Origin of the sequence: Streptomyces sp. NPDC007863, from assembly GCF_040633895.1 — a bacterium.
In the GTDB taxonomy this organism is placed as follows: domain Bacteria; phylum Actinomycetota; class Actinomycetes; order Streptomycetales; family Streptomycetaceae; genus Streptomyces.
This window is the reverse complement of record NZ_JBEYEI010000036.1, coordinates 1-44,092: the sequence shown is the minus strand read 5'-3', so window position 1 is coordinate 44,092 and position 44,092 is coordinate 1. Positions and strand designations below refer to the sequence as shown.

The 44,092-nt window shown below is 68.7% G+C and carries 23 protein-coding genes, 2 pseudogenes and 1 CRISPR repeat array; of the genes and pseudogenes, 14 read left to right on the top strand and 11 right to left on the bottom strand.

Going from position 1 to position 44,092, the window contains the following annotated elements; genetic code table 11:
* Positions 1 to 184: 184 nt before the first annotated feature.
* The 5 genes and pseudogenes from ABZ621_RS35750 to ABZ621_RS35730 form a co-directional block, all read right to left on the bottom strand.
* Positions 185 to 481 (bottom strand): annotated as a pseudogene (locus ABZ621_RS35750) (transposase); the annotation flags it as partial.
* A gap of 24 nt (positions 482 to 505) precedes the next feature.
* On the bottom strand, positions 506 to 2,587 hold the full coding sequence (locus ABZ621_RS35745) for a hypothetical protein (protein ID WP_360611081.1): 2,082 nt from the start codon (positions 2,585 to 2,587) through the stop codon (positions 506 to 508).
* A 203-nt stretch (positions 2,588 to 2,790) separates the two neighbouring features.
* A complete protein-coding gene (locus ABZ621_RS35740) occupies positions 2,791 to 2,994 on the bottom strand; it encodes a hypothetical protein (RefSeq protein WP_360611080.1) in 204 nt (67 codons plus the stop codon).
* An 886-nt stretch (positions 2,995 to 3,880) separates the two neighbouring features.
* On the bottom strand, positions 3,881 to 4,840 hold the full coding sequence (locus ABZ621_RS35735) for a hypothetical protein (protein ID WP_360611078.1): 960 nt from the start codon (positions 4,838 to 4,840) through the stop codon (positions 3,881 to 3,883).
* A gap of 169 nt (positions 4,841 to 5,009) precedes the next feature.
* Positions 5,010 to 7,580 carry a hypothetical protein gene (locus ABZ621_RS35730; protein ID WP_360611077.1) on the bottom strand — a complete coding sequence of 857 codons (2,571 nt, stop codon included), beginning with the start codon at positions 7,578 to 7,580 and terminating at the stop codon, positions 5,010 to 5,012.
* A 273-nt stretch (positions 7,581 to 7,853) separates the two neighbouring features.
* Here ABZ621_RS35730 and ABZ621_RS35725 point away from each other — a divergent pair, with 273 nt between their 5' ends.
* The 6 genes and pseudogenes from ABZ621_RS35725 to ABZ621_RS35700 all read left to right on the top strand — a co-directional run bounded on the left by ABZ621_RS35725 (position 7,854) and on the right by ABZ621_RS35700 (position 19,163).
* Positions 7,854 to 8,696, top strand: a complete 843-nt coding sequence (locus ABZ621_RS35725) for an IS5 family transposase (protein ID WP_360611075.1) — start codon at positions 7,854 to 7,856, stop codon at positions 8,694 to 8,696.
* A 1,233-nt stretch (positions 8,697 to 9,929) separates the two neighbouring features.
* Positions 9,930 to 11,099, top strand: coding sequence for a hypothetical protein (locus tag ABZ621_RS35720; protein WP_360611073.1), 1,170 nt, complete (start codon positions 9,930 to 9,932; stop codon positions 11,097 to 11,099).
* A complete protein-coding gene (locus ABZ621_RS35715; protein WP_360611071.1) occupies positions 11,096 to 14,455 on the top strand; it encodes a hypothetical protein in 3,360 nt (1,119 codons plus the stop codon). Before ABZ621_RS35720 ends, ABZ621_RS35715 begins: the two co-directional genes overlap by 4 nt.
* A complete protein-coding gene (locus tag ABZ621_RS35710; protein ID WP_360611069.1) occupies positions 14,452 to 17,028 on the top strand; it encodes an RNaseH domain-containing protein in 2,577 nt (858 codons plus the stop codon). The genes ABZ621_RS35715 and ABZ621_RS35710 overlap by 4 nt, the downstream gene beginning before the upstream one ends.
* Positions 17,029 to 17,284: 256 nt before the next feature.
* Positions 17,285 to 17,961: pseudogene (locus tag ABZ621_RS35705) on the top strand (transposase family protein); the annotation flags it as partial.
* On the top strand, positions 17,958 to 19,163 hold the full coding sequence (locus ABZ621_RS35700; RefSeq protein ID WP_360611068.1) for an HNH endonuclease signature motif containing protein: 1,206 nt from the start codon (positions 17,958 to 17,960) through the stop codon (positions 19,161 to 19,163). The pseudogene ABZ621_RS35705 and the gene ABZ621_RS35700, both read left to right, overlap by 4 nt.
* A gap of 548 nt (positions 19,164 to 19,711) precedes the next feature.
* Here ABZ621_RS35700 and ABZ621_RS35695 read toward each other — a convergent pair.
* Positions 19,712 to 21,010: a protein kinase gene (locus ABZ621_RS35695; RefSeq protein ID WP_360611067.1), complete on the bottom strand. Its 1,299-nt coding sequence runs from the start codon at positions 21,008 to 21,010 to the stop codon at positions 19,712 to 19,714.
* 303 nt (positions 21,011 to 21,313) lie between these two features.
* Here ABZ621_RS35695 and ABZ621_RS35690 point away from each other — a divergent pair, with 303 nt between their 5' ends.
* The 4 genes from ABZ621_RS35690 (at position 21,314) to ABZ621_RS35675 (ending at position 28,037) form a co-directional block, all read left to right on the top strand.
* Positions 21,314 to 22,894: a hypothetical protein gene (locus ABZ621_RS35690; RefSeq protein ID WP_360611065.1), complete on the top strand. Its 1,581-nt coding sequence runs from the start codon at positions 21,314 to 21,316 to the stop codon at positions 22,892 to 22,894.
* Positions 22,895 to 23,016: 122 nt separating this feature from the next.
* Positions 23,017 to 23,238, top strand: a complete 222-nt coding sequence (locus ABZ621_RS35685; protein WP_360611063.1) for a hypothetical protein — start codon at positions 23,017 to 23,019, stop codon at positions 23,236 to 23,238.
* Positions 23,239 to 23,622: 384 nt separating this feature from the next.
* Entirely contained in the window at positions 23,623 to 24,429 is an 807-nt protein-coding gene (locus tag ABZ621_RS35680) for a Hachiman antiphage defense system protein HamA (protein ID WP_360611061.1), read from the top strand.
* Positions 24,426 to 28,037, top strand: coding sequence for a DEAD/DEAH box helicase (locus ABZ621_RS35675; protein ID WP_360611059.1), 3,612 nt, complete (start codon positions 24,426 to 24,428; stop codon positions 28,035 to 28,037). Before ABZ621_RS35680 ends, ABZ621_RS35675 begins: the two co-directional genes overlap by 4 nt.
* A 212-nt stretch (positions 28,038 to 28,249) precedes the next feature.
* Here the strand turns inward: ABZ621_RS35675 and ABZ621_RS35670 are convergent, their stop codons facing one another.
* The 4 genes from ABZ621_RS35670 to ABZ621_RS35655 all read right to left on the bottom strand — a co-directional run bounded on the left by ABZ621_RS35670 (position 28,250) and on the right by ABZ621_RS35655 (position 31,334).
* The gene (locus ABZ621_RS35670; protein WP_360611083.1) at positions 28,250 to 29,254 is read right to left on the bottom strand and encodes an IS630 family transposase; all 1,005 of its coding nucleotides are present in this window, start codon (positions 29,252 to 29,254) and stop codon (positions 28,250 to 28,252) included.
* 96 nt (positions 29,255 to 29,350) lie between these two features.
* Entirely contained in the window at positions 29,351 to 29,725 is a 375-nt protein-coding gene (locus ABZ621_RS35665) for an ASCH domain-containing protein (RefSeq protein WP_360611058.1), read from the bottom strand.
* Entirely contained in the window at positions 29,722 to 30,837 is a 1,116-nt protein-coding gene (locus tag ABZ621_RS35660) for a hypothetical protein (protein WP_360611056.1), read from the bottom strand. The genes ABZ621_RS35665 and ABZ621_RS35660 overlap by 4 nt, the downstream gene beginning before the upstream one ends.
* Positions 30,834 to 31,334, bottom strand: a complete 501-nt coding sequence (locus ABZ621_RS35655; protein ID WP_360611055.1) for an ATP-binding protein — start codon at positions 31,332 to 31,334, stop codon at positions 30,834 to 30,836. Before ABZ621_RS35655 ends, ABZ621_RS35660 begins: the two co-directional genes overlap by 4 nt.
* A gap of 86 nt (positions 31,335 to 31,420) precedes the next feature.
* Here ABZ621_RS35655 and ABZ621_RS35650 point away from each other — a divergent pair, with 86 nt between their 5' ends.
* Both ABZ621_RS35650 and ABZ621_RS35645 read left to right on the top strand, forming a co-directional pair.
* Positions 31,421 to 32,776, top strand: a complete 1,356-nt coding sequence (locus ABZ621_RS35650) for an XRE family transcriptional regulator (protein WP_360611054.1) — start codon at positions 31,421 to 31,423, stop codon at positions 32,774 to 32,776.
* Positions 32,773 to 33,591 carry a class I SAM-dependent methyltransferase gene (locus ABZ621_RS35645; protein WP_360611052.1) on the top strand — a complete coding sequence of 273 codons (819 nt, stop codon included), beginning with the start codon at positions 32,773 to 32,775 and terminating at the stop codon, positions 33,589 to 33,591. Before ABZ621_RS35650 ends, ABZ621_RS35645 begins: the two co-directional genes overlap by 4 nt.
* A gap of 2 nt (positions 33,592 to 33,593) precedes the next feature.
* Here ABZ621_RS35645 and ABZ621_RS35640 read toward each other — a convergent pair whose 3' ends face one another.
* Complete coding sequence (locus tag ABZ621_RS35640; RefSeq protein WP_360611050.1) at positions 33,594 to 34,670, bottom strand: hypothetical protein; 1,077 nt, start codon at positions 34,668 to 34,670, stop codon at positions 33,594 to 33,596.
* Between the two features lie 169 nt (positions 34,671 to 34,839).
* On the opposite strand from ABZ621_RS35640, the gene ABZ621_RS35635 reads away from it, so the two are divergent.
* Positions 34,840 to 35,649 (top strand): leucine-rich repeat domain-containing protein, encoded by an 810-nt coding sequence (locus ABZ621_RS35635; RefSeq protein WP_360611048.1) that lies wholly within the window; start codon positions 34,840 to 34,842, stop codon positions 35,647 to 35,649.
* Positions 35,650 to 36,327: 678 nt separating this feature from the next.
* Positions 36,328 to 36,624 (top strand): hypothetical protein, encoded by a 297-nt coding sequence (locus ABZ621_RS35630; protein WP_360611046.1) that lies wholly within the window; start codon positions 36,328 to 36,330, stop codon positions 36,622 to 36,624.
* A 1,826-nt stretch (positions 36,625 to 38,450) separates the two neighbouring features.
* Positions 38,451 to 39,100: direct repeats of the CRISPR family, unit length 17 nt; unit sequence CGCGCGGGGATGGACCC.
* Between the last annotated feature and the right edge of the window lie 4,992 nt (positions 39,101 to 44,092).

The window sequence follows — 44,092 nt, the reverse complement described above, 5'->3', positions numbered from 1 at the left end:
GCGATCATGTCGCTCGACCCGACCGGCAGGGGACAGACCCGCTGGACCCTGCGCTGGAAGACCGCCCTGAACGCCTTCGATATCACCTTCGACGGTCGACTCACCGCAGCCCGACAGTAGCCCCGAACACCACGGTTACACCGTTCGATTGACAGACCCTGGTGGCGCCGCGCGGCTCCTTCCCTCATCCGGCGAGGGCGAGGTTGTGCATCCGGGCAATGCCGAGCATGGCGTGGTGGACACCATCGTCCTTCAAGCGGCAGTCGCGGAGGATCTTCCAGGTCTTCATACGAGCGAAGACATGCTCGACGCGGGCACGGACCTGCTTGTGGGACTTGTTGTGTTCCTCTTTCCAGTCCGGCAGCTCGGTCTGGCCGCGCTGCCAACGGTGCGGAATGACGAGTCCGGTGCCTGGGTAGCCGCCGTCAGCGATCGCCCGGCACTTGAGTCCAGGCTTGCGTAGCGACGCGAGGCTACCAGCAGAGGGCCACATCACCGCAGAGCTTTACGACTCCCCGGGCATGGCACCTTCGGCCGTCGCCCGGTCCTGCTCCGCTTCGTACAGCAGCTGCTCGAAGCTGGTCATCCAGAAGCCGCTGACCAGGGAACCGTCGAGAGCCAGTCTGGGGTCGACGATCACGCCCTGGCCCCGCGTCATGGTCAGCCGTACGAAGCGGTCGAACTGTTCGTCGGTCAGGAGCGCCGACACGGTGAACTCCGGCAGCTCGATGCCCGCCCGCTCCCAGTTCTTGAGGAAGGAGCTGAGGTTCCACGGGTCGGTGAGCAGGGAGATCACGCCCTCGACGGCCACGGGCTCCCCCGTCTCGGCGTCCACGAGGTATGCCAGAGGGGTGTAGTAGCGCTCGCAGGTGGAGTACGCCTCTCCGATGGCCCGGGTGTACGGCACAACCTCGGCGTTCGTGCAGGGAATCGGATCGTGTCCTTGCGCCAGCAGGCGCGAGTAGGAGCCCCACTCGGCCTTGCTCGGGGTGTAGCAGAGGGGGTCACCCTTCTCCCGCGCCTCGGCCAGCGCGCGGTTCATTTTCTCGGCCTCCTGCGCGGCCCTGTCCGCGGACATGCGCGGCACTTGACCCCGGTCGGTGGTGTAGGTGGTTCCGCCGTCCTCCAGGATCATCCGGACGCACCATTTGCCGAGGGAGAAGTCGTCGTACGCGGACTTCCACAGGATCGGACCGTGCTTGACCTGGGACTCCGCGAGAGCTCCGAACATCCCCTGTCCTCCTCGGAGGGCTGCCAGCCACCCGGCGTAATCGAAGTTCCGCAGACGATGGTGATCCCGGAAGATCGCCGCGTCGACCATGCCGAGTACGCGGTCGGTCGGCGTGAGGCACGCGTGGTGGACCAGGCCCACGTCCTCCAGCTGTCCCTCCTCGTCGATCTCGACGAGCGGTGCGCCGTCCTCGGAGATCGGGTCGCCGCAGTGCCGGCAGGCGTAAGGGTCCTCGTGCGCCGCGGCGAGGCGGGCGCAGTGGGCCGCGTGGGCCAGGGCGGCGGCCGACTGGTTCGGATCCTGCGGGAGGTCGGCGGCGAGAACCGCCACCCTCTTGTCCTCGTAGTCGTCGGCATGGGCTTCCATGTGCCGGTCGCACCCCGCCCAGGTGGACCAGCGTCCGACCACCTCCCACGGCTCGCGCCCGCCGATCAACACCTGACCCGCCGAGAACGTGTGGCGCTTCGCGCCCGCCTCGTCGAAGCGCATGATGTCAATGACGATGAAGTCGCACTCGGGATAAGGGGACTTGGCCAGCACCACGTCCCACCCGAAGGGCAGATCGGCCACGAGCTCGGCGGTGATCGGACCGGGAGCGGGTGTTGGCTGATCTTGCGACGAGGGGCCCAGGTACGTGCCGAAGCGGTCCTGCACGGCGGCGACGTCGAGGGCGTGCCGGTCGCGTGCGAGCGACACGCCGAAGGCGATCATGCTGGCCCAGAGCAGGTTGGCGGGGACCGTGACCCTGCTGCCGAGGACGAGGAGGATCGCCGACTCCTGCGAACCGCCCTCAGCCAGATCCAGGGCGCTGACGTGGATCCTCGCCGTGATCCGCTGGAGGTCGAGTTCGGTGATGTCCTTCCGCGTACGGGCGAGGTAGTGGGATCGGATGATGTCCTGGGTCTTCGTCAGGACGTCCTGTTCGGGAGCGGTCAGAGGCAGGCTCTGTCCGCCGGCCGCGTTGAGCCGGGCAGCGTCGGTGACCTTCCGTAGTTCCTTGCGGATCCGGCCGGACGCCCCCTGCGAGGTGGCGAGGACGTAGACGTCGTTGGGCCGGTCGTCCGACACGTACTGCGCGACGAACTGGGCGAGGACGGATCCGAACTCCGACCCGGGGGCATCGGACAGGCTCAGCGTGTTCTTGGCCTGTACGAAGAGCCGCCTGTCCGGGCCGACGACGACCAGGTCGTCGATCTCGTCGGCCGTCTCGAAGCGCAGCTCCGTGACCTCGGTCGCGGGGGCGCGCCCGAAGGCCGCGAACTCGAGCCCACAGAGCATGTGGGCCATCGCGTACGCCGCGATGCGCTGCTGAAAGTCGACGCCCGAGTGCGTTGCCGCACCCCCGCTGTTGCCCACGTGCCCTCCCTGGCGGAACACCGGAAGTCTACGGCCGCTCGATCATGCTCAGCGTTCGTTGTAGCGAACGTATGGTCCATTCACTTGAGAGCTCTGTTCAGGTTCCCGTGTACTACGCGGACACGTACGAAGCGCAGGTCCGGACCCGGGTCGCGGCCACGGGTGAGCGGGACGGGGTGCCGTGGGTGGCGGTCGAGCACTGCCTATTCCATCCGCAGGACGGGGGACTGCCTGCCGACCGCGGACGGGTCGACGGTCACGAGATCGTCCCGGCGCGAGACCACGACGCCGGACTCGTCGTGGCCCGGTCCGCCAGCGACCTCCCGCTGCCGGACTTCACGGTCGGGGCAGTCGGTCGAGGTCCGCATCGACCTGGCCGCGCGCAGGACGCACCCGGCGCTGCACACCGCCGGCCACCTCATCGAGGCGGCCGGGCGGGCCCAGGGCTGGACGCACGCCGCGAACACCCACTTCCCGGGGTGCAGGCCCGGATCAAGTTCACCGCGGCGCGGCCTGACCCACGCCTCGACACCCCGGAGGGCCGGCAGGGAACGACGAGGCGCTGCGGACGTACGTCGCCGAGGCCATTGCGGAAGGCGCGCCCTTGACCTGGGAGTATGACGTCGAGGGACGCCGTACCTTGCATCTGGTGGGTCTGCACTCCGCGCAGTGCGGGGGGACCCACGTGCGGAGCCTCGGAGACCTCGCCGACATCGTCCTGCCAGCGCTGAACTACTGCGCCGCATCAGCAGCGGCAACAGCCTGGAGACCTGGCGGCTGCGGATGCCGCCCGACACGCACCTGGACGGCGTGGGGCACGCGACCGGCACCATCGAGCACCTATTCGTAGCCTCCGGCCATCTCACCGCCGGCCCCACCGGCACCCCCACCGACCTGCGTGCCGGCGACCTCCTCGCCTTCGCGAGGGACGTACCGCACCGACACCGAGGGCGCTGACGTGACCGTAGTCATCGCCTCCCCTGTCGTCAGCTGAAGGATTCGGCCTTACGCAGCCGGTGGACTCGTCGGCACGACGCCGGAAGCTCCGGCCTGTCCAGAAACGCCACCGGGCGGTCAACTACCTCACTCAGCGCACCGTCGAACGATCCCTGGCCGCAGCGAGGGCACCGGTCGAAGGCGGCATGGCACGGCTGAAGTCCTGGCAGATGTTCCGAAGATCGGGCATCAGCCCCGTCATCTGCCGACAGGGTTGTTCTTGTTGATCCGCTCGGCACTGGGGGATGGCCGTCGTTGGTTACCGGCGGCGATGTGGCGGCAGAGTAAGACTGAGTGTCAGGGCCCGTGATGCGGTACGGGCTCCCATAGGTTCGCTGTCGCGGGCAGGATCTGGGCGGACAGGCGGGAGGGCCCAGAGCCCAGACTGATGGTGGCGCGGGTGAGCAGGCAGGTCTCCGGAACGAGTGGGTCGTCGAGGTGGATGAGTTCGCCGGTGTCGAGCCAGGGGTCGTAGGGGACGGTGAAGTGAATGTGCCGGGAGGGTCCGGGATCGAGGTCGATGCTGGTTGCGTGCTGCAGGAGGAGCGGGCGACCGTGAATGGCGAGCTGACTGAAGACGTCGCTGGCGGCGAGTTCCACAAGTCGGTCTGCTGCCTCGAAGGCGTCGGTGAAGTGTCGGGCAGGCCCGCTCAGATGCTCGACTTCCTCGGCCAGCACGGCAAGGCGGTAGTTGTGCCGCGCGAGGACACTGCTTGGCTCGTGGGCGTCGACGGCAGCGTTGGAAAGCCGCTGTTTGAGGCGGGCCCGTGTCTGGAGCAGCATCTGCCGACTCGTCTCGTCCAGGGCCTGCCGGGTGGCAGCCAGCCGCTGCCATTCCTGGCTTGCTTGTAGCGCGCCGGCCAGAGTACGGGCGGTTTCTTCCAGGGTCTGCGCCTGGTCGGGTAGTGCCTGCAACTGACGGGCAATGCTCGGAGGGAGGCCTCGCAACTGGAGGCCGGCGGCCCGTTCGCCGGGCTGCCAGGCGAGGCGGAATGTGAAGTCGGTGGTGGTCAATGCGGTTCCGGGGGCGAGCTGCGGCGCGGGCAGCTGGGGGTAGCCCGGCATCCTGGAGCGCAGCCAGGCGATCGTCGTGCGGTGCGCGGTCTCGATCAGTACAGCTGACTGTAGCCACGCTCGCCACGTGTCCTTGTCGTACGGGGCGCTGAAATAGGGGACCTGCTCGTACAGGTCGATTATTCCAGTCACTCGCAGGGGAGTCGCCCCGATGTTGGCATCTGCGGCCTGCATCTCCTGCAATCTGCCCGGTACTCCACTGCTGCAGCCGCCCGCGTTTCGTGGTAGTTGCAATGCGAACTCTTGCACGGCAGGCAAGGCTGCCCAGACGTCCGCCTGCTGAGTAACGGCTTGCCAGATAGCTCTGTCGCTCATGATCATCCGTTCTGCGGGCGAGGGCCGGGGACGACTGCTACGGCTCGAGCCAGGAGTCGATGGTGAGGGCCTCGATGGCTTTTCGGACACGCTGGACGGCTGTGGTGGATGGCGGACTGTCCAACAGATACTCGAGTGTGGTGGAGCCCCAGGTTTCCCCGGGCGGGAAGAGCGACCCTTCAGACGCCTCGATTACGGTGTCGTTGCCATGCTGGTAGTCGACAGGTGTGTGCACCCCCAGAGCGTCATGCTGAGGGCTGCCGATGACTGCATGAAGGCCTAGCGGACCTACCTGGGCTTTCAGCATTGAGGCGTGACCGGATGGTGCTACGGCTCCAATCAGCTGTTTGATTGCCAGCGCGGTCTGTTCGGTGTGCCGAGCCAGGGCTTCTGCTGCCGCCGACCCAGGCTCTGGGCGGCGTGGGGCGAAGGACACGGGTGGGCGAAGGCGGGCGAGCAGTTCGTGGCGCCACAGCCGTGCTGCGATCGCCAAAGGACCAGCCCCTTCGTGCATCACGGCGACGGGACATCCTTCAGCGAGTTCGCGGGCGCGGGCCTCGTCGACCCAGGCAGGCTCCGCTCCAAGGGGGCGTAGGGCCAGTACCCTGCCGTCGTTCAGTTGGCTCATCACCACGCCCTGGCCCTGAGAGGCGGACAGATGATGAAGCAGGGCGGCAACTTGATGCGGAGCTTCTTCTCGCAGCGGCCGACGATCATGGTCTGCCAGCAGAACCGCTGTGAACGGCAGATCACGCGCGACCAGCGTCGCGGTCGCGTCATCTACGCCCCGGATAGCCGCGCAGAACAGCATGCGCTGGTCGTCACCCGCGGAAAGACTGAGAGGAAGAGGCGCTGCCCCGCTGGCGTGCGCTGCTCCTGCGAGGTAGTCCGCGAACGAGTCGTGCATGGGAACCACGGTCTGTTCCCAGCCCAGCGAAGTGATCAGACCGCAGCGGCGGGCCGCCTCGTTGAGATCCGACACCTCGGCCCTCAGCCCGACGGATTCAAGGGAGGCCACGGCTTGGCTGAGCAGGCGGTGCCACTCGTAGACATCCGCGTACCGGCGGCCGTCATCCAACAGGCGCGCATAGGCGATGCCCAGTGCATTACTTACGGCCGACACCCCGACCGAGCCGCTTCGGGCTGCCAGCTGCTCGATGAAGGCTCGGTAGAGACCTGCCTTCCCCTGGGGAACATCCTGGTCGTCCATGAGCGCCATCGCCATGGAGAACATGAGCGGATTGCCGGCCGCATCCCCCAATGTCTTGTCGAGGGTCGCCACGACAGCGCGGGCAGTGTGAGGAGAGCACGGTGTCCCGCTGGTGGCGGTCGCCCGTTCGACCAGCTCGACCTTCCGCTCGTATCCCAGTGGGACCATCCGAAATATCTCTGGAGACACGCTGCTGGGCAGCATGGACCGCAGCACTGCCATATCGCGTCCCACCAGCACGATGCGGGCTCCATGTCCCGCAGACACAGGGGCAAGGAGTTCTTCCTGCAGGGCACGGCGAGTCCGTTCTGCGACTTCTGCAGCACCGTCGATCACCAGCGTGACGTTCCTGTCCGACAACGCCTGAATACCGGTGGCAGTGGGGCACACCTCCTGGAGAATGACAGAGAGACTGTCGGCCGTAAGAGCCCCCAGGCGTCCAGGCAGATAACTCTCGGCGTGCGCTGTGATCACCACTCTGCTGTCAGCTGCGGCCTGCTGGCGCAGGATGCGCACTGCGGTGCTCTTACCTGTCCCCGTGCGGCCGGCGAGCACGACCGGACCACTTCCGCTGAGCAGCTCTCCAACAGGCAGTACCTGTCCGTCGCCGGATACGTGCTGCCGGACAACCGATGGGTCTCGCCCCTGGGCATCGGCCACGGCTGGAGCGATCACCTCGTGATCGATGCAGGATCTCGCTGCTGCCAAGTAGCGCTTCCTCACCGCTTCCCACCGTTGGGCAGGAAACTGCTCCGCAGGGACGCCAAGAAGTGTGGCGACGCTTTGACGGTCCATCACGCGAAGCCCCGGGTCGCTCTCACTCGCGTGGTCGAACAAGGCGCGGAACAACCGGTCTACAGCCTGCCTGGCTTGCTCCTTCAGGTCCTGCTCTGTTCGAGCGGAGGGGAGCATCGCAGCCACTCGGTGCTCGGCGCGTGCCAGCAGGGCACTGGTGCTGTGCTGGTCCTGGCGAATGCGTGCCCTTCCCAGAGCGGAGTACACCGATTGGTCGACGCTCACACCGAGCAGTTCTGCAAGAGGATCGGTAGACCCTTCGGCAGCTGCTTCCAGAGCCCGCCGCACACCCAGGCCGCTCGGACCGAGCTCGCCATCGGTGAGGAACTCGAACGATGCACGCGCGGCGTCGGGGAGCACCGCCCAGCGCTTCAGAACCTCAAGCAGTTCGGACTTGCCCCATGTGTATTCGGCGGCGCGCACCTTGACCTGGATGGCGTGACACATAGTTCCGTCACGGTCGTGGAGTTCGATGTCGACAGCGTCGTCGATGCCCTCGACGCGGACACTACCCAAACGGGGATCCTCCAGAAGCCCGATAGCTTCCAGCACGCCTTGCGCCTGCTGGTAGGCGATGCCTCGGACCGTGTGTACACCACTCACGATGCCTATGCTTCCACACCCCTCTGACAACCCACCCAGGCTGCGAGCCTGGCTAAAAGAGCGTTCTGTCCCGCCCAGGGTGCTTCATTGCCGTTCAGGTGGCGGACCGTTTCGGGTCGGTTGGGCCAGTAGACATCTCTTGTGGCAGGTGAGGCGGATGACGGCCTTCGAGGGTCCGTTTCGGTCCCTTCGCTCCTGTCTGATCCCAACACGCCCCCGGTCACGCCGGTTTGCGCCCTGTGGCGGGACGGTGGCCGTCGGCACTACAGAAACATGCCTCGTAAGCAGCGGCCGTACCCGAGTGACCTGTCCGATGCCCGTTGGGAACTGCTGGAACCAACTCTGACAGCCTGGCGGGCCGGACGAAGAGGGAAGGGCCTGGACATCGGCCGGCCACCCGAGCGCGATCTGCGCCGGATCATGGACGCCATCCTCTACGTCGACCGGACCGGGATCCCGTGGCGGTACCTGCCACACGACTTCGCCCCATGGGAAACCGTCTACGGCTACTTCGCCGCCTGGCAGAAAGACGCGGTCTTCGACCAGCTCAACGGACTCCTGCGGCGCCTGGTCAGGGAAGCCGAAGGCCGCGACGCCGAGCCGAGCGCCTGCGTCCTCGACGCCCAGAGCATCAAGACCTCCGCGAACGTCCCGGCCGCTGGCCAGGGCATTGACGCGGGCAAGAAGATCGCAGGCCGTAAACGCCACATCGGCGTCGGCACCCTCGGCCTTCTCCTGGCCGTGCTGGTCACAGCCGCCAACGTCTCCGACAACGTCGGTGGCATTCAGGTTCTCTCGAGCATCGCCGCAGATCACCCGCGTGTCACGAAGGCGTGGGCCGACACGGGCTACCGCACCAAGGTCATCGATCACGGTGCCCGCCTCGGCATCGACGTCGAAGTCACCCGCCGGGACCCTGCCCAGAAGGGCTTCAAGGTGATTCCGCGGCGCTGGGTCGTCGAGCGGACCTTCGGCTGGCTCATGAACCACCGCCGCCTCGCCCGCGACTACGAGGCCCACCCCCACCGCTCCGAAGCCATGATCAAGGTGGCCATGGTCGACCTCATGAGCCGCCGGCTCACCCGCGAATCGACCCCGAACTGGCGCGACTCCTGACCCCGCCAAGTCAGGAGGCAGAGCCCTGAGCAGGGCACTGCCAAGCGGCCGAGTCGATTGCGTTCCCTTTCGCGTCGCTGAGGTGGAAGCAGTTGCCGTTGACCCAAACCGTGACCGATTCGGGCCGATGGTCGACCTGGAATGGTTCGTTCCCACGCAGAGTCCCGGACCATGAACCGTCCGCTGCAGGCGAGTGGGTGACAACGACCCAGGTCTGGGTCGGGGGAAATTGGTGCGTTTCAGCCCAGGGCTCCACCGTCAGCTCCAGCGGCGCCTCACCGCCGTTGCTGATCAGCAGCCGCGCTGTTCCCCCGGTGACCATTCCTCGCACCCCTTTCCTCACCTCTACGGGCGATCCCGCGTTCAACCACCGCCTTGCAGGCTCTCACGGCCAGATCGTCACACGCCCGACCACCTGATCCACTCGGCTTCATCGCCCGAGTTCTCAAACGACCCTGCGGGGACAAAACACTCTTTTAGAGGGTCCTGACCACTGGGCGTCGTGCCCCCGCCCCTGTTGGAGATCGACCGAACGTACAGGTCAGAGGTTCTTTGATGGACGGGAAGGGGCTGAAGAGGCCGAAAAATCGGCAAGTATTCGAACGGGTGGGCGGAGGTCGGGAGGGGCTCAAGGGGCCGCGTCGCTCCACCCCCTCAACGACTCTGCGGCAGCGGCAGTACACCGTTGCCGTATGCCCCCCACCGATCGCCTGCCGCCGACCGGGTCCCGGACGCCACCGGCGTCAGGGACCCCGTGGCGGACCGAGCATGGGTTTCCACCACCACAACCGGTACCCCGATCGATTTGACAGACCCCTGCGCGGACGCGGGTCGTAGAGGGAAGACGCAATCGACGGTCGCGCAGCAGCGCCTCGGCCTGTTCCAGGACCGGCTTCACGCCGCATGCACTGCCCGGGAAGCCCCAGAAAGAGACGCGGCCTTCGACACCGCCAGAGCCGGTACGGACGGTGGTGTCGGTACCGGCGGTTTCTGAGAGGTCGCACTTGCGCTGCAGAACTCCGGTCACCGCGCGGAGACCGTCAAATCGCCACACCGCAGCCCGCCGATCCTGGTGAACTTCGGTAGCCCCAATTGCGTCACCGTTTAGGTGTTCATACAGGTCAGAGCCACGGATTGGGGTGTCGCGCCTCGGAGTAGGGCGCCCTGAACCATGCCATCATCGTCACAGATAGCTCTGTCGTGGTCACTTAATGATGTGAGATGGAGAGCCGGATGACGCTGTCGTGTGACGATTTGCAGTATCACCGCCGCGTGCTGATCAGCGCGGCTGTTCGTGCCGGGTATGCGCACACCTGTCGTTACGAGGAGCCGGCCGCCCGACGGGAGATCGCCCGGATGACCGGGGTCGTCATGTCGGTATGTGGCCCAGGCCGGGGCCCGAACACGCCGGCAGCGCTCATCGAAGCCCTTCATCATCCCCTCGAACAGATCGCGCCCGGCCTGTTCGCCGACAGCCAGACAGGCTCGCTGACGGTACTCGACGGCGGCGATCTCAGCGACGACGTGTACGCCGAGGGATGTGAGGACATCGTCGAGCTGCTCAGCGGGGGCGTCGACCCCGCGCGCCGCTGGCTGCCCACCTGGGCGTGGATGCACGGCGAGATGGTGGAACGTGAGGCGTTCCAGCTGATCAACGAGGGTGCCACCGAGGACGAGTACACCGCGCACCGGTACTTCGTGGTCAAGCAGCCCGCGGGCGGGGAGCGGCAGCTGGCGGAGCTGTTCAGTTCGGCGGTCGGCATGCGCAAGTCCGTGCGCTACGTCCCGATCCCGGCTGACCAGGTGTTCCGGGGAAAGTGGTGGTGGCCGTGCCCGGTGTGCAAGTGGCCGATGCACGTCGACGGCGACGAGGTGCGCTGCCGCTTCCCGCTGCACAACGCGACGTACTTCGTGCGTGCCGATTCCGCGAAGGGGCGCCCGCTGCTGCAGCGGCGGGACGGCGGCGTGCCGCGGCAGCCGGCGGCCCGGCCTTGTTACCGGGAGGGGCCGAACCGCAGCATGTGCGTGGAGACCGCGGTGTGGCGGCACATCGTCATCTCCGGAGTCTCCGAGATCTACCTCTTCGAGCGGATGGAGGCACTCCAGGCGCGGGGCGTCGAGGTCGAGCTGTGGCCGGGCAAGGACCGCTACGACCTGCTGATCAGGGTTCCCGCGACCGGCTGGGAGCTGCGGATCGACGTGAAGGACTACGCGAGCGCGGTGTCGCTGGCCGATCGGCTGCGCAGGAAACCACCGGCGGCGCGAACCATCGTCATCCCCGACTACCGGGGCGAGGCGCAGCGCGACGAGCTGGCCGAACTGCTGCCCAACCTGAAGGTGTTGCTGGTGAGCGAGGTCATCAAGGCGGTCAAGGTTGAACTGCGCAAGGCGGGCCGACGATGACCACGCCGGTAGTGGAGAAGGACAGTGAGCTGGACCGGCGGATTCTCCCGAAGGTCATCGCCTGTGCATGCGCCCTCGCGCAGGCACACTTTCCGCTGCAGGCCAAAGACGGCAGCGCCGGCACCGACCTCAAGCGGGTGTCCTACCTGCTCACAGGCCAGTACGACGCATGGAGCGGATACCCGCAGCTGTCCGACGAAGAACAACGGCGCATCAGCCGGATGCTGCGCCAGCGCCCCAACCGGCTGAGCAACGAGGAGTCGCTGCGTACAGACGCGGAACGCTTCTTGGCCACGGGGGCGCTGTGCGAGTACGTCCTGCAGGACGACGAGGTGCTCGCCGCCCGCCATGGCATGCTGCCGCAGGAGCTGGCCGACGTCCTGCTGGAGGAGATCGACCGGCTGCGTGCAGAGAACTCCGCCCCCCTGCCCCATGCCGAACCCGGCGACTACGTGACCACCCTGCGAGTGCCGGTCGCCGGCCATGACTCCACATGGGCCATCCAGGCCCACTACACGCTGCAGGAACATCATGCGGCACCGGAATCCGAGCCGATCAGGGTGCACACCGCACCGGCCGGGCAGATCACCCTCAAGGTCAAGGAGTTCCTCACCCTCAACCGGGAGCTCGACCAGCAGGCCGCTGAGACCTTCCGTACCAAATCCCTCGAACCGCTCTTTGCCCAGCTGCGGACTGGCGACGATGTCAAGGTCGGCGACCTGCTACAGGTCGAGGCGGGGAATCTGCAAGTGCTCCAGGCCCCGACCGGGTTCGGCAAGAGCGTCCTCATGCGGAGCCTGGGCTCCTGGGCACAAACCGAGGGTGCCACGCTGGGCCTGGCCGTGCCCACCACCATCGCCGCACTGAAGATGGCCTACGGCATCGAAAAGGACCTCCGCTCACGCGGAGTCGAACATCCCGAGCGGCTGGTCGTGCCCCTGATGTCCCCGAACAGCACGATGGCCGCCCTCGACCAGGCGGCCGCAGAATCCAAGGTCAGGCCGTTCGTCAAATGGGCCGAAGACCGGCTCGGCTACGGCTGCGCCCTGCCGTCACTGGCGACCGTCGACGACGAGGTCGACGCGTGGGTACCCGGCCACGAAGCCTGCATGTCCTTGGTCCCGTATCGGCCGGCAGGGGTCCCGGAATCCGGACGGGGCCCGAAGACGCGGCGGCAGGGAATCTGCGCCTGCCCGTACCGGCAGGTTTGCGGAAAGTTTCGGCTCGCCCGGCAAGCATGCACCGCGCAGATCATCGTCACCACACACGCGAACCTCTACCAGGGCCATCTGCACATTCCCGTCCAGGTCGACTCCGGGGCCGTCATCGAGCGGATGACAGTGGAGGAACTGATGCTGCGGCGATGCCAGTTCATCGCCGTGGACGAAGTCGACGCCTTCCAGTCCTTCGTCCTGGGCCGGGCCGGTAGGGGACTCACCCTGGCCTGGGGCAACCGCCAGGACCAGCGCCCGCTGCTGCGGCTCGACGGCGAGTTCATCCAGGCCTTCGGCCGAGTACGCCCAGCCCTCGACGAATCCATGCGCAACACCCTGATGCGCACCCGCTGGCTCGCCGAGACCTACACCAGCCACCTCGCTCACGGCACCCTCGGCCCCAGCGACCGCAAGGACACCAAGAAGAGGAGCCGCCCCGCAAAGAAGTCGGGGCGTCCGGTGCAGGAGCGGCGGTGGATCATTCCGCAGCGTTGGGACGGCTGGACCAGCACCCAGCTGCGGGCCCTGTTCGCCAACGACGAGAACCAGGTCACCGAGCTGGAACGCGAATTCTCCCCAGACGTGGCCGAACGTTACCTTTTCGCCGCCCTGTACGAGCGCAAGATCAAGATGACGGCGCTACCAGAACACCTGCACCCGTTCGCCGAGCTCCTGCGCAATGTCATCGACCCCGACGGAGATGCCGGATCCCTGTCCCACGTGCGCAAACAGCTGGAGAAACTACTGGCCCGGTGGGTTCCCAACCAGCAGGTGCGCTCCGACGTGCTGGACCGGATCCTGCGCCGGGCCTTCCTGGAGCCGCTGCGACTGCTGCTGTACCGATTCGTCCACAACGCCCAGCAGCTCAAGCTGGCCGGGGTCGAGGCGGCACGCGACATCGCCGACGTTCTGGGACCCTTCAGCGCGTGGCGGGCCATCCCGCACGGCCCGCAGGGCCGGCTGATGTTCGCCTTCACAGAGGACGTTCGGACAGGAATGCCGGAGGACACACGCCTGAGCGTGGCGGCCTTCGGCGGCGACCCCCACACCTACGTCACCACCCTCGGACAGATCACGGCGCTCGCCCACAGCGGCCACAAGCGCGCTGTACTGGGCCTGTCGGCCACCGCCTACGCGCCCGGGGCGCATCGGCACCACGTGCACACCGTTCCCACCTGGTGGGTGCCCGACGACGTCGATCACGGGGTGAGCATCGAAGCCGAACTCTTCCCCGGACTCGGCGAAGAGATGCTGCGCATCTCCGGCCTCGCAGGCAAGGACCGCGTCGAGGCCACCCGGCTTCTCGGCCGCCGCATGTGGCCCCGGCTGCGTGGCGAGCTCCACGATCTCGGCCGGCAGAGCAAACACCGGGTGCAGGACTCCATCCTGCTCGTCACTACCTCCTACGACAGCTGCCAGCACCTGCGCGACGGCCTGCTGGCCGCAGGCGCCGAACCGGGACTCGTCGCGGTCACCGTCCGGCCCCGCCCGGAAGACGAACCGGTATCCCGCCACGACGAGACGGGCGAACCGCTGTGGCACGAGATCCCCGGCGATCAGCTCGAATCGTTCACCCGGCTGCCCAAGGCCCGGATCCTGATCGCGCCGCTGGGCCGGGCCGAGCGCGGACTGAACATCCTGGCACCCCAGTCCAACAAGTCCGCGATCGGATCCATCTGGCTCGCCATCCGACCCGTCCCGCTGGTCGACGAGCCCGACGAACTCCTCGCCCACGTCGGCGCCCGAGCTCTGGACGAGAAGCAGACCAGCCCCGAGCCGTGGACGGAGCTCGAGCGACGCCGCGAAGTGGCCGGCCACTACTTCGAAAAGCTGGTCACCAGCGAACGCTACTTCCGCTCCCTACCCGCCCGGGCCAAACGAGCCATCGCCGCCGAACTCATCATCAGCCTCATCCAGCTCGTCGGACGCGCCAGGCGCGGAGGCACACCCGGGCGCATCAAACTCGTCGATGCCGCCTTCCTCGACACCCGTGGCAACTCCGACCTGCCCCACCTCATCCGCGACCTGCGCGAGCAGTGGACCAAGAACCACGAGCTGCCCCGGATGCGCCGCTACTACGGCACCACCCTGAACGCCTTCTTCCGATTCGCCGACCGTCACGTGGGGGAGACCACCCGATGATCAGCACCCTGGCCTTCCTCTTCCCCTACTCCGCACTCGGCAAGATCACGCTCTACCCCCTGAACAACGAGTTCGGCCAGGCATGGAGCAGCCTGCCCACCTACGGGGACGCCAAGAACGGCAAGCCGCGCCGCCCTCCGTACGCCGGACTGGCCTCCGCGCTCAGCGCCGTCTCCGGCCAGCCCGTCGTCCTCATGCCACACACCTACGAGCCCGCGGACGACGACTTTGCGCAACCCGCCGTCGCCGTCACCACCAAGCCGTTCGACGCCTGGACCCTGTCCACCGCGGTACGCGAATGGGAACGGCGCGTACGCAAGGGCGACGACGCCAACACACTCGCCCCCCTGCTCGCAGCCGCCGAAGTCGAACACCCCCAACTCGCCTCCTTCGTCCGCGGCGCAGAAGATGGAACCCCACACGCCCCAGGCTGGTTCTACCGCGTCGCGGCCTGGAACTTCGCACAGCGCCTGGCCCGCACCCCCCTGCTCATCCCCAACGGCCCCCGCATGCGCCGCATCCACTGGCGCATGGACACCCAAGGCAGCCTCATCAGCTGGGACAACGTCACCCAACGAACCACCCTGAAGCCCAAGCGCACCGGATACGCCCTACACAAGCTGGACTTCCGGGTCATCACCCAGCCCGGCGAACCACTTTTCGCACTTCACGTGCTGCCCACGTTCAGCAGACTCGCCACCCACTGGGCCAGCACCCGTACCGCCTTCATCGAGCACGGCGGACACAAGAACACACTGCTGCGCCTGCCGGTCGGCCACACCAAGAACAGCGACGGCCAGTGGGTCCCCTACGCCCGCAACTACGCCGCCGAAGTCCTCGAAGCCTGCGACATGGACTTCGCCACCTGGCCCACCAACGACGACCTCGCCCAACTGCGCGGCCAGATGCGCGCCCTCGTACCCGCCCCCATTCCCCACGTCCTCGGCAAAGGCGTCGGCACACGCTTCAACAAGATCCTCGCCGACCACATCACCGACACCTTTAAACGCCCCACAATCATCCAAGTAGGCTTCGAGGCCACCGACGTCGAACTCACCCGCCCCACCAAAGGCGCCGTCACCCGAGCAGACCTCGACCACGCCCTAGCCGCCACAGGCAGCGAAACCGTCCGCATCATCGCCCTCTACAACGACGGCACCACCCGCAAGAGAATGAGCGAGGCCCTCGCCGCATACACGACCACCCCCGACCAGCCACTCGACTGCGGCGACCACCAAGACCACCGCCTCAGCCGGCGCCTCGTCGTCCGCTTCCATCGCTTGCCGGCCCTCGACCACGCCGAGCAGGTCGACTGGGACAGCGAACTCGAATTCCTCGACCAATTCCACGACGACGCCGTCAACGGCGCCTGGGTCGAGACCATCTGGAACCCCAAACCCACCAAACGCGAACGCGAAGCCGGCCAACACCGCCACGACCACAAAAGAGACCTGCGCCGCGCCCTATACGAACGCGACATCGTCTCCCAGTTCCTGGCCCGCCAGAGCGCACCCGAACCCGACGACGCGACCGAAGCAGACGCCGACGCCGCGGTACCCAAGGACTACAAGGCGATCAACGCCCTACGCGACCTGCTTTTCCGCTTCGGCTGCGTGGACGACCGCCTGCGCCACGTCACCGAACTGACGGACGAGCCCATCCTGGTCGGCATCCACCTGCGCCAGCAACGCGTCAGCAACCGCCGCCCCGGCGCCGCCGACCGCACGCAGATGGTCGAAGTCCTCACCGCACTCCACACCAGCAACGACCCAGACCGACCCTGGCACCTGCACTCCTACGACCACCACACCCACGACTGGCGGCCCCAGGCAGCAGCCGAAGCGGCCTTCGGCCGACGTGCCATCGGCCGCGAAGGACACGCCCGGCACGAAGAAGGCGCCCTGCTCGCCCGCCAGCACATCGAATCCGCCCTGAAGATCCTCCCCTCCGACCGCCCCCTGATCATCTTCGTGGACACGGAAGCCTGCCGGACCATCTGGCCGGGCCTGCAGAACGTCCGCTTCGGCAAGGGACCGCTCCCGGGCGATGACCTACGCAGCGAGACCCGATCCGTCGCCGTGGTCGCCATCAACACCTCCTACGGCGAAGTACCCACCCCCGTGGAGAACACCACCAGCCCCCGCAAGAACCCCAAGCGCCCCCCCAAGCCCCAGGAGCGCCTCTACCGTCGTACCACCAGCACCGATCACACCAGTTGGTACATCGCCCAAGCCTCCCGCACCTACGACGGCTTCGGCGGCGCAGGCAGCATCGGCGGCCTCCACACCCGCTTCACCCTCCCCAAAGAAGACTGGTCCCTGCAACGCAAGGACTGGCACAGCTTCACCGCCACCCAGATCACCGTCCCTCACGCCGCACAACACGACCCGGAACAACTTGCCGCACTCGCAGCACAGTTGTGCCACCAGTCCCTGTCCTGGGACGCACGCACCCGCCACCCCGTCCCCCTTCACGTCGCCGGAGCCATGGACCGCGCTCATCCCGAATACCGTGGCCCCAGCATGGAGACCGCCCAGATGCCTGAGACCGACGAGGTGCAGGGCGGCGAATAGCAGGGCACGAGGTCGACGGTTCCGCCACCGCGACCTGGGCTGCGTCACCGGATCAGCCAACCCGAACTTTCTGGATCGCCGAACCGTTTCCGGAGCATGCCGTGGGCGAGGCGGGCGACTGCCGGGTCCGCTTCGGCGAGCACCCCCTCGTGGCGGGCGGCACACCCTCGGGGGATACGGACCTGCTCGCGCGGATCCCACTCCGCGCCGGCGACCGGCTCAGTCTGGTGGCGAAGGTTCCCTTGCGACCATGACCCACACGCCGTGGAGACGACTCGGCTGCTTCAAGCAGGCTCTGCTCGCACTGGCCCACCTCCGCAAGAACGAGACGTTCGCCCAGCTCGCGGCCGGGTTCGGTGTCTCGACCGCGACGGCCTGGTGCTACGTCGACGAGACACTCGACGTCCTTGCGGCCTGGGCACCGGGCCTGCACGATACCCTCACCGGCCTCGACGAAGGCGACTTCGTCATCGTCGACGGCACCCTGATCCCTACCGACCGCATTGCCGCCGACGAGCCGTACTCCTCGATGAAACATCGCAAGCATGGGATGAACGTGCAGGTCATCGCCCGTTCCGACGGCACACCGCTGTGGTTCTCCCGTGCGACACCGGGCCGCACCCACGATCTGACCGCGGCCCGATCCCACGGCATCGTCCAGGCCTGCCTGAGCCAGCAGATCCTCGTTCTCGCCGACCGCGCCTACCAGGGCGCCGGCGCCACCTTGCGCACCCCGTACCACCACCACCGCGAACAGCCCGAGCACTACCAGCAGTTCAACCGCGACCACGCCCGTCTGAGAGCTCCCGGGGAACGGGCCTTCGCACAGCTGAAGTCCTGGCGGATCATCCGCCGGGCCCGATGCTCCACCCGCTGCATCGGCACCATCGTCCAAGCCGTCCACCCCTGCTGACCTACAGCTACTCAGGATGAAAACGGCTCACTGCTGGGAGGAGCGGAATAGGGTTCGATGTCATACCGGCATGGCACGCGGGGTGCTGCAGCTGCAGGAGGGTTGTGTGGACGAGGCGGAGATGCTAAAGGTCGCCTTCGTGAGGTCGGTGGCGCGGCTCCTGCCGGATGCGGTACCTGACGATCGTGGCCTCGCGGTTGCCCGTATATCGGGTTTCGAGGTGCGCATCGTGCTGGAGAACCGTCCGGTGGTCGAAGTCGAGGCCACGGTCGATGCCAACGAGGAGGCTCGCAGACGGTTCGCGTACGCACGGGCCCGACAACTCCCCAGCGTGCCGAACCTCCAAGCTTGGGCCGGCAAAAGTGTGTTCCGGTCCAACTATCCGGGGCACTTCACCTGGACGCGCGGGAACGGTAAGACTCAGATCGAAGCGCGGGCATGGACGGTGCGGCGGGTAGGAATGTTGACCAGCTTGATCCGCCGGGCGCTACTCACCAAAGGAAGCACCCGGATCGTCATCCCGCAAGGCTGGCCGCCCAGAACAGTCTCTCCGCCCCCTGCCCTCACACCGGCCGGATCCAAGGTCAGCTCTGCGGCAGCCAGAAATTTGCCCGCCCCGGAGAAGTTGATCAACCGAGAGTCGGCTTCGGTTCCTGCTCCAGAAGTCTCCTCCAACGACGGTGTGCGGCCGGTTCCCGGCCTGTTGTGCCCGGTGTGTGACAAGGGTGGCTTGCCAGCCGGTCGATCGCGGCACCTACGGTGTGAGAGGGCATCTCGGGCACTCCTGGAACCCGTTGCGATCACCCCCGGGGTGCGGCGTGAAGAATACCGACGGCTCGTCGCCACCGTTGAACAGCGGGAAGAGTCGACACGTGGCCGTCGAGATGCCGGTAGCACCCGGCCCGTGCGGATCGCGGCAGCCCGTGAGGCAGTCGTCCTGCGATGCGCAGGGCGGTGCGAAAATCCGTCCTGTCCAGGCCAACCTGACGATGTGACGGATGCTGGGGCGGCGATCCTACAGGTGGACCACGTTAACGACCTTGCGATGGGTGGCCGCGACCACCCATCGCAGATGGTGGCGCTGTGTCCGAACTGCCACGCAATCAAGACGCTCGGGCGTACGCGTGAGGCACTGCGCTCGATACTGACCCAAGTCGCTGCCACAGCCCACCGTGACTGGACGAGCACAGCGTCGCCCATGCCGGATTGCGAACCGGAGTAGTCCTGTACCTCGGCGGGCTTCACCGGCGGGTGGCCCGTGTCGCCCGGCGTGGTGACCCCTTTCGACGCCCTCACCTACACCTTGATGCCTCCTGAGGGGGCCTCACCCCCTACCCCCAGGAGGGCACGAACACCGAAGCGGCGGCCCTGGAAGAGGCCGGAATCCAGGTCGTCGCCCGGGTCTGCCTCGGCTTGGCTGACGGCTGCCCCGAGGCGGCACCGGGGAAGATCCGCACGATGCTGCACGTGCTTCCTCCCGGCCTGGTCCAGGCGGCCGATGTGGTCGCGCTGTCCTGCGCCGGTTGGCACACGCTGAACCTCCTGCCCGAACTGGAATGAGACCTCGGCCGCCCCATGCTGTCGTCCAATGTGGCCATGGCCCTGTACGCAGCCCGCCTCGTGATCGGAACAACCCGTGAAATCTACGTACAACGGGCGAATCTTCCGCCTCGTGAACCGGGTGGCCTCGCTCGAACTTGGCGATCACGTGACCCGCTCCGGCGGCGGGACCGCCTGCTCCCGCCGCGGCTCCGCCCGTCACTGTTCGCGCTACGGGAGCTCAGCGTAGGCCGCCTGCATCTCGTCGGTGATACGCCACAGGGCAACCCGCGCGCTGGGCAGGAGAGCGTTCACGTCCTTGCTCCAGCTGGCCAGGACCTCACCGTCCTGCTGGATCTCTGCTGCCAGGGTCGTCACTGTTCCCATGAGGAACCCGCCCAGCACGAGCCGACGTCCTGCCGCATCCGGCACCGTGCTCGACAGCACCATGCCGTCCACCCCCATGTCGTACTCGGGATCATCGGGATCGTCCGGGTAGCCGTGCGAGTCGATCAGCCGCACGTTCTCCAGATGCCGTTCGCCCAGGACGGGGGCGAGCCATCGGTCGCTCTCGCCATGCTGCGTGGTGGCCAGGCGCCGTAGCTGTGCCGGCAGGAGCCGCCGCAACTCCGCCTCATGGCGCCGTACGTCGGCGGTGGCGGCCTCCAGCGCCCGAAAGCCCCGCCGCACGGCGGGGTGGACGGGTGCGACCGGCTCCGGATGCAGCTCCAGCCAGGCGGCGAGCTCGTCGCGGAAGGCCGGCATGGTCAGCCTGTCGTCCTGCTCGTAGGCGGTCGCCGCTTCCAGCACCGGGGCCAGATCCGTTGCCGCTTCTCCGCCCTGCGCCCACAACGAGTACTCCTGGCCCTGCATGTATTGGGTGCCATCGGGCGGGAACTTCAAGCCCTTGGCCAGAACGAAGAGCGTCTTGGCCAGCGACCACACATCCGCCGGGTACGCAGGCGTACCCGGGTCGGGAAACCGCATCTCCGGAGCGAGGAAGTACAGCGGCCCCATCTTATTGGTGGCGCTGGTCAGCTGCGGCCGCTGCGGCCATGCGGCAATGCCGAAGTCCGCGACCGCCGGTCGGCCCTGGTAGTACAGGAGGTTGTCCGGCTTGATGTCCCGGTGCGCGATGCCCCGCGCCGCCAGCTCGGCGAGAGTGCCGGCCACGTGCCAGATCGCCTCCACCACCTCACGCAGTTCGGCCGGATGGCCGCCAGGGCTGAGAACCTCACTCAGCTTTCTGGCCTCCGGCATGACGAACCACTGCGGCGGATCCTGCGGATCGGCATCGAGGACCGGCACGATCCCCAAGACCTGGTCCTGAGTCAGCTGCTGCATGTGCCGCACCTCCTTCTGGAAGCGCTCTTGCGTAGTTTTATTGACCGTGCCGCCCCTGCCCGGCCGCGGTGACTTCAGAACGCCTTGTGTTCCGTCCTCGTGTCGCACGAAGTGGACGTGTCCGAAGAACTTCACAGCACGGATATCACGCCAGGATCCCCACGAACGGGAGGCAGTTGCAGACATGCCAGGCAATGTAGAACACCACAAGCATCGTCTGTGCCCTCATCCCCCGGTTACTGCCCACACCATTCACAGCAGGCCCGCTTCCTCGGCCTGGTACCGAAGCGGGAGAGCGCGGAGCAGGTCTGGCGTGCCCCAGCCGACAGAGCCAGGCGCATAGACCGGAACGGGTCCGATGATGCCGTTATGCCTGGCAGTCGTGAGCTCGTGGAGACCAATGTTCGCGTCCCGCCCTGCGCGGTGCAGGCGCTGACCGCCGTCATGGGACGCACCGGTGCCTCCCGGGATGCGACGGTTCGCCGCCTGTTGACCGAGCACGTTGAGCGCCAGGAGCCGATGCAACCCGAGGACAGGCTGACGCACATCTCCACCGTCCTGCGCTATCCGCGCTCGCCCCGCGGACCCAAGCAACCACGCGACGGCACACCGCTGAGGCTGCGGCTGCCCGCTGGCCTGGCCGACAGGGCCCGCGCCGTCTCCCTCCATCTGCCCGGGCAGTATCCCCGCGCCCATCGCGACTACCAGAGCCGGGCCCTGACCGACGCGGTGATGACCGCCATCGCCTGCGCCGAACTGTTCACAGACGACGTCCTGGAGGGTCTGCTCCCCCTTCTGCGTCACCGCGCGGCGCACAACCTGTGGCGACTGGCCTCCGTCGCCCTGTGCACCCGTCCGGAGTTCCACCTCCTGCGCGCTGCCGAGACGCTGCGCGACAGCATGGAAAGAGGGGCTGTACAGAGCCTGAACCTCCAGCAGCAGCGGCTACTGGACACCGTCGCGGCCTTGGAGGAACACGTCGCCTGGCACTCCCCAGCCCGTTTCATCGTGGCGGCCAACATCGCACGCGAGCATCTCACCGGCCCCCGAGCCGAACAGAACGAACAGATGCTCTACGAGGAGGGCAAGGACTTCGACGACCTGTACCGCGACACCCTGCACGCCCGGGAGGAGACACGCCAGAAACTCCTGCGGGGCACGTGGGACTACGACTGGTCCGGACGCGGAGGGGCCGCGGTGTGGCGGGCCGAACGCCAGGTGACCCTGCAGCACGTCGAGGACTGGCTGGTCGACCGCACCGGTACAGCGCCCGCACAAATGCTTGCGGCCCCGCCCGGATGGCTGCTGCTGCGCCCCGCCACCTGGACAGCCGCCGCCCCTGCCCTCACCTGGGACGGACAGCTCCCGCCCCCGTTTCCCCAGTGGCTCCGCGAAGGCCGCGTCCTCGCCTTCCCCTATCGCAACCGCCAGGCCCTGTGGCCCCTCCAGCGCATCCAGCGCGCCCCGGGCTGGGAGCCCGTCCCCGGCATCGAGGCGCTGCTCGCCCCCGCCCGGGCCCTGCCTGCGGGGAAGGTGCTCGGCTACATCGAGGCCCTGCTCATCGAATGGAACCACCCGTTCGCCCCGGAGGAGGAACCCGCCTTCGACAGCGCCCTGCAGATCCCCGCCGGCCTCGCCCACGACGTCGGCCTGATCACCGCCGAGGAACACCAGGCCGCAATGGCTGAGGCGCGCGAAAGGACTCTGCGCGGCATGGACACGGTCATTGCCCGCTTCGAGGACGACGGCGTCGACACCGACACCCTTCAGTACCTACGGGCAGCCCGGGGACGCTTCAGCGAGTTCAAACGCCAGGCCAAGCGGATCGACGCAAGCATCGGATCCCGGCTCCAGGTCACCAGGGCACTGTGGCGGTGGCCGGGGCGCTCAGCCGCAGCCGAGTTCTGCGCCGGTTCCTCCGCCGACCTCGTCCAGTGGCTGGCCACCGCCGCCCACCAAGGGAGCGCACTGATCCTGGAGCTGGCGATGCAGGAGGCGTGGCATGACGCCTTCGACCGTTACGGCCGCCGGGACGGGGCCCCCGGTGCCTGGGGCCGCGGCCGGGTGTGACACCCACCGATACAACATGTGCTCTTCGCTGCGCTCAACTGGATGCAGGCCGGGCAAGAACGCCCAGGCCCATGTCACCCAGCGAACCGCACGCGTACACCCTTATCAGGGGGAAGACCCGCATGACCCACCCGAACCGACCACTGATCTACTTCGTCGCCACCGGCCTCGGCTTCCTTGTCCTGGCCCTGATCGACGCCCCGTGGTGGCTGACCGCCTTTGCCTTCATCTGCTTCACCCTTGGTCTCACCGTCACCTTCGTTCAGTCCGTCTTTCCCCAGCAATCCGAGCACCGGCTGGCCTGGTGGCGGGCCCGCTGGAACCACCAGAGGCGCCGCAGGTGACGTGAGCCGGACCCGGGCGTCGGTGCGGGATGGCCGCGCTCCCAGCTGCAGAGGCCCCGCCCCATGATCGCGTAGCTGCAGATGGCACACACCGCAAGATTCTTTCTGCGTCGAGAGGGAACCGTGGCCTTTCCCTGGCCCGCCGCACTGAAAGCCGTCTCCGACCTGCTGTGACGGAAGGTGGATGCAGAGACGACTCAGAGCGGGGCTTACGGATGCGAGACAAGTTATTGGGCCGCAATCACATCCAGGCTCCGCTTCCTCGCCGCTGCTGCTCCGGTGGTCGCCAGTACCCCGGGATGGAGACCGGAGGCACGGACTGGCCTAGCCTTGGCCCAGGTGCGCTCGCCGACCAGGCACGGCGCCGGGGGAGGGCAAGGGAGCGTGTTTGACAGGTGGCTCAGGCCGCAGGACGTGGAGCAGCCGGACGGGCTGCTGGAGTACCAGCTGCTCGCCAACGGTGGGCTGATCGAGGACGACGAGCTCGTCGAACGGCTGGGTCACGAGGTGATGCGCAACTACCTGGTCCCCGGCGAGCTCGCCAACGTCTTCGACGACCTGGGCGCCCCGGAGGTCGCGGGCTACCTGCGGAAGAACAAGTTTCCCGTGGACCGCAAGATCCGCCACGGGGACTTCGGGGAGATCATCACCGGCGCCCTCTACCGCAGGGTGCGCCGGTGGTGCGTCCCGGTCCTGAAACTGCGCTACAAGCAGACCCCGGCCCAGGCCGTGCAGGGCACGGACGTGCTGGCGTTTCGCTTCCGCCAAGACCCTCCCGCCATCGCCGTGCCGGAGGTGAAGACCCGCGCCTACCGGGACAACCGGGTGGGCAGCGAGGCGTACGACAGCCTGGAGAAGGTCCTGGACAGACTGGACGAGAGCATCCACTTCCTCATGGCCCGCTGCGCTGACCGCGGGCAGGCGTTCCTCGCCCTCCGACTCGGCGCCCTGCTGCGCGATCCAGAACGGCGCCAGGTGGAACGGCACATGCTCTTCGTCCACGACGCGGGGTCGTGGAAAGAGGACATCGTGGCCGGACTCAGCATGAAGGTGACCGAGCGCACCGAGCTGACCGTCGTCAAGATCGACGATCTCAAGGAGTTCGTCGGCCGAGTCTACGAAGCGGCAGAGACGGCCCCCAGCACCACCAGCAGCGGCACGGACGACGGAACGGCGGCGGGAACAGCGTGAGGGACGACGACGGGACCGTACGGCGTCTCGGTGAAGAGGCACTGGCCACAGGAGAGGCGTCCGCATCCCTGCGAGGACAACTGCGCTCCCACGTCCTGGCCGAGCAGATCAGCACCGAGGGGACGGCCCACTACACCTACGACCCCGCTGCGCTGCGCCGCGGCCTCTCCCTCGCCCGGCTCGGGCAACTGGCCCGCACCCCGCGCGAGCGCCGCACGGAGCCGGGGCCCCTGCCGGACATCGCCCAGGCCTACGCCGACCTCGCAGCCCGGGCCGGCACGCCGGAGGCACGGACCGAGCTGCTGGCGATCTCGGCGACGATGTGGAGCCTGGCCGGCTACCAAGCCAACGCCACTGCCATCGCCCGCACCTTCCAACAGGAAGTCGGCAACCTGTTCTCCCACGGGGACATGCCCGACACCGACGCTCTGACAGCCGCCGCCCCCTACCGGATCGCCGAGGCCGCCGGCGCGGTCCTGCGCCGCGACATCGACACCACTGCCCGGCTCGGCGCCGCCGCAGCGAGCGAACTCCCACGCCTCGGCCGCGCACTCACCGCCGCCCTCGCCGCAGGCCGGGCTGAGCAGGCGGACCTTGCCGTGCTGGCCGCCTACGGCCTCGTCGGCCGCTCGGCCCGCTCCCTGGCCACCCTGTGGCGCACCGGTGACCGCACGGCCGGACGCGCCGCGATCAGCGACCTGAAGCAGGCCGCGGCCATCCTCCTCCAGGCCTCCGTCGTGGACACCTGGACCCTGGTCGACTCCCTCGCCCACGCCGTCGAGGACATCGTCGCGACCTCCCCGTGGCTCCTGCTGCGCCGCGCATCCAGCTGGTCAAGGACCTGGGAGCGCTACCTCAAGGCCCTGATCGTCTCCGACCGCCCCATCACCCAGGTCTGGCCCTCCCAGCGCACCGCCCTGGACGCCGGACTCCTCGACGCCCGGGCCCACAACTTCACGGTCACCATGCCCACCTCCGCAGGCAAGACCCACATCGCCGAGTGGGCCATCCTCCACGCCCTCGCCGACACCGGCGAGACCGACGACAGCCCCTTCGGCCTGGTCCTGCGCTTCCTCGATCCGCCGCTGGCCGTCTACGTGGTGCCCACCCGCGCGCTCGCCGCCCAGGTCGAGCGGCACCTCGCCGCCAGCCTCGAGCTCGTCGGCCTGCGCGTCTCCTCCCTCTTCGGCGGCGCCGAACACGTCCGCTACGAAAACCAGCTTCTGGACTACACCGACGTCCTCGTCGTCACCACCGAGAAGCTCGACCTGCTGCTGCGCAACACCCCCGAGCTCGCCAGCCGGCTGCGCCTGGTCCTCGTCGACGAAGGGCACTCCATCGACCGCTCCGCCCGCGGACTCCGCCTGGAAATGGTCCTCACCCGGATCCGCCGCACCACCCCGCAGGCGCGGATCGTCCTGCTGTCCGCGGTCCTGCCCAACGGCGAAGACATCGCCCGCTGGCTGGAGCCCACCGCCGACGGCACCAACCACGCGAAGATCGACTGGTCACCCTCCCAGCTACGCACCGGAATCTTCTGCTGGCTAGGACAGGAGAAGGACGGACAGACCGGCAGCATCCACTACGGCACCGCCCAAGGCAGAGACTTCTTCGTACCCAAGGTGCTCACCCGCCACCTCACCCGCAGCCGACTGTCCCCGCGTGCCACCAAGGACGTCGCGGCCGCACTGGCGCTGCACTTCGAACGCCTCGGCCCAGTACTCATCTCCACCACCCAACCCGCCTACGCGCAGGCCGTCGCACGCGCCCTGCAAACGGCACTGAAGAAGACAGACACCCCGGTGCTCGGCGTGCAGAGCCAGCGGGATCAACGCCTGGCGCTCTCGGAACGGATCGCCGAGCACCTCGGCGACGAGCACGAACTCACCGTCATGGTGACCCAAGGAATCGCCTACCACCACGGCACGGTCCCGCAGCCCGTCCGGCACCTGCTGGAGCGCGCCTACCACGACGGCGCACTGCGCGTGCTGTGCGCCACCAGCACCCTCTCCCAGGGCATGAACCTGCCAGTCAAGACCGTGCTGGTGCACAGCACATGGCGCAACCAGGAGCAGATCGGCGTCCGCGAGTTCTGGAACGCCGCCGGCCGAGCCGGCCGAGCCTTCCAGGAGACCGAAGGCCACGTCGTCCTCATCGCCAAGGACGCCGAAGACGCCCGAAAGCTACGGCGCCGCTACCTCGACAAGGACAACATCGAATCGGTCCTGTCCACCATCGGCGCGCTCTACCACCACCTCGCCACCACGAGACTGGGCGCCCGCCCCACCCCCGGACAGAACCTGACAGACATCGAACTCCCCGACCCAGAACTGGAAGAACTCACCGACTGGGCGCAGACGCTCGATCTCCAGCTCCTGATGATGCTCGCCGAAGAAGTCATCGACACCCCCGACCAGCAGCTGCTGGAGGACGCAGCACATGACCTGCTCACGCACACCCTGGGCGGCCACCAGATCGGCGCCCAGCACTGGTCCCTCAAGCCGCTCGCCCGGTTCACCGCCCGCCGCGTCGCCACTCTCGCCCGACAACTCCCCGACCCGGCCGCCCGCGCGGCAATCCTGCGCACAGGACTGAGCCTGCAAGGCGGCCTCGACGCGATCACCGCCGCCGAGCAACTCGCGAACACCCTCACCGAGCACCCCGGCCTCCTCGCCCCCGCAACATGGCCAGCCCTGCGCGACACAGTCCTGACCGCCGCCACCAAGATCCAAGAACTCCACCGCAGCGCCACCGCCAAAGACCGGCCGATCGGAGCGGTCGTCCCTCTCGCCGGCGACTGGATCGCCGGCTGGACGCTCCAGGAGATCCACAGCCACTACCAGCTACTCCTCAACGCCAAGGACATCACCGTCACCTCGGACTACATCGACAAGGTGATCGTCCAAGACCTGGCCTGGGCCGTCTCATCGATCCTGCAGATCCTGGAGACCCGCCACGGCGTCACACCCGAAGGCCCACTCGCCACCCTGCCCGCCATGCTCAAGTACGGCGTCGACACCGCCCCCGCCTGCTACGCCGCCAGCCTGGGCATCCACCAGCGCAGCGCAGCAATCGACCTGGCCGCACGCTGCCCCGTACCCGAACCGTCCTTCTCCGACTTCACCGGCTGGCTCGGCGACCTGACCACCGACGAGATCACCGCCATCACCACCCCCAGCATCGCGGCCCTGCTCATCCGTAGCACAGAGCGTCGCACCCCCCGCATCGTCCAGAAGACCATCCTCAGCGGCCGAGGAACGTTCACCACCCCCCTGCGCGGCGTCCGGCACACCTACAGCGACGGGTACCTCGCCGACCTGGCCGCAGGAACCGTCCTCGAACTCGTCCGCGATCACGACAACCCGTCTGATCCAAACGCCATCCGGGTTGAGCACAACGGGCTCCATCTCGGCTGGATCGCCAAGGCCGCTGCCCGGCCGCTCGCGCTGGCCCTCGACGACCGGCCCGCCCCCTTGGTCACCGCCGTCCTGCACACCGACCCCCGGTCCTTCGCCGACATCGGCCAGCTGGCCGGCTACGACCAGGTCGAGCTCACCATCACCATCAGCCCAGCGCCGGAAGGGCGCGGAGCGCGCACATCGCGGTGACCAGATCCCGCCCGGTTGGGGAAGCCGAACGCGGTGGCGGCCAGCCCAGTCCGTGACGTGGGCGCGTGCTTGGTGGTCGCCGGGGCCGCGCTGGCGCCGTACAGCGCACCGAGCCGCTCCGCCAGCCTTGCGGCGAGGCCGCGGTGGGTGCCCCCAGGAAGCGAACCCACGTTCCTTCAGAGGGAGTTGACGAGAGATTGAACTCCTATTGATCAGAAACTCATGGGGTTCTCGTCCAGGACGCAGCGGACGTGTGGGCCGCCGAAGTAACCGCGGACGATGTGTGGCTGACGCTGACGTCGCCGGAAGAAGCGAAGGGTCTCAGCGGCGAGTTCGGCCTGGTTCCGGGCCCGGTGCTGTTTGGGCAGGCTGTGCTTGAGGTCGGCGTTGACCAGCTCGTCGGGGTTCAGCTCGGGTGAGTAAGCGGGGAGGAAGTGCAGTTCGACGTCGTCGGGGTGGGCGGCGAGCCAGTCGCGGACCTTCTTGGAGCGGTGGGCGGAGTGTCCGTCGACCACGAGGTGGACCTTGTGGTCGAAGTGGCCGGCGAGCCGGTCCAGGAAGCGGCACATCACCTCGGCGGTGAAGCTCTCGGTGAAGACCATGAAGTGCATCCGGCCCCTGGTGCTGATCGCCGACATCGCGTTGACCGAGAACCGGTTCCCGCTCCGCCGCACCACAGGAGTCCTGCCCTTCTCGCCCCAGGTGCGGCCGGTGACCTGGTCGGATCGGATCCCGACCTGGTCGGCGCAAAGGATCTCGCCGCCGCCGCCGGCCTTCGCCTTCGCGCGGATCTCCGGCCAGGTCTCCTGATGCCAGCGCCGGACCGCATCCGGGTTCTGCTCGACGGCCCGCTTGTCCGGGCGCTGGAAGGACAGCCCCCACCGCTTCAGGTACTTACCCACCCCTACCTCGGTCAGCCGCACCCGGTACAGCTTCGCGATCAGATCGCCCACCAGACGCCGCGTCCACAGCCGGCCGGAAAGCCCCACGTCACAGGGCCGGTGGTCCAGGACCGCCTGCCGCACCGCAGCCTGCTCGGACTCCCCGAGCACCTGGTGCACCCCGACCGGCTTGCCGCGCGGACGCATGACCAGCGCCTCCCGCCCGCCGGCCTGCCACTTCACCCACCACCCGTCGACAGCCTTCAGCGACACCCCGAAGACCGCCGCCACGTCCTCACGGCCCCGCCCCGCCACCAACGCAGCCACCGCCCTCAGCCGCAGGGCCTCCTGCGCCGACGGCGACAGATGCCGCGCGTCCCCCACCAGATTGCTCACACCCCACCAACGACCCAGAACCCGAACCGTTTCGGATCAATAGGGTCGAGAGTTTGGTGTCGAGATCCGTCGGACCTGAATGGCGAGTGCGCCGAGGGCTTCCTTCTCGGGCCCGTAGATGGTGCGGATGTTGGCCAGCTGCTGGTCGCGGGTGGCGGTTGGGTTGACGTTGGACGGGCCTTCGCCGTCGAGGAGGGCTTCGAAGTCGGGGTACTCGGTGACTCGGAGGACTTCGACGTCGCAGGTCTCGTCGGTTTCCTTGATGCGGAAGCGGATGGTGTCGCCGGCGGCGAGGTCGGCGAGGTGCGGGTACTTGACCCGTACCTCGATGGTCTTGGTGCCCGCGGCGACGAGCTCGAGGTACTGGCGGTAGAGGTTGAGCTCGCGGAGGCGGGCGGTGCGGTCGGTCATCGGGAGGGAACGCTCCTGGGGGACGGTGCGGTGATCAGGCGGCCGATTTCTGCGGCGGAGTACGAGCGGAAGAAGTGGCGGGGGTCGGAGAGCAGGGTCTCGGTCATGGTGAGCAGCTGGTCGGCGTACTCGGTGACGGTGCCGGGCCACTGCCGGGTGTCGAGCATCCAAGGGGCGGCGTCCTCGGGCAAGGGGGCATGGCCTTCTCGTATGAGGGATTTCGACAGCTTGGCGCCGGTGTCGGTGACGACCTGGGGGCAGAAGAGGCGGGCCGGTAGTTGGGTGCGGGTGAGGCCCACGGCCTGGAGGGCCTCGTCGACGAGGTGGGAGCCGAAGACCCAGTCGCCGCCCTTGACCATGACGTGCAGGGTGCCCTGGGGGCTGGTCAGGGCGAGTTCCTTGACCAGGTTGCGGTAGAGGGTGGCCAGGTCGAGGTAGCCGCCGGCGGTGGGCGTGATGGTGGCCTCGTACGGGCCGTGGTGGAGGCAGACGGCGGAGACGTCTGCGGACTCGGGGCCGGCGAGGTGGACCCGGGTGCGTTCGGCGTGCTTCTCCGTCCAGCCGCAGCCGGGGTGAGGGCAGGGGATGCGGAGGTGCGGGGTGCCGGTGGAGGGGGCGAGCCACCAGCGGGCGGCGTCGATGCGGGGGAGGAGCCGGAGCCAGGTGCGGCGGTAGTGCTGGCCGGCCTGCTGCTGGGTGTATGTCTCGATGTGGTGCGGGATGCCCAGGCGTCGGGACAGGGCGGCGAAGAGGGGCTGGTAGAGGGCGGTGACGAGGTCGATCAGGGCCTGCTCGCCCAGGGCCTGGGCGTAGGCGCGCTGGTAGCAGTGTCCGCTGGTCGGGTCGGCCGCCAGCTCGTGTGGGGCGTTGTCGAGGGCGCTGAAGAGGACCTCGGTGGGGAGTCCGAAGCGGTCGCGCAGGCGGGCCGCCATGGCGAAGGCCAGGGACTGTACGAGCGAGGTGCCGATGTGCGGGGCGCCGTTGATCTGGGTGCCGACGACCAGCACGATCCGCTCGGGCGGGGAAGCCAGGATGCGTGGGGTCAGGACGTCCTCGGCGTGGTGGAGGGCGTTGGCGAGAACGGTGTTCGGCGAGACGGGGTGGGTGGTCACGTGGTGCCTCCCTGGGGGCCGGTGGTGTGGGGCGGCAGGGGCGCGGCCCCGTTCTTGGCACGGTCGAATGCGGCCCAGACGCACTTCGCGGGCCCGGTCTGGTCTTTCACGCCCCAGCGGTCGGCGGTCGCGGCGACGATCAGCAGGCCGCGGCCGTCGACGGCGGACTCCTCGGGAACGCGCTTCGTCGGCCTGTTCCTGCCGCTGTCGTGGACCTCGATCCGCAGCTCCTCGTCGAGGGACTCGACGCGTACGAGGACCAGCCGGCCCACGGGCACCCCGTGGAGCACGGCGTTGGTGACGAGCTCCGAGGTGCACAGCCGCATGTCGTCGAGGCGGCTCGTCTCACCCCATTCGGTCAGGGTGGCGGCGACGAAGTCGCGAGCGGTACGCGGTGTGGTCCGGCGGCGGGGGAACAGCGTGGTGCGGTGCCGACCCGTGCCCGGAAGGAGATCTGGGGCGGCGTCGGTCGCCTCGTTGGTGAGTCTGCTTGCCATGGTCAACAGCAAAGCGACTTAACTCATTTGGGTCGGGAGCCAGCGCGGGGGCCAAGGCGGGGGCCAGTATGGGGGCCAGAGGTCACGTGTTCCTGGGGGACGGCATGGGCGAGACGGGGATCGGCGCCTTGCTCGTCCGGCTGCGTACCGAGCGCGGCTGGAGCCAGCAGAGGGTTGCCGACGAGTTCAACGCCTTGGAAGGACGCTCTGCGAAGACCGGCAAGGAGATCGGACGCTACGAGCGCGAAGCGCGGATCCCGATTCCCTACGCCCGGAGGTACCTGGCGCAGATCTTCGATGTCGATGTCGCCCTGCTCGACCAGGCCGTTGCCACAAGTAAGGGGCGGCGTGACGGGGCCGACGCCACAGATGCCGAGATCGTGCTGTCCGTGCTGTCACCCAAGGACAACTGCGTTCGTGGAGAGCCACTGTCGGAGGATGCGGTGCGTTCGGCCGAGTTCGCTCGGTTCATCGCGTACCGCAATGCTGACGAGTTCGTCGTCGAGCAGTTGGAGGCGGACGTCGGTCGGCTCGCCCGTACGTACGTCAGTCACCCGCTGATGGAGCAGTACGTCGAGATCAGGCGGTTACGGGACGGTGTCTTCGACCTGCTGCGCGGGCGCCAGCACCCCAGGCAGACCACGGACCTCTACCTTTCCGCCTCCCGCCTCTGCGGTCTGTCCGCGCACGTCTGCCTAGATCTCGGCGACTACGACTCCGCCGCCACTCATGCCCGTACCGCACGGGCCTGCGCCGAGGCCGCCGGGCACGAGGGGATGCTGGCCTGGGTACGGGCTGTGGAGTCGTTGATCGCGTACTGGACCGGCCGGTACGAGCAAGCGGCCCGGCTGGCGCAGGCCGGCCTGCGCCACAGGGCGAGTGGCAGCATCGGTGCACGGTTGGCGAGTCTGGAGGCTCGGGCGTTGGCGATAGTCGGCGACTCGGCTGGGGCGCTCGCCGCTCTGTCGGATGCTGAACGATCCCGTGAGGCGGTCTCGGGTCGGGACGAGGTGCCGGGAGTCTTCGACTTTCCGGTCGCCAAGCAGTTCGCCTACGCCGGGACGACCCTTCTGGCCGTAGGCGGACAGGAACGCATTCAGAAGGCCATTGCCAGCGCTGAAACGGCGATCCGGCTCTATCGCAGTGCGGACGGCGACGATCAGTCCGTGGGAGACCTGTTCGCCTCGCACCTCGACCTCGCCCATGGACATCTGCTTCTGGGTGACCTGGACGGCGCCGAGGAGATGCTCGGCTTCGTCGTCACAGCCTCGCCGGAGCGCATGTCGGCCAGCATCGTGCGCCGGCTCACCGTTCTTGGGCGTGAGCTGGAAGGGCCGCAGTACGGTGGAGCCGCGCAGGCGGTACACCTGCGTGACCGGCTCCAGCACACAGCCGTCCGTGCGTCCCTGCCCGCCGCCCACCCTCCGGAGTTGCCGACGTGACCGACCTGTCCGCTGCCCACGACGCTGCCGTCACCGATCGGGCCCGCCTTGCGGGTAGTGCCTACAACGGAGACCGGGACCTGGCCGCCCGGCAGTCGCTCTACCAGTGGCAGACGCCTCGGTATGACCTGCCCGGCCTCGTCGCCGAGCGGCTGAGCGACGTACGCGGGCGCGTCGTCGACATCGGCTGCGGCAACGGCAAGTTCATCCAGCGGCTCCGCCAGGACCGCCCCGATCTGTCCCTGCTCGCCTTCGACATTGCCCCCGGAATCCTTGCCAGCGTCCCCGGCCCGGTTGCCGTGGCGGACGCGACGAGGCTTCCGCTGGCGGAGGGGAGCATCGATGCCGCTCTCGCGCTTCACATGCTTTACCACGTGCTCGACATTCCCCAGGCGGTCAGGGAACTGGCCCGGGTCGTGGCCCGCGACGGGCTGGTGGTCGCCTCCACCAACGGCGAGTGCGACAAGGCCGAACTCGACGACCTCTGGCAGCGGGCCGCCGGTGACGTCCTCGGGATCGACCGCGGGCCGGCCAGGATCTCGCTCAGTGCCCGCTTCTCCCTGGAAAAGGCTCCGACCTTCCTCGGTGAGGAGTTCAGCCGGGTGGAGGTCGTCGAATTGCCGGGGACCATCGCGGTCCACGACCCGGAGCCTGTCATCGCCCACATGGCTTCGTACCGAGCCTGGGCAGATCAGCACGACGTGCCCTTCGACGCGACCATCGACCGCGCCCGCACACTCGTTGCCGACCACATCGTCCGCTACGGCGCGTACGAGATCACCTGCCTTGGAGGGATCCTCGTCTGCCGCCGCTGAGATCAGTCCAGCGGCGGCCAGGGCCCGTCCAGCAGGCGGCCCGCCTCCTCGACGATCTGTTCCGCCAGGTGCTCCCGGTCTCCCTGTCGGATCGCCGCCCAGTCGTTGTAGGCGTCGGTTTTTTCGACCAGTGGCTTGAGCTGCTGCGGGCGGGCCAGTGCGCCCCACCCTTCGTACGTGATCAGGTCACCGCCGGCGCCGGGGGCCAGGCTGCCGTTCACGATCAACTGGAGCCACCAGCGCACGAGTTCCCAGCGGGCCGCTTCCCAGGGGAGGTCGGTGGTGTCGGCCGGGAGTTCCTGGAGCAGGCCGAGTTCGCTCAGCACCTGGTCGAAAAGGGCGTCGGCCTGCTCGTGCTCGGAGCGTGACAGGCCGGCGAGGAGGGGCAGGGACGCAGTTGCGACGTCGAGGACCAGGGCCGTGAGGCCGGCTTCAATGAGCTGTTCCGGGCGATGTCGGCGGCCGATCAGGCGTTCCAGGGCCAGCATCCGGATGCAGTCGACGGCCTCCTGCGCGGTCATGGCGTACGGAGCGAACGGGGTGGGCGCGGTGACGTCAATGCCCGGTCCGCCCTCGACGAAGTACGACCAGAAGTCGACTGTCGTACGGGCGAGGAGGCCGCTCGACCGGCCGGCGAATTCGTGGTGGATGTAGTCGGCGAGGTCGTTCCCGTACAGGATGATGTCGGTCTGGTAGACGGACAGGACGGGGTGCCCGTGCTCGCCCGCCGTGCCTGGCAGGTAGCGGTGTCCGTAGACCGGGACCAGCCGCGGCACGCTCTCCAGCTCGGTCCTGGCGACATGCAGTGCCTCGGATGTCTCCGTCGGCCTCGACGGCCAGGCGGGATGCCAGAACCCGTTGCGCTCCACGTCGAAGAGCACCCCGTCCACCGGCCACGCCAGCCGCCCGGCCAGGTCCTCGGGGTCGCCGTCGCGCCAGTCGGGCCACCTCGACGAGCCCCGCGGGAGCCCGGCGGCGAGGAAGACCCGGTGATCCGCCGAGAAGGCGAAGCCGAACCGCGCCTCGACCGCGTCGAGCTCCTGTTCGGTGAGCCCCGGTCCGATCTCGGTGCGGAGCATGCCCTGAAGGGTACGGGCGGCTTCCAGGGTCAGTCGTGGGGTCGACGGCGTGTTCACGCATGCCAGCGTAGTGAGCGGCACGGCCGTACACGCCAGGAGGTTGTGGCAGCCCGTTACCTCATTGCGTATTCCCTGCGACGGACTGCGACGACCTCGGTACCGTGGCGCCATGACGGACAGGGGAGAGCCGCCGGTCGTTGCGAACCGATGGGCCGATGTTTCGGATCCGGTGTCGGGAGGGCGTGGAATCTTCCGGGACTTCTGCTCCTGCTTCGACCAGTCCCGTCCCCGTCCGCGAGCCCGCGTCGGGTTTCACGCGGAGCGGCAGGACCCCACCGCACCGGGCTGGCGGCGTCTTCTGGAGCTGGTCGAGGAGGCTGCTGCCGACGGGCGCGAGGAGTTCAAGCCGCTGATCGAGTTGAGCCCGGAGGAGCGCCGGCAGGTCATTACCTTGCCGCCGAGCATCGCCAAACTGACGGCGGTCAAGCACCTCGTGCTCTACGGCAGCAACCTGGTCCGGGTTCCGCCCGAGATCGGGGCTATGAGCAGCCTGGAGGAGTTCACCCCGTACACCTCCTACCGGCTGCACTGGTTCCCCTACGAGATCACCCGCTGCCGACGGCTGGCCCGCAGTACGGTGAGCACGCGAGCCCTCTTCGGCAACTTCAAGCTCCGGCCGCCCTTCCCGAAGCTGACGTCGTCCCCGGACTCCCTCACGGGCCTCGATCCGGAACGTCTGGATCCCGGGCGCTGGGGTCCCACAGCCCTCCAAGGCTGCAGCGTCTGCGACGGCCCGATTCCACAAGGCGGACTCCAGCAGGTGTGGATCTCCCTGCGCGTGGCCACAGACGTGCTGCCGCTGCTGGTCAATGCCTGCTCGTCGGAGTGCGTCGCCTCCCTCCCCGACGGTGCTGACAACTACATCCCCACAGCCCACAGGGGCGGTCGAGTTGACCAGCCGCCGTCCTACTGGGACTGATCGGGAGGACGGCTCTGGAAGCTCCATCACCGTCCAGAGCGTGGTCCTTCCGCAGGCGGTGTTCGGTTTGGCTTCACGGACGGTGGGGTGGATGCGGCGCGAGGCGCGGGCTTCGATCGGCCGATGACTACGGTTCCTTGCCGGCGTGCTGCTTGTACCCGCTTGTTGGGCTGGGCCGTGATGCGCCAGATCAGGACCTGGGCCGGGTGCTCAGCCGTGTCTAGTTCGCGTTCGGCCGCGGCCTGGGCCAAGAGCTGGTGCGGGTGATTGCCGCCGGACTCGGCACGGGCGAGGGCGGTGACGAGGGCCGGCCTGGCCGGGGCGGTGAGGATGAGCTCGGCTTGGGCGGGGATGGCGTGGGGATCGTCACGGCTCGTCTCGGCGCCGGCACTCTTACGGCCGTGACGGCCGCCGGAGCCGCGTTCGTCAGCACCGCCGGCCTCGGCACCGCGATCGCCACCTTCCTCCTCCCCCGGCCCCGGCCCTTCCGCCCTCGCCGTCGCCGCCCTCGTCCTCCTCGCCGTCGCCCTCGCTGTCGCTGTCGTCGTCGTCGCCGTCGTCGTCGCGGTCGCCGTTCTCGTCGTCGTCCTCCGCTGCCGTCCCGGCTGTGAGCCGGCCGCAGGCATCTCCTGACCCGTCTTGCCGCGCGAACGGGCCCCGGGAGGAGACGACGACCGCATGAGCGATCACCGCCGCGTCTACGGCACCGACCGTGGCGAGGACTCCCGCCCGCTCCCCGGCCGCACCTATACGGAGCTGTGCGAGGGTCCTCTCGACGGGCAGCTCCTCGATGTCACCGGATGGACCGACGACGCCCTCACGAAAGCCGCCGCCCTCATCACCGAGGCCGCCGCCCACGGCCCCGGCGGCCGCGCCCTGTACGACCCCGCCCCCGTCGCCCCGGGCCGCTGGGGGGCGGACAGGCGACATCCCCTGATCCCGGCCCAGAGCTGCGCCGCCGCGACCTGCTCGTGACCCGTCCGCAGGGGCGGTACCCGCTCGGGTGCCGCCCCTTGCGGCGTGCTGCTCCCAAGTCCCGCAAGGGGAGCGGGCCGTCTGGACAATGGGGCAAGAATGATCTTGGTCGCGCTTACCGCCGGACTTACCACCACGCTTACCACCGGCCTCACCAAGCCGCGGCCTGCACCGCTGTGACCTGCGAGGGTCAGTCTTTGGGTCACTCCTCCACCCGCCCCCGGCCGGGCTGCTCCTCGCGCGTCAGGGCGCCGCCCGCCCTGCCCCGGGCCCTCTGCCTCGTGCCGCCCGTCCGGCGCGGGGCGCAGGTGGGTGCCTCCCTGTGCCCCGCGGCGATAGATGACACCGGCGACGCCGGCCGGCCTGCGGTGCGGCGTCGGATTTTCAGCGGTACTCGTCACCGAATGCGCGAGCCTGTCGTCACCAGCGCCGATTTCGCAGACCGGTTGTCACCAGGCCCGGCGGAGGTGCGAGCCGATGACCTGGCGCTCGGCGCGGACGTCGGGACCGTCATCGGGGCGAACGGCGGTGCGGTGACAGTTTGGGCTGCGAGATGTCATCTATCGCTGCGAGGCACATCCGCCCGGAGGTTGCACCACCGGTTGCGGGCCCCCTCGACCATGCCTCGCGTCCGCGCAGGTCACCGGCCGTGGGTCAGTCGATCCCGGCGCCGACACCTCTCCTGTGGAAGGCAGGAGAGGGTTCTCCTTCCCCATCTCGGCGGGGCGGGCGGCGGACGCGCCTGGCCCGCGGCTGCCGGAGATTTCTGACACCCCGCCACGGGGCGGGAGACTGACCCGGGGCGGGCACCGCACCACACCGCCGTCCGCTCGGTCCCGGCCCCGACATTCCCGACCAGCTCCCGCCCGACCGCTGGGCCTGCACCGCCGCCGGGGAGTGGACCGCCGCCCCCGACACCACCCCGCTTCCGCCGCGCACCGGCCGGCGCCCCCTCGGAGACGGCCCCGCCGACCCCGGCGCCGCACCTGGCCGGCCCGGATAGGGTCGGGGTCAGCCCGTGCCGATATGGCGTGCGCGGGCGAGGCCCGGCGCCCAGGGGGTTCACCTTCCGGGGGCAGTACCGTCGGGTCGCCCAGACATGACGGTGGGGTCGTTCCCAGACTTGGGAACGACCCCGTTGTCATCGGGCCCGAGCTGCCGCGGTCGCACCTGTCCGCCCGGGCGCACGTCCATGCGCGCTCGTACGGGAGGCGCCGACGGCCGCCGCCCCCCCCGCGTTGTCCGGTCGGGGTCTGCGGGGCGGCCTGAGGGCGGTTTTCGATCCGTGGTGGGCCTCGCGCGTCCAAGCGTGCACACGTGCGCGAGCACACGCGTGCACACGAGCTGGGAGGGAAGCCGGGGCCGAGCCGGAGAAAACCGTTCGGGACGGTGGGTGTGCGGCGTGGGCGGGGGTAGGCGGTGCGGCGGAGTGAAGTGGACACCTCCTGGACCGGGCACGCGCGGACCATCCCCCCGGACGCGCGCTGGCCGGCCATCCACCGGCCCTCGCCCGGCGCTCCGGGCGGGGGCCGCTGTCCGCCCTGCTCCTTCGCCCCACAGTCTCCTTGTGGGCCCCGCACGCCGTTCTGGCGGCCTCTCGCCTCGCTCGCGTTGCCCCTCCCGTGGGGGAGCGGTCAGGGTGGTCGCTCACGATCGAGCTCACCATGCTTGGGGGTGTTCACCACCGAACTCACCATGTCCGGGGTTGCTCACCACGGGGCTCACCACAGTGCTCACCATGGGTGACCCCTGGGGGCGTTTTGTCTGTTTCGGTGAAAGTTGCTTGGGAGCGTGCCGGCGTCGGGTAGAACTGCAGGTCAGGAAGACTGCTCCCCGCTCGCGCGGGGATGGACCCCTGCCCGCGCAGCCGAGGACGGCGGCGGCCTGCTGCTCCCCGCTCGCGCGGGGATGGACCCTACTACGTGCCCGCCTACCGGATCTACAGCGACTGCTCCCCGCTCGCGCGGGGATGGACCCCACGTCGCCGTCGACGAGCCCGGCCTGTGTGGCTGCTCCCCGCTCGCGCGGGGATGGACCCTACCCACCGTCACAACCCCCCGATGGAACGGCCTGCTCCCCGCACCCGCGGGGATGGACCCACCCTGAAGGCGGTGCTGCGGCGGCTCGGCACCTGCTCCCCGCACCCGCGGGGATGGACTCACGGGATGCCGGATCCGGCCGTTCGGCTTGTTCTGCTCCCCGCACCCGCGGGGATGGACCCCTCTACTCCAACGCGGTCGGCGTGCTGAAGACCTGCTCCCCGCCCGCGCGGGGATGGACCCGTCGCGCACCAGGGCTGCGCGTCCGACCAGGCGAAGCCGGGCAACCTGCTCCCCGCCCGCGCGGGGATGGACCCAGGGTCATCGCCGACGGCGAATCCGCCACGTGCTGCTCCCCGCCCGCGCGGAGATGGACCCACCCGCCAGGCGTCCGCCGTGAACCCGATCACCTGCTCCCCGCCCGCGGGGGGATGGTCCCCGCAGCGGGCCGAGTTGCGGGCGGGTCAGGCACTGTTCCTCGTGCCTGCGGGACTCATCTTCGGGTGTGGGTGCTGGAGCCGGGTTTGGTGGTGGTGCTGTGTCGGTTCTTCGGTCGCTTGGGTCGCTGTTGTCGGTGGGTGTGGTGAGTGGGGGAGCGGTCATGGTGGTCGCTCACCATCGAGCTCACCATGCTCGGGGTTGCTCACCACGGGGCTCACCACAGTGCTCACCATGGGCGGCCCTTGGGGGCGTTTTGTCTGTTTCGGTGAAAGTTGCTTGGGAGCGTGCTGGCGTCAGGTAGAACTGCGGGTCAGGAAGGCTGCTCCCCGTACGCGCGGGGATGGACCCATCCGCCAGGACATCGTCGACCTCCTCCACGCCTGCTCCCCGCGCCCGCGGGGATGGACCCCCGGCCGGACCCGCGAGCTCCTGCTCCCCGCCCGCACAGGGATGGACCCCGAAGGCGGTTCCTGCGGGCCCTGGTGCAGCGCTGCTTCCCGCGTCCGCGGGGATGGTCCCATGGGGGTCTGGGCCAGCTGCTAGGCACTCCGCTGTTCCTCGCGCCCGTGAGGCCCCGGCGCCGCCGTGACCCAGCTCGGCTTCCTGTTGCTCTCCGCGTCCGCAGGGATGGCCCCTGTGCCGCGATCGAGGAAGGCCTCCACGGCCTCTGCTCCCCGCCTGCGCGGGGATGGTCCCGGGGCCGGCCGGCCCGAACCCTGACCACCTGCTCCCCGTGCCCGCGGGAATGGACCCAAGCCGCCGAACCCCACCCTCCCGAAGCCCGGCTGCTCCCCGCGCCCGCGAGGATGGACCCGTTCGTGCTCCCCGGGGACAGGGGGGCGAACGTCTGCTCCCCGCGCCCGCGGGGGATGGACCCCGTGGTGTCCCACCACGGCGGAGACGCCCACTCTGCTCCCCGCACGAGCGGGGATGGACCCGCGCTTCGCGCCTACGTTCAGGAACGACTGAACTGCTCCCCGCGTCCGCGGGGGTGGACCCACCGAGGTCACGCACGACCCCGAGCTCCGCGCCTGCTCCCCGTGCCCGCGGGGATGGATCCCCGAAGGACTACGGCGGCTTCCTGTTCGGCATCTGCTCCCCGCTCGCGCGGGGATGGCCCCCGGAACGGAGAGCTGTCCGTGTACGCCCCGGCCTGCTTCCCGCTCGCGCGGGGATGGCCCCGGTGTGCGTCCGAGCCACTGTCCTTCGTTGCGCTGCTCCCCGTCTACGGGGGATGCATCCATGGCCACCCTGGTCCGTCGGGCCGACATCTGCCGCTCTTCGCATCCGCGGGGATGGCCCCGTTTTCTTCGGTGACTGGGGAGAGGGGACCGACTGCTCCCCGCCCGCGCGGGGATGGACCCATCATGCAGCAGGGCCGCTACTCGACCATGGACTGCTCCCCGCCCGCGCGGGGATGGACCCGTCGGGGTCGCCCAACCCGGCATGGTTCGTACCTGCTCCCCGTACGCGCGGGGATGGACCCGCGACCTCGCCGAGAAGATGGGCTGCAGCCGGCTGCTCCCCGTACGCGCTGGGATGGACCCCTCATGCGGCAGATCCTGCTGATGGGCCCGGGACTGCTCCCCGCCCGCGCGGGGATGGCCCCCAGAGCAAGACCGAGGCGGAAGCACTGGGCATCTGCTCCCCGCGCCCGAGGGGATGGACCCCGCGACTGGGTCTACGGCTCGACAGGCCAGGTCTGCTCCCCGCGTCCGCGGGGATGGCCCCGGGGCCGCCCTGATCACCACGACCGGCCACTACTGCTCCCCGTACGCGCGGGGATGGACCCGAGTCGGCCTTCGCCTGGGCCTGGGCCCGGGACTGCTCCCCGTACGTGCGGGGATGGACCCGCCTCGACCTGCACCGAGACCGGCCACCTGATCTGCTCGCCGCGCCGGCGGGGATGGATCCATCGCCGTGAACGCGGATTTCATCGAGTCGCCCTGCTCCCCGTAGGCCCGGGGGATGATCCCCACGACAACTGCCACTGCTACGCGGTGCCGGTGTGTCCGTGCGTTCGCGGGGATGGACCCTCGGTTGCTTCCTCGAACCCGCCGACCAGTTCCTGCTCCCCGCCTCGCGGGGACGGCCCCATCAAGAACTTCCAGGCCAACGTGAACGCGCTCTGCTCCCCGCACCCGCGGGGATGGGCCCACCAACGGGAAGGTCGCCGGGCGGGACCGGCTCTGCTCCCCGCGCCCGCGGGGATGGACCCGCGTCAACGGGGTCACACTCGGCACACAGGTCCTGCTCCCCGCGCCCGCGGGGATGGCCCCGACATCACCGTGGTCTGGCCGACGCCGGGCGGCTACTCCCCGCGCTCGCGGGGATGTTCCCACGGTGCTGACGCTGATCGCGGTCGGCGTGAGCTGCTTCCCGTTCGTGCGGGGATGGTTCCTGGGAGCCGCTCTGGGCAGGCGGTCGCCGTTATTGTTCCCCGCGCCTGCCGGGATGGCCCCATCGTGTTCGGCATGACGGGACGCACGACCAGCGGCTCCCCGCTCGCGCGGGGATGGGCCCCGTTCAGTACAGCGACGCCGTCCGGGCGTGGCTCTGCTCTCTGCGCCTGCGGGGATGGGCCCGGCTCTGTTGCCGGCTCGCTCTGGCGCCGGCGCTGCTCCCGCGCGCGGGGGTGGTGGGGGAGTGGGTGATGCGGTTTCTGCATAGTGCCGGGGTTCTGTATGCCGTATGCGTTTTCCGTATGCGGTGGGGGTGCCCGGATGGTGTTCCTGTTGGTGTGCCGTTGCTGCTGCCTTGTGTCCCGCGGCGCGTGGTTGGGTCAAGGCGCCCTCGCCTTGCCAGGGTCTGGGGCGTCGCTGCGCCCTTTCCGGGTGTCCTCTCGCCTGCTTGTGCTGGCCTTGTCCGGGCGCCCGCCGCCCGCGGGTCGGGTCTTGTGGTGTCTGCGGGGGTCCTGGCGGTGCGGGAGCCGGGGACGGTCTGTTGGGGTGGCCTGTGGTGAGTGTGGGGGGTTGCTGGGTGCCTCTCAGGCTGTTTTCCCTGGTGGTGGGGTGCGCTGAGAGCTGAGAGTGGGTGTCGGGTGTGGCTTTCGCATGACACTGGTCGGGCCGCAGGGGTTCTTGTCCGGCCGGGTCTGTGTGGCGGGCAGGTCTCCATCGAGCCCGGCGCCCCGTTCCCCGCGGCTGCGTCCCGTTCCCCGCGGCTGCGCCCTGGGATGTGTGGGGATGGTCCCGGGGACCGGCCGGCCCGGACCCTGACCATCTGTTCCCTGCTCGCGTGGGGATGGACGGGTCGAGTGCTGCTCGATGGTGAGGTCGGCGATCTGTTCCCTGCTTGCGCGGGGATGGACTCTCCGCGGCGGTGACGGGCTTGGGGACCGGCTCCCCGCTTGCGCGGGGATGGACCCACGAAACAAGTGAGCCTGCCTCTGTGCGTGCCCTGCTCCCCGCACCCGCGGGAATGGACCCTACGACTGGTTCGCCGCGCGGCGGGACGACGTCTGCTCCCCGCTCGTGCGGGGATGGCCCCCAGCACCCGAACCGAGGCGACCCATGACTACTGCTCCCTGCGCGCGCGGGGATGGACCTGCCAGCGTGATGTAGAGGGCGGTGATGACCAGCTGCTTCCCGCGCCCGCGGGTCTTGGCGGTGGGGGTGATGTGTTTTCCGCATAGTGCCGGAGTCCTGTATGCCGTATGCGGAAGTCGCATGCAGGGTGGGGGGTTGTCGGGTTGTGTTCCTGTCGGCGCAGTGTGCTGCTGCTCCTACTCCTGCTGTCTGTCTTTGATCGCGCGGGGCTGGGGGCCGTGTCCGGTGAAGGGCCTGGATCCGTCGCTACGCCCTCTCGGGGTGCCTCTGCGTTGCTGGTGCCGGTCTGTCGTCTGTGGGGGTCTGGCGCGGAGGGCCGGGGTGTTCTGTGCTGGGTGGTGTTGTGGTGAGTGTGGGGGGCCTTGGGTGCCTCTCAGGCCGTTTTCCCTGGTGGCGGGGTGGGTTGAGAGCTGTGTGGGGGTGTTCCGGTCGTGGCTTTCCAGAGCACTGGCCAGGCCGGGGGAGGGATTCTTCCTCCGGCCCGGCACCGTGGGACAGGTAAGCCCCCGTCGGGCCGGGGCTGCTCTCCGCGGCGGCCACAGCCCCCTTCTGCTCCCTGTCTGAGGGGGGTTTGCCCTGCCGGCCGTGGCGCTCACGCCTGTCCCTGTTCAGCGCGCGGGACCGGGACGAGCCCGGGCTGCTCCCCGCGGGTGTGAGGCAGGCAGGGTGATGCGGTTTCCGCATGTGGGATGACCGCCCCTGTCGGGTATGCGGTTTCCGTATGCACGCGAAGGGCTGCTCCCCAGTCCCTCCTTCCCGGTCGCCGGCGCATGGCCTCTGCCCGCTCGAGCGCTTGAGCTCACGAGCGTGCTCGGCAGCCGGCCCCGCCCGGGCCGCGCCCCGGCACACAGCACCCTGCCGCAGTGCCCCTGTGGCTGCCGTTGTCTTCGGAGAGGCGATGGGTGACGGTTGGTCTTGATGCGCTTTCCGCATGGGGTGTTGATGGTCCGCCAGGAGGTGTCCGCTGACACCTTTTTGAGTATCCCTCACCCAAGGCAAGATTTCTAACAGTTGGCAGTATATGAAGGGTTAGGGCATCTCTGATATAGGTCTAGACAACTACTTTCGAGCTTCCCGCGCACCGATCACTCACAGTGACGTCCCATATGGCGTCCCTACGCCCGTGAATCACCACCCCAACACCACTCGAAGTCACATCCCTCGAGCGCGGCAAACGGCCAGCACGCACCGCCGGCCCCGCAGGGGCCGCACACCACCCACCCCACCCAACACACCCTCAATCACCCACCACCACACCTCACTTATCACCACCACACCCCGCCGCAGGCGGGCGCCCACCACAAACAACCCCCACCCCACACCCGCACCCGTCACACCACCCCCACCACCCCGCGGTCACCGAAGGTGCCCGCCCCCACGCAGCCAGCCCAGCGCCGCGCAGCGGCGCAGCACCACTGGGCGTGACGCAGTCACGCCGCG

Bases quoted from the DNA above. Each gene is read 5' to 3' on its own strand.
- ABZ621_RS35720 (WP_360611073.1), top strand. From the start codon at position 9,930: ATGACGCTGTCGTGTGACGATTTGCAGTATCACCGCCGCGTGCTGATC.
- ABZ621_RS35695 (WP_360611067.1), bottom strand. From the start codon at position 21,010: ATGTCTGCAACTGCCTCCCGTTCGTGGGGATCCTGGCGTGATATCCGT.
- ABZ621_RS35685 (WP_360611063.1), top strand. From the start codon at position 23,017: ATGACCCACCCGAACCGACCACTGATCTACTTCGTCGCCACCGGCCTC.
- ABZ621_RS35700 (WP_360611068.1), top strand. From the start codon at position 17,958: ATGAAAACGGCTCACTGCTGGGAGGAGCGGAATAGGGTTCGATGTCAT.
- ABZ621_RS35665 (WP_360611058.1), bottom strand. From the start codon at position 29,725: ATGACCGACCGCACCGCCCGCCTCCGCGAGCTCAACCTCTACCGCCAG.
- ABZ621_RS35710 (WP_360611069.1), top strand. From the start codon at position 14,452: ATGATCAGCACCCTGGCCTTCCTCTTCCCCTACTCCGCACTCGGCAAG.
- ABZ621_RS35635 (WP_360611048.1), top strand. From the start codon at position 34,840: ATGACGGACAGGGGAGAGCCGCCGGTCGTTGCGAACCGATGGGCCGAT.
- ABZ621_RS35725 (WP_360611075.1), top strand. From the start codon at position 7,854: ATGCCTCGTAAGCAGCGGCCGTACCCGAGTGACCTGTCCGATGCCCGT.
- ABZ621_RS35640 (WP_360611050.1), bottom strand. From the start codon at position 34,670: ATGCTCCGCACCGAGATCGGACCGGGGCTCACCGAACAGGAGCTCGAC.
- ABZ621_RS35630 (WP_360611046.1), top strand. From the start codon at position 36,328: ATGAGCGATCACCGCCGCGTCTACGGCACCGACCGTGGCGAGGACTCC.
- ABZ621_RS35655 (WP_360611055.1), bottom strand. From the start codon at position 31,334: ATGGCAAGCAGACTCACCAACGAGGCGACCGACGCCGCCCCAGATCTC.
- ABZ621_RS35715 (WP_360611071.1), top strand. From the start codon at position 11,096: ATGACCACGCCGGTAGTGGAGAAGGACAGTGAGCTGGACCGGCGGATT.